This is a genomic window from Exiguobacterium sp. s161 (assembly GCF_018619045.1).
GTDB classification, from domain to species: domain Bacteria; phylum Bacillota; class Bacilli; order Exiguobacteriales; family Exiguobacteriaceae; genus Exiguobacterium_A; species Exiguobacterium_A indicum.
The window spans coordinates 172,857-223,596 of sequence record NZ_JACSNH010000005.1; the positions used below are offsets into that span (position 1 = coordinate 172,857).

At 49.6% G+C, this 50,740-nt stretch carries 45 protein-coding genes, 1 rRNA gene and 2 riboswitches (1 of these 48 running past the window's edge); of the genes, 4 read left to right on the top strand and 42 right to left on the bottom strand.

All coding sequences use genetic code 11. The features are described from left to right. From KNQ14_RS13415 to KNQ14_RS13460, 10 genes are all read right to left on the bottom strand, one after another. On the bottom strand, nt 1–730 hold the 5' portion of the coding sequence (locus KNQ14_RS13415; protein ID WP_035398934.1) for a branched-chain amino acid transaminase. 203 nt of this gene lie to the left of the window's left edge; 730 of the gene's 933 nt are visible here — the first part of the coding sequence; the start codon lies at nt 728–730; its stop codon lies off the left edge, out of view. Between the two features lie 25 nt (nt 731–755). Next, nucleotides 756–1,463 (bottom strand): 2,3,4,5-tetrahydropyridine-2,6-dicarboxylate N-acetyltransferase, encoded by a 708-nt coding sequence (gene dapD / locus KNQ14_RS13420; RefSeq protein ID WP_075642976.1) that lies wholly within the window; start codon nt 1,461–1,463, stop codon nt 756–758. After that, on the bottom strand, nt 1,450–2,196 hold the full coding sequence (gene dapB, locus KNQ14_RS13425) for a 4-hydroxy-tetrahydrodipicolinate reductase (protein ID WP_214861308.1): 747 nt from the start codon (nt 2,194–2,196) through the stop codon (nt 1,450–1,452). The genes dapD and dapB overlap by 14 nt, the downstream gene beginning before the upstream one ends. After that, nucleotides 2,193–3,074, bottom strand: coding sequence for a 4-hydroxy-tetrahydrodipicolinate synthase (gene dapA / locus KNQ14_RS13430; protein ID WP_214861310.1), 882 nt, complete (start codon nt 3,072–3,074; stop codon nt 2,193–2,195). The genes dapB and dapA overlap by 4 nt, the downstream gene beginning before the upstream one ends. Nucleotides 3,075–3,091: 17 nt before the next feature. After that, nucleotides 3,092–4,084: an aspartate-semialdehyde dehydrogenase gene (locus tag KNQ14_RS13435; protein WP_214861312.1), complete on the bottom strand. Its 993-nt coding sequence runs from the start codon at nt 4,082–4,084 to the stop codon at nt 3,092–3,094. A 13-nt stretch (nt 4,085–4,097) separates the two neighbouring features. Next, nucleotides 4,098–5,297, bottom strand: coding sequence for an aspartate kinase (locus tag KNQ14_RS13440; protein WP_023467116.1), 1,200 nt, complete (start codon nt 5,295–5,297; stop codon nt 4,098–4,100). Nucleotides 5,298–5,409: 112 nt separating this feature from the next. Further along, a riboswitch (Lysine riboswitch) is annotated at nt 5,410–5,587 on the bottom strand. A 70-nt stretch (nt 5,588–5,657) separates the two neighbouring features. After that, nucleotides 5,658–7,028 carry an argininosuccinate lyase gene (gene argH / locus KNQ14_RS13445; RefSeq protein WP_047395002.1) on the bottom strand — a complete coding sequence of 457 codons (1,371 nt, stop codon included), beginning with the start codon at nt 7,026–7,028 and terminating at the stop codon, nt 5,658–5,660. Then, nucleotides 7,025–8,230, bottom strand: coding sequence for an argininosuccinate synthase (locus tag KNQ14_RS13450; RefSeq protein WP_214749758.1), 1,206 nt, complete (start codon nt 8,228–8,230; stop codon nt 7,025–7,027). The genes argH and KNQ14_RS13450 overlap by 4 nt, the downstream gene beginning before the upstream one ends. Nucleotides 8,231–8,350: 120 nt before the next feature. Next, the gene (locus KNQ14_RS13455) at nt 8,351–8,779 is read right to left on the bottom strand and encodes a GNAT family N-acetyltransferase (RefSeq protein ID WP_023467111.1); all 429 of its coding nucleotides are present in this window, start codon (nt 8,777–8,779) and stop codon (nt 8,351–8,353) included. Then, nucleotides 8,776–9,924 carry an alanyl-tRNA editing protein gene (locus tag KNQ14_RS13460; protein ID WP_214861314.1) on the bottom strand — a complete coding sequence of 383 codons (1,149 nt, stop codon included), beginning with the start codon at nt 9,922–9,924 and terminating at the stop codon, nt 8,776–8,778. Before KNQ14_RS13460 ends, KNQ14_RS13455 begins: the two co-directional genes overlap by 4 nt. A gap of 128 nt (nt 9,925–10,052) precedes the next feature. Here KNQ14_RS13460 and phnF point away from each other — a divergent pair, with 128 nt between their 5' ends. Next, a complete protein-coding gene (gene phnF, locus KNQ14_RS13465; RefSeq protein WP_023467107.1) occupies nt 10,053–10,787 on the top strand; it encodes a phosphonate metabolism transcriptional regulator PhnF in 735 nt (244 codons plus the stop codon). A 51-nt stretch (nt 10,788–10,838) separates the two neighbouring features. Here the strand turns inward: phnF and KNQ14_RS13470 are convergent, their stop codons facing one another. The 5 genes from KNQ14_RS13470 to KNQ14_RS13490 form a co-directional block, all read right to left on the bottom strand. Then, nucleotides 10,839–11,945: an LCP family protein gene (locus KNQ14_RS13470; RefSeq protein ID WP_251138407.1), complete on the bottom strand. Its 1,107-nt coding sequence runs from the start codon at nt 11,943–11,945 to the stop codon at nt 10,839–10,841. Nucleotides 11,946–12,244: 299 nt separating this feature from the next. Beyond that, complete coding sequence (gene nagB / locus KNQ14_RS13475) at nt 12,245–13,006, bottom strand: glucosamine-6-phosphate deaminase (protein ID WP_050679000.1); 762 nt, start codon at nt 13,004–13,006, stop codon at nt 12,245–12,247. Then, nucleotides 13,003–14,160 carry an N-acetylglucosamine-6-phosphate deacetylase gene (gene nagA, locus KNQ14_RS13480; protein WP_214861316.1) on the bottom strand — a complete coding sequence of 386 codons (1,158 nt, stop codon included), beginning with the start codon at nt 14,158–14,160 and terminating at the stop codon, nt 13,003–13,005. Before nagA ends, nagB begins: the two co-directional genes overlap by 4 nt. A gap of 183 nt (nt 14,161–14,343) precedes the next feature. Further along, complete coding sequence (gene mprF, locus KNQ14_RS13485; protein ID WP_214861318.1) at nt 14,344–16,902, bottom strand: bifunctional lysylphosphatidylglycerol flippase/synthetase MprF; 2,559 nt, start codon at nt 16,900–16,902, stop codon at nt 14,344–14,346. Next, nucleotides 16,899–18,254 carry an MATE family efflux transporter gene (locus KNQ14_RS13490; protein WP_058265717.1) on the bottom strand — a complete coding sequence of 452 codons (1,356 nt, stop codon included), beginning with the start codon at nt 18,252–18,254 and terminating at the stop codon, nt 16,899–16,901. Before KNQ14_RS13490 ends, mprF begins: the two co-directional genes overlap by 4 nt. Nucleotides 18,255–18,346: 92 nt before the next feature. Between KNQ14_RS13490 and KNQ14_RS13495 the strand changes: the two genes are divergently transcribed. Continuing rightward, on the top strand, nt 18,347–19,135 hold the full coding sequence (locus KNQ14_RS13495; RefSeq protein ID WP_149426803.1) for a CHAD domain-containing protein: 789 nt from the start codon (nt 18,347–18,349) through the stop codon (nt 19,133–19,135). Here the strand turns inward: KNQ14_RS13495 and glsA are convergent. From glsA to KNQ14_RS13510, 3 genes are all read right to left on the bottom strand, one after another. Next, nucleotides 19,126–20,058, bottom strand: coding sequence for a glutaminase A (glsA, locus tag KNQ14_RS13500; protein ID WP_023467099.1), 933 nt, complete (start codon nt 20,056–20,058; stop codon nt 19,126–19,128). The two genes, KNQ14_RS13495 and glsA, sit on opposite strands and share 10 nt — an antisense overlap. A 127-nt stretch (nt 20,059–20,185) precedes the next feature. Further along, nucleotides 20,186–22,762 (bottom strand): ATP-dependent chaperone ClpB, encoded by a 2,577-nt coding sequence (gene clpB, locus KNQ14_RS13505; RefSeq protein WP_214861320.1) that lies wholly within the window; start codon nt 22,760–22,762, stop codon nt 20,186–20,188. Nucleotides 22,763–22,768: 6 nt separating this feature from the next. Continuing rightward, complete coding sequence (locus tag KNQ14_RS13510) at nt 22,769–23,626, bottom strand: DnaJ C-terminal domain-containing protein (RefSeq protein ID WP_214749772.1); 858 nt, start codon at nt 23,624–23,626, stop codon at nt 22,769–22,771. 195 nt (nt 23,627–23,821) lie between these two features. Here KNQ14_RS13510 and KNQ14_RS13515 point away from each other — a divergent pair, with 195 nt between their 5' ends. Further along, entirely contained in the window at nt 23,822–24,016 is a 195-nt protein-coding gene (locus KNQ14_RS13515) for a YwbE family protein (protein WP_023467094.1), read from the top strand. 56 nt (nt 24,017–24,072) lie between these two features. Here KNQ14_RS13515 and KNQ14_RS13520 read toward each other — a convergent pair whose 3' ends face one another. From KNQ14_RS13520 to KNQ14_RS13530, 3 genes are all read right to left on the bottom strand, one after another. Further along, nucleotides 24,073–25,248, bottom strand: coding sequence for a M20 metallopeptidase family protein (locus tag KNQ14_RS13520; protein ID WP_214749775.1), 1,176 nt, complete (start codon nt 25,246–25,248; stop codon nt 24,073–24,075). A 13-nt stretch (nt 25,249–25,261) separates the two neighbouring features. Beyond that, nucleotides 25,262–26,116, bottom strand: coding sequence for a MurR/RpiR family transcriptional regulator (locus KNQ14_RS13525; RefSeq protein ID WP_050678993.1), 855 nt, complete (start codon nt 26,114–26,116; stop codon nt 25,262–25,264). A 271-nt stretch (nt 26,117–26,387) separates the two neighbouring features. Continuing rightward, complete coding sequence (locus KNQ14_RS13530; protein WP_023467087.1) at nt 26,388–27,566, bottom strand: CamS family sex pheromone protein; 1,179 nt, start codon at nt 27,564–27,566, stop codon at nt 26,388–26,390. A 134-nt stretch (nt 27,567–27,700) separates the two neighbouring features. On the opposite strand from KNQ14_RS13530, the gene KNQ14_RS13535 reads away from it, so the two are divergent. Beyond that, on the top strand, nt 27,701–28,282 hold the full coding sequence (locus KNQ14_RS13535; protein WP_023467085.1) for a class D sortase: 582 nt from the start codon (nt 27,701–27,703) through the stop codon (nt 28,280–28,282). 72 nt (nt 28,283–28,354) lie between these two features. Here KNQ14_RS13535 and ligA read toward each other — a convergent pair whose 3' ends face one another. The 21 genes from ligA to rrf all read right to left on the bottom strand — a co-directional run. Continuing rightward, nucleotides 28,355–30,349 carry an NAD-dependent DNA ligase LigA gene (gene ligA / locus KNQ14_RS13540; protein ID WP_047394971.1) on the bottom strand — a complete coding sequence of 665 codons (1,995 nt, stop codon included), beginning with the start codon at nt 30,347–30,349 and terminating at the stop codon, nt 28,355–28,357. A 14-nt stretch (nt 30,350–30,363) separates the two neighbouring features. Continuing rightward, nucleotides 30,364–32,589 carry a DNA helicase PcrA gene (gene pcrA, locus KNQ14_RS13545; protein WP_214861322.1) on the bottom strand — a complete coding sequence of 742 codons (2,226 nt, stop codon included), beginning with the start codon at nt 32,587–32,589 and terminating at the stop codon, nt 30,364–30,366. Nucleotides 32,590–32,634: 45 nt separating this feature from the next. Beyond that, nucleotides 32,635–33,330: a heptaprenylglyceryl phosphate synthase gene (pcrB, locus tag KNQ14_RS13550; protein WP_214861323.1), complete on the bottom strand. Its 696-nt coding sequence runs from the start codon at nt 33,328–33,330 to the stop codon at nt 32,635–32,637. A gap of 62 nt (nt 33,331–33,392) precedes the next feature. After that, entirely contained in the window at nt 33,393–33,617 is a 225-nt protein-coding gene (locus KNQ14_RS13555; protein WP_035398958.1) for a hypothetical protein, read from the bottom strand. 12 nt (nt 33,618–33,629) lie between these two features. Next, the gene (locus KNQ14_RS13560; RefSeq protein WP_035398960.1) at nt 33,630–35,009 is read right to left on the bottom strand and encodes a TrkH family potassium uptake protein; all 1,380 of its coding nucleotides are present in this window, start codon (nt 35,007–35,009) and stop codon (nt 33,630–33,632) included. Nucleotides 35,010–35,046: 37 nt separating this feature from the next. After that, complete coding sequence (locus tag KNQ14_RS13565; protein ID WP_214861324.1) at nt 35,047–35,361, bottom strand: YerC/YecD family TrpR-related protein; 315 nt, start codon at nt 35,359–35,361, stop codon at nt 35,047–35,049. Between the two features lie 68 nt (nt 35,362–35,429). Continuing rightward, entirely contained in the window at nt 35,430–37,169 is a 1,740-nt protein-coding gene (locus KNQ14_RS13570) for an adenine deaminase C-terminal domain-containing protein (RefSeq protein ID WP_214861325.1), read from the bottom strand. A 210-nt stretch (nt 37,170–37,379) separates the two neighbouring features. After that, complete coding sequence (gene purD / locus KNQ14_RS13575; RefSeq protein ID WP_214861326.1) at nt 37,380–38,642, bottom strand: phosphoribosylamine--glycine ligase; 1,263 nt, start codon at nt 38,640–38,642, stop codon at nt 37,380–37,382. A gap of 15 nt (nt 38,643–38,657) precedes the next feature. After that, nucleotides 38,658–40,178 carry a bifunctional phosphoribosylaminoimidazolecarboxamide formyltransferase/IMP cyclohydrolase gene (gene purH, locus KNQ14_RS13580; protein WP_214861327.1) on the bottom strand — a complete coding sequence of 507 codons (1,521 nt, stop codon included), beginning with the start codon at nt 40,176–40,178 and terminating at the stop codon, nt 38,658–38,660. After that, on the bottom strand, nt 40,175–40,750 hold the full coding sequence (gene purN / locus KNQ14_RS13585) for a phosphoribosylglycinamide formyltransferase (protein ID WP_023467073.1): 576 nt from the start codon (nt 40,748–40,750) through the stop codon (nt 40,175–40,177). Before purN ends, purH begins: the two co-directional genes overlap by 4 nt. Then, nucleotides 40,747–41,781 (bottom strand): phosphoribosylformylglycinamidine cyclo-ligase, encoded by a 1,035-nt coding sequence (purM, locus tag KNQ14_RS13590; RefSeq protein WP_174316005.1) that lies wholly within the window; start codon nt 41,779–41,781, stop codon nt 40,747–40,749. The genes purN and purM overlap by 4 nt, the downstream gene beginning before the upstream one ends. 16 nt (nt 41,782–41,797) lie before the next feature. Beyond that, the gene (gene purF, locus KNQ14_RS13595; protein WP_214861329.1) at nt 41,798–43,207 is read right to left on the bottom strand and encodes an amidophosphoribosyltransferase; all 1,410 of its coding nucleotides are present in this window, start codon (nt 43,205–43,207) and stop codon (nt 41,798–41,800) included. Continuing rightward, nucleotides 43,183–45,402: a phosphoribosylformylglycinamidine synthase subunit PurL gene (gene purL / locus KNQ14_RS13600; RefSeq protein ID WP_214861331.1), complete on the bottom strand. Its 2,220-nt coding sequence runs from the start codon at nt 45,400–45,402 to the stop codon at nt 43,183–43,185. The genes purF and purL overlap by 25 nt, the downstream gene beginning before the upstream one ends. Further along, nucleotides 45,383–46,066: a phosphoribosylformylglycinamidine synthase subunit PurQ gene (purQ, locus tag KNQ14_RS13605; RefSeq protein ID WP_023467070.1), complete on the bottom strand. Its 684-nt coding sequence runs from the start codon at nt 46,064–46,066 to the stop codon at nt 45,383–45,385. The genes purL and purQ overlap by 20 nt, the downstream gene beginning before the upstream one ends. Continuing rightward, nucleotides 46,063–46,311 (bottom strand): phosphoribosylformylglycinamidine synthase subunit PurS, encoded by a 249-nt coding sequence (purS, locus tag KNQ14_RS13610; RefSeq protein ID WP_023467069.1) that lies wholly within the window; start codon nt 46,309–46,311, stop codon nt 46,063–46,065. Before purS ends, purQ begins: the two co-directional genes overlap by 4 nt. After that, the gene (gene purC, locus KNQ14_RS13615) at nt 46,308–47,015 is read right to left on the bottom strand and encodes a phosphoribosylaminoimidazolesuccinocarboxamide synthase (RefSeq protein ID WP_023467068.1); all 708 of its coding nucleotides are present in this window, start codon (nt 47,013–47,015) and stop codon (nt 46,308–46,310) included. The genes purS and purC overlap by 4 nt, the downstream gene beginning before the upstream one ends. 59 nt (nt 47,016–47,074) lie before the next feature. Continuing rightward, nucleotides 47,075–48,370 carry an adenylosuccinate lyase gene (gene purB, locus KNQ14_RS13620; protein WP_023467067.1) on the bottom strand — a complete coding sequence of 432 codons (1,296 nt, stop codon included), beginning with the start codon at nt 48,368–48,370 and terminating at the stop codon, nt 47,075–47,077. After that, nucleotides 48,367–49,470, bottom strand: coding sequence for a 5-(carboxyamino)imidazole ribonucleotide synthase (purK, locus tag KNQ14_RS13625; RefSeq protein ID WP_214861333.1), 1,104 nt, complete (start codon nt 49,468–49,470; stop codon nt 48,367–48,369). Before purK ends, purB begins: the two co-directional genes overlap by 4 nt. After that, nucleotides 49,467–49,958, bottom strand: coding sequence for a 5-(carboxyamino)imidazole ribonucleotide mutase (gene purE, locus KNQ14_RS13630; RefSeq protein WP_058704939.1), 492 nt, complete (start codon nt 49,956–49,958; stop codon nt 49,467–49,469). Before purE ends, purK begins: the two co-directional genes overlap by 4 nt. A gap of 89 nt (nt 49,959–50,047) precedes the next feature. Beyond that, nucleotides 50,048–50,149: riboswitch (purine riboswitch) on the bottom strand. 206 nt (nt 50,150–50,355) lie between these two features. Continuing rightward, nucleotides 50,356–50,553 (bottom strand): NETI motif-containing protein, encoded by a 198-nt coding sequence (locus tag KNQ14_RS13635; protein ID WP_029340738.1) that lies wholly within the window; start codon nt 50,551–50,553, stop codon nt 50,356–50,358. 99 nt (nt 50,554–50,652) lie between these two features. After that, nucleotides 50,653–50,740, bottom strand: a 5S ribosomal RNA gene (rrf, locus tag KNQ14_RS13640); the annotation flags it as partial.

Here is a 50,740-nt window from a genome sequence, read left to right on the forward strand (position 1 = left end):
CATCGCGTCCGATGTGACGTTCGATGACAGGATAGCCTTGATCTTGTGCCAAACGGATGATGACTTGGCGTGTGATACCGTCGAGTACTGAACAATCAAGCGACGGTGTATGAATCGTTCCGTTTTTAAGAAGGAAAAGATTCGCAACACTCGCTTCACTGACGTTTCCGTTCATGTCGAGCGCGATTGCTTCATCAAATCCATCACGGATCGCTTCACCTTTTAAGAGTTGTGAGTTCATATAGTTCGCAGCCGCTTTCGCTTGCATCGGCATCATCGTTGATGAGACGCGGCGGTATGATGCGACTTTGGCACGGATGCCAGCACCTTTATCGAAGTATTCCCCAAGCTCCCAGCAAGAGATGCCGACATGAACCGTCGTATCTTTCGCCATCAATGCTTGCCATGGCGTACCGAGGAACACGAATGGACGGATATAACACGATTCAAATCCGTTTTTCGCAACTAAATCGATCGTTGCTTGAACAAGTTCGTCGACAGTATACGGAATCGTGACATGGTAGTACGCACAACTGCGGAAGAGACGCTCGATATGTTCCTTCAATTGGAAAATCGCCGGTCCGTCCGGTGTCGCGTATGCACGAATTCCTTCAAAGAATCCACTACCGTAGTGAATCGCATGTGACATGACGCTCGTGTTCGCATCTTTCGGATCATGAAAGACTCCATCTAACCAAATTGCTTCTCCATACTGTGTATCCACTGCCATGTGTTTTCCTCCTCTTCGACGTCAATCAGAGTGAACGTAAATCATCCACCAATTGCGTCTTCTCTTCTGTTTTCGCATCTTTCTGTTTGATGACACGTGCAGGTGTTCCAGCAACGACGCTTCCAGCAGGTACGTCTTCTGTGACGACACTACCAGCAGCGACGACGGCATCTTTGCCGACTTTGACGCCTTCAAGAATGACTGCATTTGCACCAATCAAGACACCGTCTTCAATGATGACAGGTGTTTTTGAAGGTGGTTCGAGGACACCCGCGACCACGGCACCTGCGCCGACATGAACGTTTTTCCCGATCGTCCCACGTGCACCGACGACAGCGTTCATATCAATCATTGTACCATCTCCGATTGATGCACCGATATTGATGATCGCACCCATCATGACGACTGCGTTGTCACCGATGACGACATGATCACGAATCCATGAACCTGGTTCGATGCGCGCATTCAAGTGACGTGTATCAAGCATTGGTACCGCACTGTTGCGACGGTCATACTCCACGTGAACATCCGTGATGCGATCTGAATACTTTTCTAAGAAAGTAGCCACAAGTCCTGCATCCGCGAAGAAAATCTTTGATTCATCTGATCCGAATGCTGTAGCGCCTTCGATCGTCAAGCCCGCCAAATCGCCGTTGACGTAAAGTTTTACCGGTGTTTGTTTTTTAGCATCTTTAATGAATTTAGCAATTTCGTAAGCATCAGTGAGTAACATGTGAATCCTCCTGTGTGTAGAGCGTCTCTAATGTATAGAGTCCCGCTGTTTTTTGAATGAGTGCCTCAGCTGCTTTGATCGCACCAGAAGCAAATACTTTTTTCGATAGCGCTGTATGTTTGATTTCAATCAATTCGTCGACACCTGCGAATAAGACTTCGTGTTCTCCGAAAATCGTTCCACCGCGCATCGCGTGCATCCCGATCTCGTTCGTCTCCCGCTTTTGCCGCGTCTGTGACCGGTCATATATCGGTGTGACGTCACGTGCCGTCTGAATCGTTTGCAATAACAACTCAGCCGTTCCGCTTGGCGCATCGACTTTTTGGTTATGATGTTTCTCGAGCAATTCGATGTCATACGCTCCTGCTAGTGGCACAAGTGTCTTCAGCAGTTGCTGCACCATCGCGATGCCGTACGACATGTTGTACGACTGGAAAATTGGAATTTCTTTTGCGGCGTCCTTGATCGATGCCAGTTCCGCCTCCGAAAAACCAGTCGTCGCGATGATGAGTGGTGTTTTTGTCGCCAGCCCATATGCGAGCAGATCCGGTAGCAAACTCGGATGCGAGAAGTCGATGATCGCATCGACCGTTTCTGACATCTCCGTTAGCTCGGCATATGAAGCGATCGTATCGGATGACTTCGTCCGGTCAACGATCGCTACGACACTTTGTGGTGCGAGTTCGACGACGTATTGTCCTGTCGCCCCATAACCGTGTAACGCGAGTTTCATCGAACCACCCCTTTGTAAGCCCGCATCGTTTCGAGTAAGTGGGCGTGCCCCGCTTCCGATTGACGGACGAGCGGCAAGCGTGGCGCACCGACAGCAAAGCCGAGTTCTTCAAGCGATGCTTTGACTGGAATCGGATTGACGTCACTGAACAAGGCACCGATGACCGGTAACAAGTCTGCCTGAATCTGGCGCGCCGTGACGAGATCTTGCGCTAGTAATGCTTCAGCAAGTGCTTGTGTCTCTGCTGGGTACGGGTTAGAGAGAACTGAGATGACGCCTTGTGCGCCCCATGCCATGTACGGCAGAATTTGATCATCATTTCCACAGAAGACCGCGAAGTCTTCCGGAATCGCCGCCATCAGTTCACCCATGAAGCTGACATCTCCACTCGCTTCCTTAAACGCTTGGATGCGTGGATGACGTGCTAACCTCACTGCTGTTTCGACTGCGATCGCAACGCCTGTCCGCGACGGAACGTTGTACAGCATGATTGGTAATTCGGTTGCATCAGCGACCGCCGTGAAATGTGCGACGAGACCGGCTTGCGATGTTTTATTGTAGTACGGTGTGACGAGCATCGCTGCGTCCGCACCGAGGCGCTCTGCGAGTAACGTCTTCTCGATTGTTGCTGCCGTGTTGTTCGAACCCGTTCCGGCAATGACTGGTACTCGTCCTGCCGTGATTTGAACGGCAGTCGTCAGTAGTTGTTCGAATTCCGTGTTCGTCAGTGTCGATCCTTCTCCTGTCGTTCCTCCGACGACAAGCGCCTGAATTCCTGCTGCGAGTTGTTGCTCGATCAAGCGTTCGAATACGTGTAGATCCAACTCGCCTGCTTCATTAAATGGTGTGACGAGCGCTGTACCTGCTCCTTTGAACATGAAGAACTCCTCCTTTTTTATGAATGAATCGACTGTTCGATGGCTTGGCGTGCGACTTGTACGGCATTCGAGGCGGCACCTTTTCGAATGTTGTCGGCTACACACCAGAGATGGAACGTGTTTGCGAGACTATCATCTTGTCGAATTCGTCCGACATAGACATCGTCCGTCCCACTCGCGTCAAGTGGCATCGGATAACGCGTATTCGCGACATCATCGATGAGGACGACGCCCGGTGCGTTTTCAAGTGCTTCACGGATCGCTGCAACCGTCGTCGGTTGTGTAAACGTGACGTTGATTGCAACCGAGTGAGAATTCGTGACTGGAACCCGGACACATGTCGCACTGACAGGTAATGCTGGAAGATTGAAGATTTTCCGTGTTTCATCAATCATCTTCTGCTCTTCTTTCGTATAGCCGTTCTCAAGGAATACATCGATATGCGGCAAGATGTTATCGTGAATCGGATGCGGATAATTGACGGGCTCTTCTCCGCGTGCTCCACGTGCCAGATCCTCGATTCCTTTTTGACCAGAACCAGATACGGCCTGATACGTCGTATAGTTGATCCGTTCGAATCCCAGTGACTGGAGCGGTGCTAAAGCGACGACGGATTGAATCGTCGAACAGTTCGGATTTGCGATCAAGCGGTCCGTCGCTTGAATCGCTTGCGGATTGACTTCTGGCACGACGAGCGGAATCGTCTCCTGCATCCGGAAAGCACTTGAATTATCAACGACGAGTGTTCCGTTTTCAGCTAGTAACGGGGCATATTGCTCACTGATCGTTCCGCCTGCTGCGAACAACGCGACATCGATCCCGTCTTCCGTGATATTTGGCGTCAGCGCTTGGATCGTAATATCTTCTCCCTTGAACTGTACCGTGTTCCCTGCTGAACGAGCAGAAGCGTAAGCGGACAGGTGGCTGACCGGGAAGTCCAGTTCTGCTAGGACTTGTAACATTTTTTGACCGACGGCGCCGGTTGCTCCAATGACGGCTACATGATACATCCTGTTTTCCTCCTTATAACTCGAACGCGTTTGCAATCGCTGCAACCGTCCGTTCAATGTCTGCTTGTGCAATCGTGTACGAGATGCTGATTTCTGAAGTCGTAACTTGATAGAACGGGATGTTCTCCGCTCGGAAGATTGCGAACAACTTCGAAGCGACACCTGTTGCATCCCGCATCCCGATTCCGACGACAGATAATTTTGCGTGTTGATTATGGCGATCGACCTTGACTGTCGTGAAGCGATCCATGATGTCTTTCAATGCTTCATCGAGGAACTCTTCCTCATCGAGTGGACATGAGAACGATAAGAAAATGTCACTGTCGAACGTCGTTTGACTGATCATGTCGATGTTGACGTGGCGATTGGATAACAGTTCGAAGATATCGGCTACTGCTGCATTCGTTTGCGGTACGTGTTTGATTGATACCGTCAAGACGTTCTTCGTCACACTGACACTCGTCACCGCTTTTTGTTCCATTGTTTCCGTCGCTTCCATGATCCATGTTCCCCTTTTCGATTCAAGTGTTTTCCCGACGAAGATGTGTACGCCGTATTTTTTTCCTAGTTCGACACTCCGCATTTCCATGACCTTCGACCCGAGGGCGCTCATCTCCATCATCTCATCATATGAGATGTGCGGAATCGGTTGAGCAGCAGCATGGATTCGTGGATCAGCCGTATAGACACCGTCGACATCCGTGTAGATTTCACACCGTTTATCAAGGACTGCCGCAAGGGCAACAGCCGTTGTATCCGATCCACCACGTCCGAGCGTCGTGACATCACCGAGTTCGTTGACACCTTGGAATCCAGCGACGATGACGACATCGTATGTTTCGAGTTTTTGTCGTAATAGATTTCCATCAATCTGTTTGATCTTACTTTTCGTATGCAATCCCATCGTACTGATTCCCGCTTGAGCGCCTGTTTGCGATAACGCTTTGACGCCGAGTGAGTTGAGGGCGATGCTGAGTAATGAAATCGTCTGTTCTTCTCCGATGGCAAGCAGACGATCGAGTTCTCGGCGCTCGGGGCGATCTGTGATGGCTTGCGCCTGAGCAATCAAAGAATCTGTCATCTTGCCCATCGCTGAAACGACGACGACAAGTTTTTCACCTTCGGCTGCGCGACTCTTCAAATAATTCGCAATAGACTGAATCTGTTCGACAGTCGCAACCGAGCTTCCACCAAATTTAAGTACAGTTGTCACAATCCTATCTCCTTTGTCCCGATACAGAAAAAAACGACGGGCCGGTAGGAGCGTTCCTACGGCCCGTCGTTATCACGATCGGACAAACGAAGACAAAGTCATTCGTTCTTTTACGTAAGATAGCGCTCCGAAACATCGGTTTCGGCAGTACAACGGATCTTAACCGTTGTACCAGCAAATGAGAAGAAGCATCTTCTCGTTCACTTCGGCGGACTTCCCCTTTCACATCATTCGGCATGCTTGCCTTCAAGAATGATGCTACTCATGTCATCCGCGCCTCTATCTGTCGGTTGTTAGTTACAGTTATAGCAGACATCTTTTGTTAAATCCAGTCATTTGACTGTTTTTTTTCAAAATTCGTCAATTCGCAAGATGCTGTTTCGCGAGTTCGAGTTGCTCCGACACGGCAGCAAACCCTGTCCCGCCGTAGCTAGTCCGGCGTGCTACTGCTTGAACCGGATCGAGGAGCGGATAGACGTCTTCCGTGATATCAGGATGGAACGTTTGATACGTCTCGAGGTTCAAATCCTTCAGGAAACAACCGTTCTGCACACAGTAAAGGACGGCTTTGCCGACGATTTCATGCGCTTCCCGGAACGGTATGCCTTTCGTTACAAGGTAGTCGGCGAGTTCCGTTGCATTCGAGAAGTCTTGCATTGTCGCCTTCTTGAGCGCTTCGGTCTTAAACGTCGCAGATTCAATCATTCCGGTGAAGATTTGAACGGATTGGAGAACGGTATCTGCTGTATCGAAGACCCCTTCCTTATCCTCTTGCATGTCTTTGTTGTAAGCGAGTGGTAATGCCTTCATCGTCGTCAAGAAGCCCATCAGATTGCCGTAGACGCGCCCCGTTTTCCCACGAATCAATTCAGCGAAATCAGGATTTTTCTTCTGTGGCATCATGCTCGACCCTGTCGAGAAAGCATCAGACAACTCGATGAAGCCAAATTCTTGCGATGCCCAGATGATGATTTCTTCACAAAAACGCGAGAGATGCATCATGACGGTCGAGGCGATCCCGAGGTATTCGATGACGAAATCGCGGTCGGAGACAGCGTCGAGACTGTTCGGATAGATTGACTCAAAACCGAGCAACTCGGCAGAACGAAAACGATCGATTGGGAATGTCGTCCCCGCGAGCGCGCCTGCCCCGAGCGGTGATTTCCGGATCCGCTTTTGATTATCCGTCAACCGTTCGACATCACGTTCGAACATCCAGAAATAAGCGAGCAAATGATGCGCAAGCGAGATCGGTTGTGCCCGTTGCAAATGCGTATACCCTGGCATGACCGTCTCGATATGTTGCTCCGCTTGTTCCGTGATGACCGATTGGAGCTCGCGTAATGCCGTCGTCAACGCTTCAACATGTTGTTCCATCCATAGATGTAAATCCGTTGCGACCTGATCGTTTCGGCTCCGTGCCGTATGCAGTTTTCCTGCAACCGGACCAATCTGTTCCGTCAATAGACGCTCGAGATTCATGTGAATGTCTTCATCTGCTAGCGTATACACATGATCCGCTAACGTCGTTTCCAGTTGCTTCAGTCCTTGCTCGATTTGTGTCCACTCGTCTTGAGCGAGGATCCCTTGTTCAAATAGCATCTGCGCGTGTGCGAGACTGCCTTTTAAATCGACGCTCGCTAATTTTTGATCGAACGTGATCGATGCTCCGAAGGCTTCCGCTTGAGCGGAAGCACTTTCCGTAAAACGTCCACCCCAGAGTTTGGTCATTTCGTTACACCCGCCTGACGATGTACGCTCGCATGCGTCGAAACGGCAAGTCCGTGTAATTTGATGAAGCCTTTTGCTGCTTCATGATCGAACGCGTCTTCTTTCGTATACGTCGCAAGTTTCTCATCGTAGAGTGAGACAGCGGACTGACGACCTGTCACGGTTGCGTTTCCTTTGAACAGTTTAACGCGAACTTCTCCTGTGACGTCCTGTTGTGTCGCCGTCAGGAATGCTTTCAAGCCTTTCGTCAATGGTGCATGGAAGAGACCGTTATAGATCGTTTCTGCGTATTGTTTGCTGAGTAGTGGTTTGAAATGCGCGACGTCCTTCGTCAATGTAATCGTCTCGAGTGCAGCGTGCGCTTTGAGTAACACCGTTGCGCCTGGGCACTCATAGACTTCCCGCGATTTGATACCGACGAGACGGTTCTCGACGTGGTCGATCCGTCCGACCCCATGTGCACCAGCGATGATGTTCAGTTCCGTGATCAGTTTCGCCAGTGGATACGTCGTTCCGTTGATCGAGACCGGAACACCTGCTTCAAAGCCAATGATGACTTCTTCTGCCTGATCCGGAGCGTCTTCTGGCGCTACTGTCAACGCATAAGCGTCTTGCGGTGGCTCTGTCCAAGGGTTTTCTAGGACGCCACATTCGTTACTCCGTCCCCAAAGGTTCATGTCGATTGAGTATGGGCTGTCGAGGTTGATCGGAATCGGCACGTTGTTTTCTTTCGCATAGGCGATTTCTTCTTCCCGTGACCATTTCCATTCCCGGACCGGTGCGATGACTTCGAGTGATGGATCAAGTGCTGCGACTGAAACTTCGAACCGGACTTGGTCGTTCCCTTTTCCGGTACATCCGTGAGCGACTGCCGTCGCACCGTGCTGATGCGCGACTTCGACAAGCTTTTCTGCGATCAACGGACGCGAAAGCGCTGAAATCAACGGATAGGCATTTTCGTAATGCGCGCCATATTGAAGTGCCGGTAAAACGAAGCCTTGTGCGAATTCTTCTTTAACATCGAGGACGATCGATTCGATCGCACCGACGAGGAGTGCTTTTTCTTTAATGATGGATAAATCTTTTCCTTCTCCGACATCCATGCATAAGGCAATGACGTCATAGTCCTTGCTCAACCACTTGATGGCTACCGATGTATCAAGTCCCCCAGAGTAAGCTAAGATCAATTTTTGTTTCGACATGTATAATTCCCTCCTGGTTTTAAATTCATCTGCCTGTATAAAAATTCATTATGAATTATATATATATACATAGAAAACAAAAAAAAGAAACCCTTTTTGCAGGATTTCTTTCAAAATGACTTACATTTTTTTCTCCATCGTCCGGTGTGGGATGCCCGCATCATCGAATTCATCGGAGACGATCGTATAACCGAGTCCTTGATAAAACGGAATCGCTTGGACTTGTGCGCCGAGTGTTAGCAATTGCTTCCCTTCGCGACGTGCGACTCGTTCCATCGCCTGCATCAACTCGCCACCGTATCCTTTTCCTCGCGCTGTCGCTAGCGTCGCGACACGCTCTACCTTCATCCGTTGGTCGTCATATGGACGGGTACGCCCCGTTGCGACCGGTCGACTCTGCTCATCGAGGACAAGCAGATGAATCGCTGTTTCATCATGTGTATCATATTCAAGATGGCGTGGTACGCCTTGTTCCTCGACGAAGACACGCTCCCGGATCATCCGGACGGCTTGATGTTGTTCTGCTGTACGTACTTGAATGACTGTCATGACTGATATTCCTCCCGTAATCGATTGACATATGCCATCGCATCATCCCGATTCGTAAATTGTGCCTGTGCCTGAAGCGCACTTCCTCCGCCTCGCCCATTGAATGCTTGAACATGTGATTTAGCGAACTTCCCGAGATGGGGTTCACCCGGACTACTCATCAGTAGCTTGTTCGTCGTCGCATTCCAGACGACGCCGACGCGTCCCGCTTCTTGAATCGCTTTAGCAAGTTGCTCGGATATTTTGATTTCTTCATCCAGATGTTCAAACACAAGAATGCCTTCTTGTTGTTCTAAAGCATGAGCGAGTGTGAACGTCGCGAGTTGTTCCTGGGCGTGTTCGACCTGTTTCGTTAAGCGTTTCTGCTCTTCTTGTAACGCTTGGACGGCTTCTAGCATTTGAACCGGTTTGACCGACAAGGCTTGCGCTGCTTCCCGTAAAGCTCGTCGTTCTGCCTGTAGGAGTTGATATGCCCGTTCCTTTGCGACATAAGAAAGACGAATATTTCCACGAATTCGTTCGACTCCAGTAAAGAGAATCGACTCGAGCTGTGCCGTCGAATCGAGATGCGTTCCACCACAGGCACTATAATCGAGTGTACCGATTTGAACGACGCGAATTCGTCCTTCGACTTGTGGTGTTTTTCGTAATGGTAAGCGTAGCGCTTCCGCCTCGTCATACTCGGTCGCTGTGATCGGTAATCCTTGTTCAATCACCTGGCGTAATCGTCGATCCAGCTGTTCTTGTTGCAGAGTTGTCCATTCAGGTGTCTCGATATCAAGCGTCGAGACCTCACTTCCCGTCCGAAAACTAAGTGTCTTGATATTTGATTCATCTTGTAGGATTGCAGAGATGACATGTTGTGCCGTATGCTGCGCCGCATGATCAATCCGGACTGCGTCATCTACGATCCCGGTGACGTCACCTGTGAGCGGCGTCGCCAGTTGGTGCCAGACGACACCGTCTTCGATTTGGACGTCAAGGACCGGTTGATCGTTCAATGTTCCACGGTCCGCCGGCTGTCCACCGCTCTCCGGATAGAAGTAACTTTTCTCTAAAGCAACCCAATAGCCGTCTACTTGTTTTGTTGCGCGAATGGATGTCTGAAAGGTTCGGACATCGGATTCTATTTGTTCGGGGCGCATGCCTCGACCACCTTTCTCTGTCAGTTTCACTCTGTATTATGCCATATTTCATCCAGAATCGTTTGTCGGCTTGCCTTTTTCCTAGTACACTAGACGAAAGACTACCGATCGCGAAGGGACGAAATGCCGTGATTCAGCATATCAATAAAAATTCACCACTCCCCATCTACTATCAAATCGAAGCTGCCTTAAAACAACAAATCGAAAGCGGTGTTCTTCAACCTGGCGATCTAATTCCGTCCGAGCGCGAATTTGCGGAAGCGCATCAAATTAGCCGAATGACGGTCCGGCAAGCCATTTCAAACTTGGTCAACGCCGGTTACTTGATTCGTCAAAAAGGACGAGGAACATTCGTCGCGAATAAAAAAATCGTCATGCAACTGTCTGGCTTGACGAGTTTCTCGGAAGAGATGGAACATCTTGGACTAGAACCGACGAGTGCGCTTCTCTCCTATCAAATCATCGACGCGTCGATGACGATCGCAAACAAGCTCCGGATTCGCGAAGGGGCATCCGTGTATGAATTGAAACGTTTACGAATCGCAGATGAGCAAGCGCTTGCCCTTGAGACCGTCTATATCCCGGAACAGCTCTTACCTGGACTCGATCAAGACGTCGCGACCGCATCGCTCTATGCATTTGCAGAAGCGAGCGGATTAAATCTTGGACGTGCGAGTCAAACGTTCGAATCACGTCTTGCAACAAAGGAAGAGGCGGGTCATCTTGGTCTATCGACCGCTTCGCCTGTCTTATCCGTCGAGCAACTGACGTATCTCGCGACGGAGCAACCGTTTGAATACGTCATCTCCGCTTACCGCGGCGACCGCTATACCTTCACCGTCGAAATGGAACGCCAACGCTAAAAATCCCCTTGTATCGTCGTACAGTGACGATACAAGGGGATTTTCCAACGCTTATTGTTGAGTTTCTGTATTGGGAATTGACTCTTCTGTCGTACTTTGTGCCGGGTCTGTCTCTTCCTTGATCGGTTCGACTTCTTGACCTTGCATCGCTTTCGCTAAATTACTTTTCACTTGCTCCAATTGATTCGGATCGAGATGGTATTCCCATTTCCCGCTAATACCGATGTAGCCTTCTCCAGCGAGTTGGTACTCCGTCGTATTACGTAGCGCTGCTGTGAAATCTGCTAAGCGTGTATAATCGTTCGGACCTAAGTTCGTTTCGACGTTATCACCGACAGCATCCAAAATATCACGGTATGCACTGAGGGAACGGAAACTTGCCGCTTCTTTGGCGACCGCCTGAATGACTTGCATCTGTTTTTGACCGCGTCCGATATCACCGAGCGGATCATCATGACGGTTCCGGACGTAAGCAAGTGCTTGCTCTCCTGTTAAATGTTGCATCCCTTTATCAACAGTGACAGTACCGGCTTTACGTTTTGAATCTTGCTCTTTGAACGCATATCGTACATCGATGTCTACGCCGTCCAATGCATCGATCAATTGAACAAATCCTTGGAAATTAACTTTAACAACGTGATTGATTTGAATACCGAGTAGGTTTTCTGTCGTTTCACGTGCTAATTTAATCCCATTATAGGAATTCGATTGATCCATCGAACCGAAGTAATGGGCATGGGTGATTTTATCTTGCTCAACACCTGTCTTACCATAAGGTACATCGTATTTCGAATAATCGATGTTCACGAGTGAATCACGTGGAATACTCGTCAACACTAATTGTTCCGTTTTTTTATTTAAGATTCCGACGATCATGACATCTGATCGCGCCGGTTCATTTCGTTCTTTACTTTTTTTCGTTTCATCCGTTCCAAGAATCAAGAACGATTCAGACGGAACATCATCATATTTAGAGCTCACCTTTGAGCCAGGAATCTTAATCTGCGTCTTTGCCAATGTTTCTTGCGTTTTAATAAAAACAGCTCCAGCATATCCAGAACCGATGATTGTGACAAGCAGGACGAGTGCAGCGATGACCTTTAAGAACATCTTGCCAGCACTTGGTTGTCTCTTTCGTGCGGATCGCGTTTCCATCATGTAAACCCTCATTTTCATGTAAATTTTCCGTAAAGTTCGCTAATCTCCATTATCCGTACATTTAATGAAATGTCAATTTACGTTTCGATTAAAGAAATCGTATGGAATCGTTGCACTGAAAAAATAATGGACCCTTAGTGCGCTGTATCATGAGATTGAATGATCTTGGTATATGTCCTGTTGATGCCTTTCTATCAAAATAAAAAATCGCTTGAGACTAGGCTCAACAGAATAAAAAAAAGGAATAGAGTCAATCCAATGATTGTCTCTATCCCTTTTGATTCATCGCTCTTCCATCGTCATACTTTCATGAAATTCAGATAAGCCGCTCGTCCTGTACGTTTAGCGTCATCTGACAATAAAGATGCAGCTTCTTCGTCCAAAATCACCATGACATCAGCATGACGCTTGAGTACAGTCGCTGGACAATCCGTTGTTGCGACACCTTCCATCATGTCGCGAACCGCTTCTGCCTTTCGTTCACTAGAAGCAACGAGAAGGATTTTCTTCGCTTCCATGATCGTACCGATTCCCATCGTGATCGCCTTCGTCGGTACTTCTTCTAATCGATCAAAGAATCGTTGGTTCGCTTCTCGTGTCGACTCTGTCAATTCCGTTACGTGTGTCTTAGCATCGAACGGTGTACCTGGTTCATTGAAGGCGATGTGTCCATTCGCTCCGATTCCAAGTAATTGAATGTCGATTCCTCGATTGCGGACGAGCGCTTCATATCGTTCACTTTCGCGCACGGGATCTTCTGTGTCCCCGATTGGAACGAATGATTCCTTAAACGCGACATCTTTGAATAGATGCTCTTGCATGAACGTATGATAACTTTGTGGATGCTCTGGGCTGAGACCGACATATTCGTCTAGATTAACCGTCGTCACATGTCGACAATCGAGCGAATCCTTCCGCCATTCTTCATAGACGCCGACCGGTGAACTTCCCGTTGCCAGTCCTACCGTCAAACCTTCTGGGTGACGCTCAATTTCCTGTTTCAAAAATTGATAGGCCACCTGTGCTAATTCTTCTCCTTTTTCTACGATCATCCATTTCATGAGGTAGACTCCTTTCCGTTCGTGATCCGGTGTCGCGTACCACGATGAATCGTTTCTTGAATGTGTAGCGCTTCGTCGAGCAGGACGATGTCCGCATCCTTGCCGACCGAGAGGCTTCCCTTTTGAGTCAATTGAAGTTCTTTTGCCGCATTGACCGATGTCATGCGGACCGCTTCTTCGAGCGAACAGCCTGTATAGGCGATGATATTCCGTAAGGCGGCGTCCATCGTTAAGACACTTCCAGCTAAGCTTCCGTTTTCAAGACGTGCCGCACCGTCTCGAACGAATACAGCCTGACCACCTAACTCATATTCACCATCAGCTAATCCTTTTGCACGCATCGCATCCGTGATGACGATCAGTCGATCTGCGCCTTTCATTCGGTAGGCGAAGTCGACCATTTCTGGCGCACTGTGAATCCCATCCGGAATGATCTCCGCATAGACGTCTGGTGTCAGGAGGCAATATCCGACCGTGCCCGGTTCCCGGTGATGAAGTGCCCGCATTTGATTGTAGAGGTGGGTACCATGCGTGACGTGACCGGCTTGGTTTTGGGCATACGTCGCGTCTGTATGTCCGGCTGACGGAATCGCACCCGTCAAGCGCACCGCTTCTTCGAACGCCCGTGCTCCCGGGCGTTCCGGAGCGTATGTGACGAGCTTGATCGTGTTCCCTGCTGCTTTTTGCCATTTCAAGAACTGCTCGACATCCGGTTCGACGATATGTTCGTGAGGCTGTGCACCCGCATAATCCGGATTGATGAATGGTCCTTCAAGATGAACGCCGACGATCGTTGTATCGTCTTGCGCTACGACTTCTCGGACCGTCTCAAGCGCGCGTGTGATATTTCCCCAGTCCTGAGTAATCGTCGTCGCTAAAAATGATGTCACACCTTCTTGTAACATCTGTCGGCTGAAATGACGCAACCTCTCGACATCTCCATCCATGACATCGACATCATATCCCCCATGAATATGCACATCGATCATTCCCGGAATGAGTGATTGATGCTGCGCATCGATCATCTCTTCTCCTGCGATTTCCTCGAATTTCGACATGGGGCCAATCGCCTCGATTGTTCGGTCAAAACGAATGAAGCCGTCTTCAATCGTCTGCTCTCCCGTGTAAATCCGAGAATTGATGATCACTGTCATCTGGCATCTTCCTTTCTCTATCCGTTCCATGACTTGCTTCCGTATCTAGTATAACGCGATTAATTCTAGTTGTATAGACCTTTGTACATTTAAACAAAATTATAAAAGGACGATCCCGCATATCCGTAGATATAGGGTCGCCCTTTGTATACCCGTCGATTGCCGACTTCATGCGTCAGTCGATCATGGTAATAAAATCCGGTCTTTCTTTCGAGAAATCAGACGCGTTGCTTTTAAGATTGCCATCGGTAACGATTGACGCTTTCGGTAAGCCAGATATCGTCCTTCCCATTTTGGATCATACTTTTCTTTGTATCGTCGTAGACCGGTGAAACTATACATGTAGCGAATATTATTGAAGACATCCGCTGCCACACGTTCTTGCCAGAAGGACGTCTCGTCTTCTCCGACAGACGAAAGCGGAGCCATTCCCATGTTGAACGTGTGGTAGCCTTCATCTTTCGCATACTCGAATAGTCGGATGAACATCGCATCCATGATTCCATTCGGTCCATCTGGTCGAAAACGCATCAAGTCAATCGATAGGACCCCTTCTTGGTAAGCAGGCATGAATGTCATGAACCCGATCAATCGTCCTTCCGCTTCACGCATGATGCCAATCGGTGCCCGGTTTAAATAAGGTTCGTGGAAGTAACCGAGCGAGAAACCTTTCTCGGACTTCCCTCCTAACCATTCGTCGGAGACCTCTTGTAGTTCTGCTAATAGTGTTCCTGAAATAGGTGGCTCGACTACTTCGAACGTCATGCCCTCTCGTTCAAAGCGATTTTTAATCGATCGAAGTCCAGCTCGTTTTTTCCCTGATACAGTGAAAGATGGGATATCAACGATCGCTTCTTCCCCGAGTTTGAAGAAGTTGAAGCCAAAATCATGATAGAGAGACATATTTTGCGCTTGAATTTGATAGATGTTCGGAATATATCCAAGATCTTCGACGCGACGTAAGAAAGACGCGATGACTTGTGAATGTTCCTTCGGATCTCCACTGGGGTCGCCAAGGACCATGATCCGATTACCGGTCTGACTGAACTGGATGAATGAACGTCCTGTTTCGGAGAAGAAGAAACGTTTATCACCTAGAAACGCGAGATGGCTCAAATAATTCCCACCCTGCTCACGCAATACCGATTCGATCTTTTCAGCATCGAATCGCTCACCGAGAACCGGTTGATTGAATGTGTTGAATAAGCGGATGAAGACGAGAACATACACGAGCGCAAAGATAGAGGCACTCGCTGCAAACATGAAAATTTCGTGTGCCGGATACACTTTTGTTCCATCTGCTGATCCGAGTGTATAGAAGGCGTATCCAAAAAAGACGAATCCTCCAATGTACAATAGACCAGCGAAGGCAACCCGGATGAAGCGTGTCGTCGTAATGAGCGTTCGTTCTCGGTGAAATGCTTTTCGCGACATCAGTAGCAAGACGAGAACGATGATGACGGCAAGGAAGGAAATCAAGTTAAAACCACGAAGTGCCATTCCAATCAATGCGAAAAAAGATGCCCCGTACATCATATATAACGACCGTTTTGTTCGACGATACAGTGCTGTCGATAAGAGGACGAACAATAAGCCGCCCATCAAGAAGAAACTATTCGCGAGTAACAGCGCTTCATGCGGTAATTTCGATTCCAAATATTCATACTGCGTCGAGACAGGTGGTAAAATCGCCAGTCCCCAGATCGTGATTCCGGCAAAGAGTGTGATCAACGCGAGTGTGAAATGACGAATTTTACTGAGGAATCGCAGTTGTAAGCGCCAAATGACACCCCCGACCTCCATCGATGGACCAACGATCGGTTTGTCTTCGATCATCTTGACGACCGGACCGCTGAACTCCCGAGCTGAGAAAATGACACCGATCAGGAACGGAATCAAGTAGTAGACAAGACGATAGATCAATAATCCGGTCAAGACGATGCCTTCCTCGACACCCGCGCGCTGCATGCCGATCAAAAACACTAAGTCAAACGAACCAAACCCACCCGGTACCATCGAGATCAAACCGGCTGTCGCAGCGATAATGAAAACACCGATGACTTTTGAGAAACTGACATCCGTTCCGAGCGCCGCGAGGATCAGATAGACGACAACGCCAGCACTGAACCATTCTGCGAGTGAGACGAGTGAATATAACGCAATCGATTTCGGATGGATGCTGCTATTGCCTCGTCGAAACGAGAACAGCAAATAGAGTGGAAAGAAGAATGCGACACCAATGATGACGGGCCACAACCATTTTTTTAAATCGAGCACTTCGAACGCTGGAAAAACGTGCAGAAGCGATAAGGCAGATAAGATGGACAATCCACTGATCAACGTCGGTGCCATCCAGCCGATCGCCTTCAACAAACGACCGCCTTCAACAAATGGTCGATAAAGAGCGGATCGAATCGCCATCCCAGCGAGACCACCGAATCCGATGATCCCGTTAAAGGAGTTCGCAATCCAGGATGCTCGGAAAATTAGTCCGATCGGTGCTTTCGCCTCCAATGAACGTAATAAGAAGAAGTCATAAAAGAACATCGTCGAGACTGCCGCAAGACCTGCGAGAATCAACAGGATGAATTGCCAAGATGGGACTTGACGAATCGCTTGAATCGATTCCTGTAGCGACAAACTACGCAATTCGTTTTGTCCTTGATAAAAAATGAATCCAATCAAGACGATCGGCAAGATGATCTTCGCAATCGTCATGATGCGTTGTTTTGAGAATTTCAAGCTGCCAGCCTCCTTGATTTACGGATTAAATGCATAAGACGAACAAGTAGTAGCGTTGCTCCGACCGCAAGACCGATGATCAATCCCCACCAGTAACCATCTGGTCCGAGCGTCGTATAGCGTTCGAGATAAAAACCTAATGGTAGTCCAATGACCCAGTAGGCAGCAATCGTCAACAAGAAGGTGACGTTGACATCCTTGAATCCACGTAATGCACCTTGCGTCGGTGCAGCAACGGCATCCGACAGTTGAAAGAAAATCGCTAAAATCATGAAGTGTGCGGCTGCTTCGATGACTTGAGGATCACGACTATATAAAGCGGCAAGTTCTTCATTCTTTAAATACAACAAGATCCCGGAGAACAAGGAGACGGCAACACACATCGTCAATCCAATGACGACGTACTGGACAGCGTCCTTGATTCGTTTGGCACCGACCTCAAAACCGACTGTGATCGTCAAAGCGGACGCAGCAGATAATGGGATCATATAGACGAACGAAGCGAAGTTGATGGCTGCTTGATAGGCACCGATGATGACATCGCCGTACGCTCCGAGCAGCAACGTGACCGCCGAGAAAATACTGACTTCAGAAAAAATCGCAAGACCAATCGGGGCACCGAGTAGAATCAATTCCTTGATTCGCTTCATGTCTGGACGGTAAAAGCGCCGCAGAATCCCAAGGCGTTGAAATAACTCTCCTTTAAAGACGACAGCGATGATCGCTAGACAAAGAATCCAGTACGTGATGGCAGTCGCAACTCCCGCGCCCACTCCACCAAGTTCCGGAAAACCGAAGCTTCCGAAGATGAATAGATAATTGAAAAGGACGTTAATGGGTAAAGAGATTAGTAGTAAGACCATCGTGATATTTGATTTGCCTAATGAATCGACGAGTGTTCGTAACACGAAGAAAACGAACATCGGTACGATTCCGAGTGCTAACATCACGAGGTAATTTCGCGCGACTTCACGCGCCTCTGCTGATAACTCCATCCGTTCGAGAATCGGATTGACAGCAATCAGTCCGATGACGACAGTCAAACCAATGATCACGACAGCAACGTACAACGCCTGCATGACGATCCGTTTGACTTCCCGCTCGCGTTTTGCTCCCATCGCTTGGGAAACGAGCGGTGCGACGGCAAGTAGAATACCGGTCAGTCCTGTGTAGACGGGTGCCCAGAGACTTGCTCCAACACCGACTCCTGCTAAATCAGCAGAACCATATCGACCGGCCATGACCGTATCGAAAAAACTAATTAAGTAAAACGCGACTTGCGTTACGAGGATGGGAAAGAAAATTTTCATGAATTGCTTCATCTTTCCTGAGAACGTAACTGTTTCTAACATGTTTCCACCACATTTCAGGAGGAGTCCTCCTTAATTTTAAAACCTAGCACTCTTGAACTCTTACGAAAATAATCCGAGGAGGGATTCATCTCATGAACCATCGAGATACTGAAAAGCTGACTTTCGAACTGCTTGAGACATGGTCGACCTTCAATCATTATGCCAAAGAGGCTCAAACGTTTGAAAATCCGGAAGATGTCCATCAAGCGCGGATTCGGTTACGGAAACTAATCACATTCGCCCGATTGGTCGATTTAACGGAGGAACCCGTTTATTTGATTTGGAAGCGACTGATGCATGCTTTCGGCGAAGTCCGTGACCTCGACGTACAACTCGAAGCAACCTCAAATAAAACAGAAATCGATCAGTTGTTCGCGAACCATGTCGCTCTGCAACTTCAAGGAAAACGTTCGACTTTAATCGAGACGATGCATCTCTTGATCTCAAATGAACTGGATCGATCCGTTCGTCGCTTTTTAGCCGGTCCGATGACAAAGCGCCTCAAACGGATGTCAGAAAAAGAGCTGATTCAGGCCGCCGAGAAACGCTATGAAAAAAAACGTGAACAATTTGAAAAAGTGCAACGAAAGGATGGAACGAAGCGTGTCGAACGGATGCATGAATTACGGCTTGCTACAAAAGCATACCGTTATACGGTCGAGTATCTTCGTCCCTACACGCATCAACCGAAGTCTGCTGTCGATCGTCTAAAGGCAACCCAGACACGACTCGGACACATCAATGACACGTATCAGCGATTAGAAAGATGGCGCTCTTTCGAGGTTCCATCTGCTTATCAAGAAGAGCGTTTGCGTCAGATCAAGCGGTTAGAGGACGAACTACGTTCTGCGCTTGATCAGATTGAAATCGCTCATGGATGACGTTGAACGAGTAATTCCAGCATCTTTGTTCCGGCAATCGAGTTCCCTTTGGCATCAAGCGATGGTCCAAAGACACCGATTCCGAGATCGGCCATATCGAAATCACTTCGACCGCAAGCAACGACTGCACCGGAAACACCACTTTTTCCTGGAAGCCCGACTTGGACGGAAAATTCTCCAGATGCATCGTACATGCCACACGTCGTCATGATTGCTCGAATGATTCGTGCGTTCCGACGTGAAATGACTTGGCGTCCTGATGGTGTTTTTCCAGATGTACTCAAAATTTTCCCCATCATGGCAAGTCCTTTACAGTTCGTCAAAATCGCACATTGTTTCGTATAGACGTCGATGATTTCTTCGACATTTCCCTCAATCACACCGTGATAGCGCATGAAGTAGAGCAGTGCCCGATTCAAATCTGTCGTTTCGAATTCCGATTCAGCAACATCTGCGTCATATTTTACCATTTCTACTTCAATATCCAATAGTTTTGCGATGAATTGACGCAATTGGAGTAATTTATCGGCAGCATCCGTTCCCGGTAACATGCTCGTCACGGCTAATGCCCCTGCATTGATCATTGGATTGAGCGGTTTTGTCGGAATCGTCTCTTCAAGTTTTGCGATCGAATTGAATGCATCACCTGTCGGTTCCATCCCGACTTTTGAAAAGACATAATCTTCTCCGAATGTCTCGAGGACGAATGCGAGCGTGATGATCTTCGATACACTCTGTAGTGTAAACATCGTATCCGCATCACCTGCCGAGACGAACGTTCCGTCGGCGTTACAGACGGCGATTCCGAGTTGTGTTGGATCAACCTTCGCAAGCTCTGGAATATAACTGGCGACTTGTCCAAGCACTGTATATGGACGGCATTCTTCAATCAACTCCTCGAGTTGGGCTTGTGTAACATTCATGGCGTTCCCTCTTTCTCTTTTTTTCTAGCTTATCACGCATCTGACGAATACGGATATGGTTCTTCCGTAAACGCTAAAAGGAGTCGACTCGTTTCAGCCGAGTCGACTCCTTTTTCTAGCATCTGCTTCATCCGTGGACGACTAGTTCGCCGTCTTCTACGTCAATCGCAATCCGGGCGCCATCTTGTATCGCCCCACTGATCAAGGCACGGGCAAGTTTCGTCTCAATCGTTCGTTGCATATAACGATTGATTGGACGTGCGCCGTATTGTGGTTCGAAGGCTTCTTCGAAAATCAACGTCTTCGCAGCATCCGTAACATCAATCGTAATGCCACGTCCAGATAAACGTGAACTCATTTTCTCGACCGCTTTGTCGATGATTCGTTCGATTTCCGTCCGGTGGAGTGGATGGAATAAAATCGTATCATCGATCCGGTTCAAGAACTCCGGTCGGAAGTGGCGCTTCAGTTCTTGGCGAACGGCTTCTTCTTCCGCTGCATCGATGACACCATCTTTGGCTGCTTCAAGCAGGATCGGTGCCCCGATGTTTGACGTCATGATGACGATCGTGTTCTTGAAGTCGACGACACGTCCTTGTGCATCTGTTAAACGACCATCATCGAGCAACTGAAGCAAGATATTAAAGACGTCTCCGTGCGCTTTTTCGATCTCATCGAACAACAGCACTGAATACGGGCTCCGTCGGACGGCTTCCGTCAATTGACCGCCTTCTTCATAACCGACATATCCCGGAGGCGCACCGACGAGACGGGAGACATTGTGTTTTTCCATATACTCCGACATATCGATGCGGACGATGTGATCTTCACTATCGAACATCGCCGCTGCCAAGGCTTTGGCGAGTTCTGTCTTCCCGACCCCTGTCGGACCGAGGAACAAGAACGAGCCAATCGGGCGGTTCGGATCCTTGATGCCTGCGCGCGCTCGAATGACAGCGTCCGCGACGAGACGAACCGCTTCGTCTTGACCGAAGACGCGCTCATGGAGCGTATCTTCGAGATAAAGTAATTTTTCCCGTTCGCCCTGAGCAAGCCGCGTCACCGGAATACCGGTCCATTTCGAAACGATGTCGGATATCTCTTCTTCCGTCACCGCTTCTCGAACGAGTTCGTGTGAGACGTGTTCAGATGACTCTTCCGCGACTTTCAGATGTGCCTCAAGATCCGGAATTTGACCGTACTTGATTTCCGATGCTCGGTTCAAGTCATAGCGCCCTTCCGCTTCTTGTAATGCCAGTTTTGCCTTCTCAAGATCCGCGCGTAACTGTTGGACACTTTGCGAACTCTCTTTTTCCCGTTCCCATCGTGTCCGAAGCGCACTCTCGTCTTCTCGAACAGAGCTGAGTTCTTGTTGTAAGACGGTAAGTCGTTTCCGGGATGCTTCATCCGTCTCTTTCTTTAATGCCGCTTCTTCGATTTCGAGCTGCATGACCCGACGGACGAGTGAATCGAGTTCAGCTGGCATTGACTCCATATCGGTCCGAATCATCGCACATGCTTCATCGACGAGATCAATCGCCTTATCCGGCATGAACCGGTCCGTGATATACCGATCGGATAACATCGCCGCCGCGACGAGCGCATTATCATGAATCCGTACACCGTGGTGAATCTCGAATCGTTCTTTTAGTCCACGCAGAATGGAGATCGTATCCTCGACATCTGGTTCCGCGACGAGGACTTGTTGGAAGCGACGTTCGAGCGCCGGGTCCTTTTCGATATACTTCCGGTACTCATCCAGCGTCGTCGCACCGATACAGTGCAATTCTCCTCGCGCAAGCATCGGCTTGAGCATGTTTCCGGCATCCATTGCGCCGTCCGTCTTCCCAGCACCGACAATCGTATGCAGCTCATCGATGAACAAGAGAATCTGTCCTTCGGCTTCCTTGACTTCATTCAAGACTGCTTGCAGTCGCTCTTCGAACTCACCACGGTATTTCGCACCAGCGACGAGCGCACTCATGTCTAAACTGAACAACTGCTTGTTCTTCAGACTCTCCGGTACATCTCCTCGGACGATCCGTTGCGCGAGTCCTTCAACGATTGCCGTTTTCCCGACGCCGGGTTCTCCAATCAAGACGGGATTGTTTTTTGTCTTCCGACTCAAAATCCGGATGACACGTCGAATCTCATCATCACGACCGATGACCGGGTCTGTTTTCCCAGACCGGAAATCCGCTACGAGATCACGTCCATATTTTTTCAGCACATCAAACGTCTCTTCAGGATTTTTCGTCGTGACCTTCCGATTGCCTCGCATACTGACGATCGCTTCCCGGAGTGTCTCTTCTGTGATGCCTTGACGACGTAGGTACTGAGCTGCTGGACTTGATTGTTTGATCAATGCTAGCAATAAGTGTTCGACGGAGACATAGTCATCCTGCATGAGACGCGCTTCCGTCTCTGCTTCCGTCAACACGTTCAGCAACGAGCCCCCGATCCGAGGCGTCGTCGCCTGGGACAAAGCAGGAAGCTTACCAATCGCCTCGTCAATCGCTCCATTCAATGTCTCAATCCGTTGATTCAGCTTTTCAAAGACGACTCGTGCAATCCCTTCTTCTTGAGCAAGTAAGGCAAGTAACAAATGCCATTCTGTGATTTCACTATGACGACGTTGTTTCGCGATCGCTTGGGCAGAGACGATTCCCTCGTGTGCCCGATCCGTTAAACGTTCAAAATCCATCCTTGATCACTCCTTCACTGCAAGTTGACGTTCCCACTCTTCATAAAAGGCACGGTCCATCTCAGGTAACTTGACTTCGAGTTGGACAAGTAACGCCCCACGATGACCATTCGCTTGACTCAGACCACGATTTGGAATCCGGAGTCGTGCTCCTGGTTTCGTGCCCGGTTTGACTTTCAGTTTGATTCGTTTCCCTTCAAGCGTATCTACGACGACTTCGCCTCCGAGCACAAGCGTCGTCGGATGAACACGGGCGGTTGAAATGACGTCTTGGTCGACCCGTCGGAACTGATCGTCATCCTTCAAGTGAATCGTCACGTAAACATCTCCCGCGACACCTTGTCGGTTACGCATCGAACTTTTTCCACGTAAGCGAACTTTTTTACCGTCATAGACGTCTTTCGGAAGCTTCAGCTGGATCGAACCCGTCGCAAGACGCACCGTGACTTTTTCGTTCGTACTAAGATGACTGAGTGGGACCGTCAATTCAAGCTCTTCATCGGTCGACACTTCTTCCTGACTAAAGAACGAACCAAACATGTCTTCAAATCCGAACGATTGTCCAGGTCGTGTCCGTCCACCACCTCCGAACTGTCGGAACAGATCTTCGTAATCTCCAGCGCCACCAGCTCCAGCGCCTGCCATCTGGTCGAAGTTACTGCCGTATCGATCATACTGCGCTCGTTTTTCCTCATCTCCAAGCACATCGAAGGCTTCTTGGATATCCTTGAAACGCTGGTCCGCACTCGCCTCTTTATTGACGTCCGGGTGATACTGCTTCGCCAATTTGCGGTACGCGCGCTTAATATCTTGATTCGATGCATCCTTTGCGACACCGAGTGTTTGGTAGTAGTCTTTTGCCATTCGAATTCACTTCCTTTTCCTATACTTCATTACCTTAATTATAAAAGTCATATCTTAATTGGTCAAATATAGTCAAACTTTTTTCTGACATTCTGTTCTCTTTTCACTTTACGTCCTTGCGATAAACAAGTTTCACCGACTGAACCATGTTATACTGATAGCCAAACAGGAAATGAACGATGGGAGGATTTACAGATGGACGGTAAAACACGTAAAAATATCACGCCTGGTCTTAAAGTCAGCATCGTGTTGAAGCAAGATCAACGAACAGGTAAACGAACAGAAGGAATCGTCAAAGACCTTCTCACGAAATCACCGCAGCATCCGCATGGGATTAAAGTGCGCTTAGAAGACGGTCAAGTCGGTCGTGTTCAAGAAATTTTAGGATAAAAAGACAGCAATCGCTCGCCCTGATTCCTTTTCGGAGTCAAGACGAGCGATTTTTTTCATGCTTCAGTCGCTTGTTCTAAATACCGCCACGTCGCTTCGACGAGAATACGCGCTGCATCGAGCATCGCCGGCTCCTTAAAATCAAACTGCGGATGATGATGCGGTGGATACGAAGCATCTCCCGCTCCTGTAAAGAAGAACGCGCCCGGTACGTGTTGCAGATAATAAGCAAAATCCTCGCCACCCATCGTTGGTTCGATCTCAAATACACGCTCGTCTCCTAGAACTTCTCGTGCGACAGATTCAATCAATGCGGTGGGTGCAGCATGGTTGATGACAGCTGGATAGCCTTTTTCGTATGTAAAGTGATACGTTGCTCCGACTGCCTCACAGATTCCTTTGATCGTCCGCTCCATCCGCTCGATGATCTCGTCCGCTGTCGCTTCATCAAACGTCCGGACCGTTCCTGTCAACGTCGCTTGATCCGCGATGACATTAAACGTATTCCCCGCATGTAATGTTCCGACGGTCACGACTGTCGGTTCCAGTGGATTGAGTTGACGACTGACGATTGATTGTAATTCCTTAACGATCGTTGCCCCGAGTAAGACAGCATCAATCGTCTCATGTGGTTTCGCACCGTGTCCGCCTTTTCCATATAAGGTCAGCTCGAACTTATCAGCCGCTGCCATGATCGGACCGGTCCGAACACCGACATGTCCTAAATCGATTGTTGACCAAAGATGCGTTCCGAAGATGACATCGACCCCTTCGAGACAACCGTCCGCAATCATATCGCGTGCACCGCCCGGAACGACTTCTTCCGCATGTTGATGAATCAAGACGACGTTCCCCGGTAATGATTCCCGCTGTTGCATGAGCGTCTCTGCGACGGCCAGCAACGTCGCCGTATGACCATCGTGACCGCATGCATGCATCACACCCGGAACCGTTGACCGATACGCGACCTCTTTAGCGTCAGCAATCGGTAAGGCATCAAAGTCAGCACGTAACGCGACGGTCTTCCCCGGTTTTCCTCCACGAATATACCCGACGACACCACGTCCGCCGACCTCCGTCCTGACTTCGATTCCGAGCGCTTTTAAATGTTGCGCGATATAACGCGGGGTCTCGACTTCGTGAAACGACAACTCTGGGTGCTGATGTAAATAACGACGGCGCTCGACCATTTCTGGATACAACGCGTCTAGTCCGGCAGTTCGTTCTGACATATATGTATCCCCCTTATTTCTTTTGATGCAGTGTCTTAACGCTTTCTCGCGTGTATTGAAGACGTTCGAGTGTGTCTTCATAATGTCCCGCAGCATACGATAAGAACAAGACATCGATCGCAAATAGTTGGGCGAGACGTGAACTGAGCGCTGCACTACGAAGCGGCGCTTCCGGTGCGCGTGATGTCCAAAGCGCGATATCCGCGAGTTGGCTGATCCGATTGTCCCCGAAACGTGTCAGACTGATGACCTTCAGCCCTTGGATTTTCGCCAAACGGATCAACTCGACGACCTCTTCCGTTTCTCCGCTGTAGGAAATCGCAAAGAAGACATCTTCTTTACGTGCATTCGCTAAGATCGTCGCAAGTAGATGCTGGTCCGTTTCTTGAATCGCTAGTTTCCCGACACGCGTCCATTTTTGAGCAGCGTCTTCAGCTACGACATGCGATGCCCCAATCCCGTAAAAATAAATCGCGCGTGCCTGATCAATCACATCAATCGCATCCGCAATCCGTTCATCATTCAACTGCTTCGCAGTATCCTGTAACGCTTGAATGCTGTTACTAAGCGTTTTTTCAATCAAGTCGACAGGACGTTCATCCTTTTCGATATCGTGATACCCTTTTAAATCCGTCCGTGCTGTATCGGCAGAAATGCGCATCCGCAACTCCGGGTATCCCTTTAATCCGAGCGCGCGGCAGAAGCGGACGACTGCAGCGGCACTTGTATCTGATTCCTCTGCAAGTTGGTGGATCGTCATGCGCGCAATTTGGTTCATATGCGTCAAGACATAGTCTGCGACTTTTCGTGAGGATGATGGTAGTTCCTCTCGAACTGCACCGATTTGTGAATAGATACCGCCTTTCATCTAAATCTCCCCTTTATCCTCTTCTTCTTAAAAGAACTGACGATTCATCACTTACCGCGTCGTTCCTGTTTGTAGAACTGTTCTTCTTTCATTATGCTCTCTCCTACTAGCTTTCGTAAATCTAAAAAATGGGAAAGTGAAACAAAATACCATTCTTCTTCCATACCCTTCCTTTCTTATTCATATACTTCTCTCTTTCAGCGTCCGTTATATAAAAAAAGCGACATTCCGTCCATTGGAGGAATGTCGCTTCATAAAGTAAATCGAGAAATCAGCGAATCTTGACGATCGGTTTCTTTGTATCCGGATCGAGGAATAGCATCGCTTCCGTATCCCCGTTCAAGTTCGTCACAGTAATCGTCGTTGGAATGTTTCGATTATACTCCCAACGATTCTCAAGCAGATACGTCACGTACTGAACGAATGCGACGAGTTCTGCTTTTCCGTAAAATTGAACGGGAATCTTCATCTCAAGCTTTTTCAGTTCATCTTCTTGATAGAAGCCTTCCCCCATCATACCAGTGTAGTTCGGGAAGTAGTCTTCTAGACGGTCTTTGAATAAATCGAATTTCGCCGCATCATCCCGCACATCATTCGTCGCACGTGCCGACGGGTAGTAATAATAGCGCTCATTGTAGTTTTTCCAGTCGTTCGCACTGATTTGATTCCCGCGACCGATGAAGGCAGACGAGAGATAGTGACCGGAAACCGGTGACCCTTCTTTTTCCTGGAGGTAGAGAGCGACGTGAATCGGTGTCGTCTTCATCCCTTGTGTCTTACGCATCTTCTTGACTAAATCATTCGCCATCCGCTTTCCTTCAGCAACGACTTTCTTTTCATCAAGTTTAACGGTATAGGTTGGTCCATAGTTTTCATCTTGGAACACATACTCACTATTTAAGACAAGCGCAATCGACGTGCCACCGAGTTCGAGTTTCTTATCTTCTTCAAGCATGTAGTCTTGCTCTAAGATATGCGATAGAATCATAGGTGACTTTTGATTTTTTTCTTTATACGACTTACCAGACGTATAAGCTGGGTTCAGACCTTCAGGATCGCTGACGCCATCGCCTGCTTTTCCTTTTCGCAATAACCATTTCGCGATTTGGTCGGCTTCGAGTAACTGACCTTCTTGGTAATAGTATTTTTCCGGATCAAAAAACTGTGTCGAGTGACGCATTAAACCCGTTTCGATTTCATCAAGCTCAAGACGTGAACTGACACGTTTTTGTGTCATTCCACGTGCAACACTTGGACGAAACGGCAAGACCGTCCGGTAGTACGAATCCGTCGTATCAATGGCTGGACTGACAACGGCTTGGACTTCCTTACCTTGTTCACTTTCAGTAATGACTTCTTTCGTATCGCTCGTTGGCGAAAGGTCGAACGAACAAGCACCTAAAAATAACGTGCTCGATAACGTCAACGCTACTGCTGTTTTATAGTTCATCTCTATTTGCACCCCATGTTTTTAAATCGTTCTCTTTATCATAACAGAATCGTTTTCCATCGGGGAAGGACAAGTTTTTCCCTGATTTTTAAAAAAGACGATGCGCCTTAGCGTATCCGAAAGGACTTTTTCTCATGACACGTCGTAAATTCATCGGTCTGCTTTTTTTACTCGCAGGCATCGCTCTGATCGCTTGGCCCTTCATCAGTGACTATCAGCGTGAACAAGAGGCAGCCAATTTAAAAGAACAATGGACAAAAAGTTTGAAGACCGTCGATGCAAAAGAGACGAAACAACCGCTCGCAAAATCAGGTGTTGGACTGCTATCGATTCCAAGCATAGATTTCGAGCAAGTCATCTTAGAAGGCTCGACGACAGCGGTCTTAGACCGTAGTATCGGTCATATTCCAGAAACCGGATCACCCGGAAAAGGCAATTATGCGCTCGCCGGACACCGAAGTTTCACGGAAGGGCTTCATTTCAATCGCCTGCCTGACGTCAAAAAAGGCGATACCGTCGTCGTCACGACAAAAACACATCGGTATACGTACCGCATCACATCCAGTCGTCTTGTCACACCGACGACATTGTCCGTCCTCGATCAATCTGTCGCTTCCCCAACCATCACATTAATCACCTGTGATCCACCAGAAACGGCAACGAATCGTCTCATCAAACAAGGTACTTTGATTCGGAGCGAGACGATTGCTTCGTGACAAGGATGAACACGAAAAAAGGAAGGCGGAATTCCGCCTTCCTTTTTATTTGATTGTTCTCATTCATTCTTCTCACGCTTCGTGTTTAGCTAATTCTTCTAACAGACGCGCTTCATCCCAAATTTCGATACCAAGCGATTCCGCTTTCGTCAGTTTAGAGCCTGCCTTTTCCCCTGCGACGAGTACGTCCGTCTTTTTACTGACACTTCCTGTCACATCGGCTCCGAGTGCTTCGAGTCGTTTACCGGCCTCTGACCGTTTTAAGCTCTCGAGCGTCCCCGTCAAGACGATCGTTTTGCCGCCGAGCGGTGCATTCGTCTGATCGACCCGTTCCCCAAGGAAACGTTGATTGACGCCGAGTTGTTCCAAATCACGAATCAATGCCTGTGCTTCCGGATGCTCGAAGTACTTCACGATTGAATCTGCGATTTTCCCCCCAATGCCATCGATTGCGACAATCTCATCGTAGCTTGCAGCCGCAATCCCTGCTAACGAATCAAAACGTTCCGCTAAGAGATACGCCGCTTTTTGACCGACGAGTCGGATTCCGAGACCAAATAAGAGACGCTCGACCGAGTTCTGTTTCGAGGCTTCGATCGCCGCAAGTAATTTATCGACGGACGTCTCACCCATGCGGTCAAACGTCAATAATTCCTCACGATCGAGTCGATATAAATCGGCAATCGTCCGGATCGCTTCATGGTCATACAATTGACGAACGACTTTTTCACCGAGACCGTCAATGTTCATCGCTTGACGCGAAACGAAGTGAATGATGCCTTCCATCAATTGCGCTGGGCATTCCGGACTGACACAGCGGATGTCCACTTCACCTTCGAGACGGACAAGTTCCGACTGACAGGCCGGACAATGCGTCGGGAAGACGATCGGTGTCTCTTCTCCCGTTCGCTCTGCCGTGACGACTTGTACGACTGCCGGGATGACATCGCCCGCTTTTTTAATGATGACCGAGTCCTGAAGGCGGATATCTTTTTCAGCGATGAAGTCGGCGTTGTGTAGTGTCGCATATGTCACCGTCGATCCCGCGACGACGACCGGTGCAAAACGGGCACGAGGCGTGACTTTCCCGGTCCGACCGACACTGAAATCAACGTCTTCGACTGTCGTCATGACTTCTTCCGCCGCGAACTTATAGGCTGTCGCGAAGCGGGGACTTTTTGCTGTGAAGCCGAGCTCTTCCTGATCATCGTATCGATCGACTTTCAAGACGATTCCGTCGATCTCATATGGCAGGCTCGCGCGTGCTTCCGTCCAGTGCGCGATGTAGGCAAGAATCTCTTCCACCGTCTCACACGTCTGCATATGTTGATTGGTCGGTAACCCAAGTGAGGCAAGTTGTGCCATCGCTTCGCTATGTGAACGGGCCGTCAACGTATTGACACCGACGCCATACACGAATAACGACAGATTACGCGACGCTGTGATTGACGAATCCAGCTGACGCAGACTACCTGCGGCCGCGTTACGCGGATTCGCGAACAATGTCTCTTCTCGGCTAGCCCGGTCTTCATTCAAGCGTTCGAACGATTGTTTCGGCATGTAAGCCTCACCGCGGACTTCGACCGTCTCTTCCGCCTGCAAACGCAGCGGTAACGCTTTGATCGTCCGTAGATTCTGCGTGATATTTTCGCCGACTGTTCCATCGCCACGCGTCGCCCCACGGACGAATCGCCCGTCTTCGTATTTCAGCGAGATGGCAAGTCCATCGAATTTCAGTTCGGCGACATACGTCGTCGAACGTCCGAGCGACCGCTCAATCCGAGCGACCCATTCGCGAATTTCCGTCTCATCAAAGACGTTTCCGAGCGACAGCATCGGTAAATCATGCGTCACCTTCTCGAACGCTTCGAGCGGTGCCGCGCCGACGCGTTGCGTCGGCGAATCCGGTGTGATCAGTTCTGGATGCTCTGTTTCTAACTCCGTCAGTTCACGAAGCAATTGATCGTACGTCGCATCCGGTACCGTTGGTTGATCCAGTACGTAGTATTCGTAGCTGTATCGGTTCAATGTTTGACGAATCTCATCTATACGCTGGCTTGCGTCCATCCGTGGACCTCCCGTCATACCTTTTTAATCGGTGCGAATTTCGCGAGCAATCGTTTGATTCCGACTGCTGGGAATGCGATATCGATTTCAAGATTATCCCCTTCACCACGAGTCTGGACGACTGTACCGAGTCCCCATTTCCCGTGCTCTGCCTTATCTCCGACCGACCAACCGAGCGTTTCCGCACCTGACGTCTTCATTGCTGTCGGTTTACTGATCGAGCGACCGATGACGGCCTTGCCTTGCGGGACAGGACGGTCTTCCCATGGGAGTGGCTTCGCTTTTTTACCTGTCCGCTCGATGACGACTTCCGGCAGCTCTGCTAGGAACCGTGATTCTTGGTTCGCGTTCGTCCGTCCATAAAGGGAGCGCATCCGCGCATGTGACAAGTAAAGGCGCTTCTCAGCACGTGTGATCCCGACATACGCGAGGCGACGTTCTTCTTCCATCTCGTCTTCATCTTGAAGCGAGCGGCTATGTGGGAACAATCCTTCCTCCATCCCAATCAAGAAGACGACAGGGAACTCGAGTCCTTTTGCCGAGTGAAGCGTCATCAACGTGATTTGTTCTTCCGGATCCGTCTCGTCGAGTGAATCGACATCAGCGACGAGTGTCAAATCAGTCAAGAAGGCGATGATCGTCCGGTCTTCTGGATCGGCTTTCGCCGTCTCCTTCTCAAAGTTTTGTGCAACGGTGATGAACTCGTTGATGTTCTCGAGACGACTCTGCGCTTCAAGTGTCTTATCTTCCTTCAGTACTTGGCGGTAGCCTGATTTCTCGAGCACTTCTTCGACTAGTTCCGACAGGCTGATGAATTCTTGCATTTGGCTGAGTCCGAGAATCATCGTCCGGAAATCCGTCAGCTTCGCTGCTGTCTTTGGTGCGATACTCGACAATTCGATATCGCGAATCGCTTCCATCAATGACACACCTTGTAAGTCGGCGAAATCACGCAGCTTATCAATCGTCGTCGCACCAATCCCGCGTTTTGGTTCGTTGACGATCCGCGCGAAGGACAGGTCTTCATCTGGATTCGAAATCAATCGGAGATAAGCAAGCACGTCCTTGATCTCTTTACGATCGTAGAACTTCGTGCCACCGATCATTTTGTACGGAACGTTCGACTTAAGAAGCGTTTCCTCGATCGCACGCGATTGTGCATTCGTCCGGTACAGAATCGCGATATCGCTCAGTTTCATCCCGTAACGAAGCGAGTTCCGAATCTCCTGGACGATATAAAAGGCTTCTTCCCGCTCATTCTCCGCCGTATGAACGACGAGCTTCTCGCCTTCATCATTATCCGTCCAAAGTTTCTTATCTTTGCGTGTCGAGTTGTTTTGGATGACATGGTTGGCTGCTTCCAAGATTCGTTTGGAAGAACGGTAGTTTTGCTCGAGTAAGATGACAGCTGCATTCGGATAGTCCTCTTCGAACGAGAGGATGTTCGCGATGTCAGCACCACGCCAGCGATAGATCGACTGATCCGAGTCCCCAACGACACAGAGATTCTGATGTCCCGATGCTAACAGGTTGACGAGATCATACTGGGCCTTGTTCGTATCTTGATACTCATCGACATGAATGTAGCGGAATTTCTTCTGATAGTAAGCAAGGACATCCGGACTCTTCTTGAACAATTCCGTCGTTTTTCCGATCAAATCATCAAAGTCGAGCGCGTTGTTCCGGCGTAAGACCGCTTCATATCCTTTATAGATTTCAGCAACTGTCTTTTCATACGGGCTCGTCACGATCGAGGCGTAGAATTCAGCACTGCGTAATTCATTTTTCTGTGACGAGATGATCGTCAGCATCGAACGTGGATCCCATTTTTTTGGATCCAAGTTTTGTTCCTTTAAGACGAGCTTGATCGCCGACTGCTGATCACTTGAATCAAGAATCGTGAAGTTGCGATCGTACCCAAGCTGATCGATGTCACGACGTAACATCCGGACACACATCGAGTGGAAGGTCGAAACCCAAATATCATTCGCGACACCACCGACCAAACGACCGATCCGGTCTCGCATTTCCCGCGCCGCCTTGTTCGTGAACGTAATCGCGAGGATGTTCCACGGTGCGACTTGTTTAGCCGCCATCAAATAAGCGACCCGATGTGTCAGGACGCGTGTCTTCCCGGAACCGGCTCCTGCCATGATCAGCAGTGGACCTTCCGTATGCTTGACTGCTCTTGCTTGCTCAGGGTTTAGTCCACTGACGAGCTGTTCACTCAAATTAAACATATCAATAGCCTCATTTCTTATATCCCGAACTTTTGTTCCTATATTTTATCGTGTCGCTGCGACGGTCGCAAGCGCTGCTTTTAAATCCTCATAAATGACGTTCCCGACGACGATCGTATCCGCATACTGTAGCATCTCACGCGCTCGCTCTTCGGAGTCGATTCCTCCACCGTAAAACAGGCATGCCTGCTTCAAGACATCGCGAACGGCTGCGACTCGTTCCGGTTCTCCGTAAACGCCACTGTATTCGAGATACACGACAGGTAGACGGAAGACGCTATCCGCTAACTGCGCATAAGCGACGGTCTCATCTAATGTTAGCGGTTTTGCTTGTGTCACATGCGCGACTTTCGCATCAGGATTCAGGACGATATACCCTTCCCCGACAAGATCAGCATGCGCCAGCATATGACCGACTTGTTCTAACGCCTCGACTTGTTTTTCGACGACGTACTCTAATGTACCCGCATTCAGGACCGTCGGTGTCAGATACGTATCAAATCCCATCGTTGCGGCTTCGAGTTCAGAAATCTCGAGTGCCACTGCGACTGGATACCGGCGCAAACGCATCAAGAGATCAAGCGTCGCATCGAGTGTGATGTCATCTGTTCCACCGACAAGAATCGCATCCGTTCCGGACGTCGCAATCGCCTGCAGGCTAGCATCATCAATTGGTTTTGCTGGATCTAGTTTAAAGACATGTCGCCATTCATTAAAAGGTAATAACACGGTTCGTCCCATCCTCTCTTTCTCATTCCACATTCAGTATAAAACAAAAAACCATCTCGCGCAGAGCGAGATGGTCAGACGTGTGTCCGTCGTTTCGTCAATAACGATGCGAGTAACAACGCAAAGACGGCATATACCGGCACGAACGCCCACGGTTCTGCCAAAAAGAAGCCGAGTACCGGAACGTCCAGTAACGGCGAATCCGGTGAACAGAGTGCTCGGCCGTTGACGAGCGCCAAAAACGGTAAGACAGGAACAGCAAAGATATAGGCGAAGTTGATCCAAAAGGCACGTTTCATAAAAGAGCCTCCTTATCCGATGATGACGGATTCCTTCGGATAGTTGTAGTTACGTTTCGGTTGGTTCGCTTTCAGGAGAAGAACGAACGAGATGACACCGATTCGACCGATGAACATCAACACGGACAACGTCCATTTTCCGATATCCGATAGTTGATCCGTGATGCCGAGCGATAGACCGGTCGTTCCGAACGCTGAACAGGCTTCAAAAAACAGCACGAGGAACGGGGCATCTTCGACAAGCAATAAGACGATCAATCCGACCATCGTCACACCAGTCGAGACGACGATGACGACGAAGGCTTTCCAGATGTCTGACTGACCAATCTCACGACCGAAGATTTTGATCCCGTATTCGCCTCGGATGAAGGCGATGACACTCAAGACGGCGACGGCGAACGTCGTCGTTCGAATCCCCCCACCAACGGAAGACGGTGACGCTCCGATGAACATCAAGAGCGACAAGACGAAAATCGATGCCTGCGAGAAGGACGTGATGTCGACCGTCGTCAATCCCCCGTTTCGGGTCGTGACGGATTGGAACAAAGCGTCGACGAGCTTCTCATCGATCGGTAAACCTTTAAAGGATTGGTTCCATTCAAATAGCAGCAATGCTACCGTTCCGAATAGGACGAGAATGAAGAACGTTGACGCCGTCAATTTTGTAAACAGTGAAAAATGATACGGTTGACGTGTCGCTTGGCGTGTCGCCCGGTACGAGATGTAGCGCCGGACTTCGACGAGTACCGGAAAGCCGATCGCACCAAGCGTCAGCAACAAAATTTGCATGAACACGACGAATAAATCACCCCGAAATGGTAGTAACGATTCACCCGTGATATCAAAACCAGCATTCGTCGTCGCACTGACCGATCCGAACAGTCCTTGAAGCATCGCTTCTCCGAGTGTCGGAAAATATTTCGTGTAATATAGTCCGAGAATCAAAGCCCCGATCAATTCAATCGAGACGATGATCAAGATGACTTCGCGAATGTATTTGACGACCCCTTGCATCGTCGTCTGGTTCTGATCTCGGACGACAAGCTGGCGTTCCCGAAAGCCGATTCGTTTTCCGAGGATGACCCACATCGCGATATGAAGCGACATCAAACCGATTCCGCTGACTTGTACTAAAATCATGATCATGAAGTAACCGAACGTCGTGAAGGTTTCTGAGACCGAGACCGTCGTCAAACCCGTGACACTGACACAACTAACCGCCATGAAGACAAGGTCCGTGAAGTCCCAGTCGTAATTTCCTTTCGTCGACCACGGCAGACCGAGCAGAATGATTCCGATGATGACAGCAACGAAGTAGATGATGACGAGTGACTGGATGGGCGTCAACTTTCGAATGAAATGTTGAATTCTTTGTTGTAACGCAAAATCCAATGTGACACGCCCCCCTTCATAGAAGTAGCGGATAACATTAGTTATCCGCTACTTCTTGCTCGATAAGACCTAGGCGGGCAAGCGCCAGATCATAACCGCCCGAACCGTAGTTCAAGCAACGTTTGACACGCGAGATCGTTGCTGTTGAAGCACCGGTCGCCTTTTCGATTTTGTGATACGTATTGCCTTCACGTAATTGACGTGCGACTTCAAGACGTTGGGCGAGCGCCTGGATTTCGTTGACGGTCGCTAAGTCTTCGAACAACGTATAACAATCTTCTAATGAATTCATCTTCATGATGGCTGTAAATAACTGATCCAATTCTTTTCCACGCAATTTATCGAGTTGCATCTTGTGACTCCCTTTCCCATTCAATTGCTCTTTAATAGTTTAAAGCGCGACGTTTTAAAATTCAAGCATCATCGCAAAATCGCTGGGAAAAGGACTTTTTTCCGAAGGACTTCGTATATTCCCTGCGGCGTGATCCGCACATATGGCAAGTGAGTTGACGCTAGGAATAGCAACGTATAGACAGGATCTTCAAACGCATAACCGCGTTCGAACAAGGCTTCCCGTAGAGCGGTTTCCTGAACAATCAAATCTTCGAGTGGCAAGTCGGACGTCTGCCCCATCAAGGTCAACGGAACTTCAGCGATGACTTCTCCGTCCTCGACGAGAACGATTCCGCCGCCGAACGCTTTCATTCGATCAAACGCGACTTGCATGTCTCGTTTCGATTTACCGATCATCAAGATATCACCGCTAATCGAGTACGAACTGACGAGACCACCGACTTGTGTCGCAAAGTTTTTCAGAACGGTATTCAGTCGCCACTTCCCTTCCCGGTCGAGTAACATCAGGAAGGATTCATCACATCCTGTCGGTAGCACAGGCACACTTGTATCGTGTTCGACTTGATAGAGCTTCATGATGACGGAATTGACCATCTCAAGACCAACCGGCATGCTAAACGAAAAATCCTGTTCCGTTAAGGAAACCTGGACTTCCGAGCGTGGCATGAGCGCATAGACAGCATCAAGCGCTTCTGCCGGGTAACAGGGGATGTCGGCTTGACGGACCCATGTGCCGCGCGCAAGTACGGCGACAGGTGTCGGTGCATCTTTTGCCTCAAGGAAATTGAGATGCGCGATTCGTCCTGGTGCGATACTCCCGAGTAGATGATCGAGATTAAAATGACGCGCTGCATTGTACGACGCGATCCGGTACGCTTCTTCGACCGGGATGCCTGCCTCGAGCATCAATCGGATCGTCTCATCCATCATGCCTGCCTTATAAAAGGACGGCGTTGAACCATCTGTCGTCACTAGCACCTTACCGAACTGCGTCAACCCTGCTTCGACGAGACCTTTAAAGATACCCGGTAGATCTGGACGAATCGATGAATAACGAATTGTCGTCGTATAGCCAAGTTCAAGACGTGTCATCGCTTCTTCGACCGTCATCGCTTCGTGATCGCTCGTCACGCCATACAGCGCCATCTTCGTCAGCGTCTTCGCTGAAGCACCAGGGAAATGACCTTCGATCGGTTTTCCGAGTTTGATCGCATCCTGCATCCAATGGAGCAATTCATCGTCCCCTTGCGAGAGACGTGGCCATCCCGTCAACTCACCTGCTTGGATGACTTGTGGATGCTTGAGCCACGCTTGAATCCGGCGATTATCGATCGAGATACTGTCGGCATCAAGCTCGGTTTGTGCGTCGAGTCGTGCCCACCAGTACATCGAGGTCGGTAAGTCTGCTAGCGCCTCAACTTGAGCAAACGCTTGCTCCGTCGGCTCTAATAATAACAACATATTGTCGTTGACGAGCGTCGATGTTCCCCGCTCTGCTGCGAATTTTGCAAGACTCGCTGGATTGTAAAGTTGGAACGGATGGGCATGGGGTTCAATGTAACCGGGTACGATATATTGACCTGTCGCATCATGGTACGCATCGGCTTGTTCCGGCATCTCTGGACCGACATAGACGATCCGGTCGCCACTAATCCAGATGTTCGCCGTCCGCCATGCTTTGACACCATGATTCAGGTAAGTGGCATTCTGTATGACAAGTGTCGGTGCAAGCTTTCCGCTGATGACCGCTTGGTGTGTTCGTACTTCAGATTTCGTCCAAGGGGATCTTCCACAATTTTTTTTCACGAAAGCTCGACCTCCTTTGTTTTATTGAAAACGCTTTCTTATAGTTCTTATACTAAAATGTTGCTAAGTAAGTTTCAAGAAGTTTTGCCCCGTTCCGGATTCATTTGGTCAAAATAACACAAATTCGCCATGGAAGACAAATCTTTTCGTGCACTTCGCCAAGAAACAAAAAACCAGACGAGGCTCCTTCGAGCACGTCTGGTTCAGATATCATGATTCATGCGAGGCACGAAAGGCTTTTTGAGCGATATCAGTTCGGTAAAAGAATGGCTGATCCGTCACGTCTGGTAAGTTTGCATAGACCTGTTCGACAGCCTGCTCGATTGTCTCGGCACGGCTGACACACACGAGGACACGTCCACCAGCTGAGACAAGTTGATCGTTTCGTCCTGCCGTTCCGGCATGAAAAACGAGAAGATCATCCCCGATCTGGTTAAGTGGAATCACTTGTCCCGTTTTTGGCGCTTCCGGATATCCTTCTGCTGCGACGACGACACCGACAGCTGCTTGATCCGTCCAAACGACTTCTGGTGTCTGTCCGTCCATCAGCGGCATGATGACATCAAGCAACGGCGTCTCTAAGCGCGGGAGAATGACTTCTGTCTCCGGATCACCGAACCGAGCATTGAACTCGATGACGAACGGTCCTTGTTTCGTCAGCATCAGACCGGCATAGAGGAAGCCGGTGAACGGAATCCCTTCGCTTGCCATCTGATCGACAAGCGGCTGAATGATGCGATCAACAGCTTCTGTCGTCAACGCCGCTTCGTCCCACTGAGGTAGCGGAGAATACGCGCCCATTCCTCCTGTGTTCGGACCTAAGTCACCGTCAAACGCCCGTTTATGATCTTGCGACAATACCATTGGTATGACCGCCTCTTCGTGAACGAATGCCATCAACGAACACTCTTCTCCGATCAGGCATTCTTCGATGACGACGCGGCTTTGTTGACCGTATTCTCCGGCAAACGTATCGTGGATTGCAACAAGCGCCTGGTCCACGGTTTCTGCGACCGTGACTCCTTTTCCGGCAGCAAGTCCATCGGCTTTGATGACGATCGGTGCACCCGCTTTGCGAACATACGCCTCTGCATCTGCTGCTGAAGTAAAGACGGCGTGAGCAGCGGTCGGAATACCGGCACGCTCCATCAATTCTTTCGCGAACTGCTTACTTCCTTCGATCGCCGCCGCTTCCCGTGTTGGTCCGAAGATTTGCAGTCCCGCTGCCTGAAAGGCGTTAACGACTCCGAGAACAAGTGGTCCTTCTGGTCCGACGATCGTCCAATCGATCTGTTCGTCTTGTGCGAACGTCACGAGTTCATCGATAGCATCTTCGGCGATCGGAACACATGTGGCTTGTGTCATCCCAGCATTCCCAGGCGCAGCATACACGGTCTCGATCCGTTCATCCTGTGCCAGCTTCCAGACGAGCGCGTGTTCACGCCCTCCTTTACCAATCACCAATACCTTCATTCAAATCGCCTCCGCTTAGTGTTTGAAATGTCGAACGTTCGTAAAGACCATCGTAATGCCATGTTTGTTACACGCATCGATTGACTCTTGGTCGCGAATCGAGCCGCCTGGTTGGATAATTGCCGTAATGCCAGCTGCTGCTGCCGCTTCGACCGTATCGCCCATTGGGAAGAAGGCATCGGAAGCAAGGGACGCGCCAACTGCTTTTTCTCCGGCTTGCGTAATCGCGATGTTCGCTGAACCAACACGGTTCATCTGTCCTGCACCAACACCGACCGTCACTTCGTCCTTCGCGAGAACGATCGCATTCGACTTGACGTGTTTGACGGCGCGCCATGCGAGTTTCAAATCTTCCCATTCCGCTGCTGTCGGTTTGCGATCTGTGACGACACGTGCTGCTGCATCATCAAGCGTCTCATCGTCACTGTCTTGGACGAGCATGCCGCCAGCGACTGCCGTATAACGGATTGCTTGGACACGCTTGACGTCGAGTTCAAGCAGACGGATGTTCTTTTTCGCTGACAACAAGGCGAATGCTTCTTCTGTGAAGGATGGGGCGATGATGATCTCAAGGAAGATGCCACTTAATTGTTCTGCTGTCTCTAAATCGACTTCACGGTTCAAGGCGACGATGCCACCGAAGATCGACACTGGATCGGCTGCATGAGCGCGGCGGAATGCCTCTTCGATTGTCGGACCGACGGCAACACCACATGGGTTCATGTGTTTAACGACGACAGCTGCTGCTTCGCGGAACTCATCAAGGATTTCGAGTGCGGCGTTGGCATCTTGGATGTTGTTATACGACAACTCTTTACCGTGCAACTGTTTCGCTGAAGCGAGGGAAGCCCCACGGTAAATCGGTGTTTTATAAAAGGCTGCTTCTTGATGTGGATTTTCTCCGTATCGAAGGTCTTGGACTTTCTCAAGCGTGATCGTCAACTGATCGGGGAACTTCTCGCCTGTTTGCGTCAAGAAATAATCCGCAATCAACGCATCGTACGCCGCTGTATGCCGGAAGGCTTTCGCCGCAAGACGTTGACGTGTCTCAAACGTCGTACCGCCTTCACGAATCTCAGCAACGACCGTTTCGTAATCAGCTGGGTCGACGACGACCGTGACAGCCGCGTGGTTTTTCGCTGCTGAACGCAACATGCTTGGCCCACCGATATCGATGTTCTCGATCGCATCGGCATAGGCGACGTCTTCTTGTAGGACCGTCTGCTTGAACGGATACAGATTGACGACGACGAAATCAATCGGTTGAATCTGTTGCGCAGCCATCTGCTCACGATGGGATTCAAGATCACGACGACCGAGTAATCCACCATGAACCATTGGATGGAGCGTCTTGACACGCCCATCGAGCATTTCTGGGAATTGTGTGACTTCACTGATACCAATGACCGGAAGCCCAGCTTCCTCTAATGCTTGATGTGTTCCGCCTGTCGAGACGAGCTCGATCCCTGCTTCATGGAACGCTCGTCCTAATTCGACGATTCCTGTTTTATCCGACACACTAATTAACGCTCTCATACGTTTGCCTCCTCTTTCATCCACTCTTCGATGACTTGCGGATACAGTCTATGTTCAACACGCTGAATCGCTTGTTGCAATGTTTCACGCGTCATCTCTTCTGTAATCCGGACGGCTTCTTGGGCCATGATCGGTCCTGTGTCCATGCCTTCATCGACTATATGAATTGTAACACCTGTGATTTTAACTCCGCCACGAAATGCTTGTCCGATCGCATCTTTTCCCGGGAAGGCCGGCAGTAGCGACGGGTGGATGTTGACGATCCGCCCTGCGTATCGTCCGAGCAACTCTTCCCCAATCAATCGCATATAGCCGGCGAGAATGATCCGTTCAACGCCTTTTGCTTCAAGACGGGCAATGATTTCCCGCTCAAAACTCGGTTTATCCGGATAGTCCTTCGCCCGAAAGACGAAGACGTCACATCCGCGTCGTTTCGCCCGTTCGATGACTGCTGCGTCCGGTTGATCGCAGACGATCAGTTCGATCGAGGCATGTAACGTTCCTGCCTCGATTGCTTCAAAAAGTGCTTCGACATTACTACCGCTTCCCGATGCAAAACAGGCGATCTTCATGCGTTGACTCCTTGAATTCGAACACCTTCTTGATCGGTCACGTGACCAATCACGTACGCCGTCTCATTTTCACGAGCGAGGCGTGCTGTCACTTCCGCGACATCTTCTGGTTTGACGATTAACATGAAACCAATCCCCATGTTGAAGACATTGTACATGTCATGTCGTGGCAGGTCACCCGCTTGCTCGAGCCAGTCGAAGACTGGTAACGTCGGCCACTTTTTCGGGTCGAACGATGCGCCGAGACCTTCTGGCAAGACGCGTGGTACGTTCTCGTAGAATCCCCCACCCGTAATATGGACCATCGCTTGGATCTTTTCCGTCTCAAGGGCTGCTTTGACCGCTTCGACATAGATACGTGTTGGCATGAGGAGCGCATTTCCGAGCGTATGACCGAGCATCATGACTTCATCTTCGTAGCGGAGTCCACTGTCGGCGACGATTTTACGGACGAGTGAGAACCCGTTCGAATGGACGCCAGACGAAGCGAGACCGAGAATGACATCTCCTGCTGCGACGTTATCACCTGTGATTAATTTTTGTTTCTCGACGGCACCGACGGCGAACCCGGCGATATCATATTCGCCGTCCGCATACATCCCTGGCATTTCCGCTGTTTCGCCGCCGATTAACGTACATCCCGCCTGGACGCAACCTTCTGCGACACCTGCGACGATCCGTTCGATCTTCGCCGGAATCGCCTGACCGAGCGCGATATAATCAAGGAAATAAAGTGGTTCCGCGCCTTGGACGATGATATCGTTCACACACATCGCGACACAGTCGATCCCGATCGTATCGTGTTGTTCCAGTGCGAAAGCGAGCTTGAGTTTCGTACCGACACCATCTGTCCCACTGACAAGGATCGGTTCTTTCAACTGCAATTGGCTGAGGTCGAACATCGCACCAAAGCTACCGAGTCCCGTCAATACTTCTTTGCGCATCGAACGGGCGACGTGTTTTTTCATTCGGGTGACTGACTCATATCCTGCTGTCAGACTCACACCTGCTGCTTCGTAATGTTTGCTCATGTTCTTCCCCCATCTATCAAAGTTTAGCTTCTAACTCGAGCGAACCGAGCGGTGTCGGATACTCTCCTGTGAAGCAAGCGGTACATTGTCCTTTTAACGGTCCATCGAACGGGCGATCGATCGCATCGACCATGCCCGGTACAGTTAAGAATTCAAGGGAATCCGCACCGATTTCCTGACGGATTTCTTCCGGCATCAACCGAGCAGAGATCAGTTCTTCCTTCGATGAAGTATCAATCCCGTAATAACATGGATTCGTAATCGGTGGTGCCGTGATGCGGACGTGCACTTCCGTCGCACCCGCTTCACGTAACAAACCGACGATGCGACGACTCGTCGTTCCCCGGACGATTGAATCATCGACCATGATGACACGCTTTCCTTGTACGACGCCGCGTAGCGCGGACAACTTCATTTTGACCCCACGTTCCCGTAACTCTTGTGACGGCTGGATGAACGTCCGTCCGACATACCGGTTCTTGATCAATCCCATTTCATATGGAATCCCACTCGCTTCCGCATAACCGATCGCTGCCGAAATACTTGAATCCGGTACTCCGGTAACGACGTCTGCTTCGACCGGTGCTTCTTCATACATCTTTTTCCCAAGTGCCTTGCGAGCCGTATGGACGTTGACGCCATCAATGATTGAATCCGGACGTGAGAAGTAGATGTATTCCATCGAACACATTGCCCGTTCACGTGGTTCCATGTATTGACGAGACGACATACCGTGTTCTGTGATCGTTACGAGTTCCCCTGGCTCGATATCACGAATGAACTCCGCGCCGACGATATCAAAGGCACATGTCTCTGACGCGAATACGATGCCGCCGTCCGGTGTCTTCCCTAGTGACAATGGACGCAGTCCGTGTGGATCAACCGCTACGAATAACGTGTCTTCCGTTAAGAAAAGAAAAGCGAATGCCCCGACGAGACGCGCGAGACTGTCAGCAATCCGGTCTTCGAGTGTTTCGAGCTTACTGCGTTTGACGAGATGGGCGACGACTTCCGTATCACTCGTCGTCTGAAAGATGGCACCTTCTGCTTCTAACAGGTGCTTCAGTGAATCCGCGTTGACGAGGTTTCCGTTATGTGCGAGGGCGAGATCTCCCGTCCGCGATTTGAAATGCAGTGGTTGAGTGTTCTCAAGCGTGTTTCCTCCTGCTGTCGAATACCGGACATGTCCGATTGCATGATGTCCTTTCAGATTCGTCAGTGTCTCTTCCGAAAAGACTTCCGTTACGAGACCTTGCCCGCGGTGCGGGAAGAGGTCGTCACCGTCACTCGTGACGATGCCTGCCCCTTCCTGTCCCCGGTGTTGCAAGCTATGCAAGCCGTAATAAGCAAGTTGCGCCGCATTCGGTTGTCCGAAGATCCCGAAGACGCCACATTCCTCATTTAGTCCTTTGATGTCATATAACACGCGATTGCTCCTTCCCAGTCTCCCTGTAAGGTCGAACGGTCTGCTTCGATCCGTGTCTCTGTCGTCTCGATGACGAGAAGCTCATCGTTCGTGACGACACCGATCGCTTGAGCACCAGTCCGTTGTTCGAATGCTGTGACGTGCGCTTGTGGTACCGTGACGATGAAGCGTGATTGCGATTCACTGAACAGGTGTAAGGTTGGTCCGTCGAACTGAACCGTCAACCCGAGATTCGTCCCAAACGTCATCTCAGCGAGAGCGATGGCGAGACCACCTTCTGATACATCATGCATCGCATTGACTTCACCTGCTTGTACTGCCTGCTGTAACAATTGTAAGCGTGCGTGTTCGACGGCTAAATCGATCTGTGGTGCGCGACCGAATGATTTACCGAATTGCATATATTGAAGCTCACTACCACCAAACTCGGCTGTCGTATCGCCTAACAGATAAATCTGGTCACCAGCTTGTTTGACGTGTTGCGTTGTGATCCATTCCGTTTGCTCGTGTAAGCCAACCATTCCGACGACCGGTGTCGGATGAACCGCTTGACCGGCTGACTCGTTGTAGAGTGAGACGTTTCCTCCGATGACAGGTGTCTCAAGGACACGACATGCTTCAGCCATACCGGCTGTTGCTTGCTGCAACTGCCAGAAGCCTTCTGGTTTATCCGGATTTCCGAAGTTCAGACAATCCGTGATGGCGAGTGGTGTCGCCCCACTCGCGACGATATTACGGGCTGCTTCTGCTACCGCGATCTGTCCACCGACGTATGGATCCAAGTAGACGAAGCGGCTGTTGCAGTCGGTCGTCATCGCGAGCGCTTTGTTCGTGCCGCGGACACGGATGACGGCTGCGTCTGATCCTGGTGCGACAACGGTCGATGTCTGAACCATATGATCGTACTGATCGTAGACCCATCGTTTTGAAGCAATCGTCGGCTGACGGAGTAACGCCCGCCATGTCTCAACGACATCTTCGACGACTGGAAGCGTCTCTTCCATCGCTTGGAATGCTTCATAATACGCAGGAACGCGGGATGGTTTTTCGTAGACTGGTGCTTCTTCTGCTAGCGCATCAACCGGAACTTCTGCGACGATATCCCCATGATGAATCAACCGTAAGACTTTCTCTTCAATGACTTCTCCGACGTGAACGGCATGGAGTCCCCATTTGCTGACGATTGCTTCGATCTCTGCTTCGCGACCACGCTTGACGACGAGTAACATCCGCTCCTGTGATTCCGAGAGCATCATTTCGTAAGCAGTCATCCCTGTCTCTCGTTGCGGGACGTCATCGAGGTGCATCTCGATGCCCATACCGGCTTTTGAAGCCATCTCTGCTGAAGACGATGTCAGTCCGGCAGCACCCATGTCCTGCATCCCGACGAGTGCCGGATGCCCGACGATTTCAAGACACGCTTCAATCAATAGCTTCTCCATGAATGGATCGCCGACTTGAACAGCCGGACGTTTTGCTTCCGTATCCTCTCCGAGATCCTCCGAGGCAAACGTCGCACCATGGATCCCGTCGCGTCCAGTAGCTGCACCGACGTACATGACCGAGTTGCCGACACCTTTTGCCTGACCTTTTTGAATATCGGCATGGTTGATTAAACCGATACACATCGCGTTGACGAGTGGATTGCCTTCATACGAGCGATCAAATCCGATTTCGCCACCGATCGTTGGAATACCGACACAGTTGCCGTAACCGGCGATTCCGGCGACGACTTGTTCGAACAGTTGATTGACACGTGGTGTACCGAGATGACCGAAACGGAGCGAGTTCATGAGTGCGACCGGTCGTGCGCCCATCGAGAAGATGTCACGAATGATTCCGCCGACGCCTGTCGCAGCCCCTTGATACGGTTCAACAGCGGATGGATGGTTGTGGCTTTCGATCTTAAAGACGACTGCCTGCTCATCGCCGATATCAACGACACCTGCACCTTCCCCTGGTCCTTGTAAGACACGTGGTCCAGTCGTCGGGAATTGACGGAGGACAGGTTTAGATGTCTTGTATGAACAATGCTCGGACCACATGACTGAGAACAATCCTGTTTCCGTATAGTTCGGTTGGCGTCCGAGTAAATCGACGACCATCTGGTATTCTGTATCACTCAAGCCCATCGTGGCATAGACTCGTTGCTCTTGAATCAATTCTGGTGTTGGTTCAGACTGTTGTTTTAGCATGGTGTGCCCCCTGTTTGACGAGTGAAGTAAAGAGTTTTAGTCCATCTGTTCCGCCGGTCAAGAGTTCGACCGCTCGTTCCGGGTGTGGCATCATCCCAAGAACGTTGCCGGCTTTGTTCGTGATTCCGGCGATATCGCCGCGCGAGCCGTTCGGATTGTCGACATATGTGAAGGCGATTTGTCCGTTCGTTTGCAGCATCGCGTAAGTCGCATCGTCGCAGTGGTAGTTTCCTTCACCATGCGCGATCGGAATCGAGATCGTCTCGCCTGGCAGGTAATCCGATGTAAAACGTGTCTTTGTATTCTCAACCTTTAGTTCAACCGTCCGGCACATGAACTTCAAGCCGTTGTTTCGGTGCAAGACACCTGGTAAGAGTCCCGCTTCGACAAGGATCTGGAATCCGTTACATACCCCGAGGACCGTTTTCCCTTCTGCCGCAAAACGTTTGACTTCTTCCATGATCGGTGAGAAGCGCGCGATCGCGCCGCAACGAAGGTAATCTCCGTAGGAGAATCCGCCCGGTAACAGGACGCCGTCGTAGCCTTCAAGTGATGTTTCGGTATGGAAGACGTATTCAGCTTCTTCTCCGAGAGCATCCTTGACCGCATGGTACATATCTAAATCACAGTTCGATCCCGGAAAGACGATGACCGCGAACTTCATGCTGGCGTCACCTCTTCGATCGTAATCTGGTAATCTTCCATCACCGTGTTGACGAGTAGTTTTTGACACATCTCATGAATCATCGCTTCTGTCGTTTCCGTTTCAACGAGCAGTTCAATCTGTTTTCCGATTCGGACACTCTCGACACCCGTAAAACCAAGCTGTTGCAATCCGCCTTTTACAGCAACTCCTTGTGGATCTAAAATGCTTTCCCGTAATGCGATCGATACGATGACTTTTTTCATTGTGTGTTTCCTCCTAGGCGATTGAATAGTGTTTGGTAGGTCTCTGTCAGTGAACCGATGTTGCGGCGGAAGACATCTTTATCGAGATGTTCTCCAGTTGCTTGATCCCACAAACGGCATGTATCTGGTGAAATCTCATCAGCTAGTAGAATCGTTCCGTCTGCCATCTTTCCGTATTCCAGTTTAAAATCAATCAACGTGATTCCGTTTTGACGGAAGTAAGGTTGCAAGACTTCATTCACGCGAAGTGCCTTGTCCGACAACTGTTTCAACTCTTCAGAAGTCGCAATCTTCAGTAAATTGATGTGTGATGAGGTGACGAGTGGATCGCCTAACGTATCATCTTTATAGTAGAACTCAACGATTGGTGTTTCGAGTACCGTACCTTCTTCGATACCGAGCCGTTTACTCAAGCTTCCCGCGACGACGTTTCTGACGACGACTTCGAGTGGAATGATGGTGACACGACGTACGAGCTGTTCGCGCTCCGAGACACGTTCAATGAAATGTGTCGGAATGCCCGCTTGTTCGAGGATTTCAAAGAAATGACTCGTCAACCGGTTGTTCAATTCGCCTTTTCCAGCAAAGACTTCTTTTTTCTCGCCGTTGAATGCCGTGGCCTCGTCTTTATAGACGATCCGGAGCACATCCTGCTCCTGCGTCGTGTACAATCGTTTTGCTTTTCCTTCATAAAGTGGTTGCATCGCTTTCGTCCCCCATGATCCTAAGATGTAGACGGGGCAAGTGCCCCGTCTCAGGTTGATTAGTTCAAGCCACACCGTTCAAAGATTTCATCGACACGACTCGTATGATACGTCGGATCGAAACACGCATCGAGCTCTTCTTCTGTGAAAAGCTGTTGAATGTCCTGTTCTTGCCACAATAAGTCACGGAACATGATTTGTTCTTCCCACGCCTGCATCGCACGCGGTTGAACGAAATCATACGCTGCTTCACGCGACCAGCCTTTTTCGATTAAAGCGAGTAAGACATGTCCAGAGAAGATGACACCAAACGTCCGGTCCATGTTCCGCTTCATGTTGTCCGGGAAGACTGTCAAGTTCTTCACGATGTTTCCGAAACGGTTCAACATATAGTTGAGTAGTCCTGTTGCATCCGGAAGAATGATGCGTTCGGCCGAAGAATGCGAGATATCCCGTTCGTGCCAGAGTGAGACGTTCTCGTACGCCGTCACCATGTGTCCACGGATGACTCGGGCAAGACCTGTCATGTTCTCTGAACCGATTGGATTCCGCTTGTGCGGCATCGCCGATGATCCTTTTTGACCTTTAGCGAAGAATTCTTCGACTTCACGTGTTTCCGTCTTTTGCAGACCTCGGATTTCCGTTGCCATCTTTTCGATCGATGTCGCGATCAAAGCAAGCGTCGACATATAGTGTGCATGACGATCACGTTGTAACGTTTGCGTAGAGACCGGAGCTGGTTTTGTTCCTAACTTTTCGCAGACATACTTTTCAATGAACGGATCGATGTTCGCGAATGTTCCGACGGCACCCGACATCTTGCCGTATTCGACCGTCTCACGCGCTGCTTCGAAACGAACTTTATTCCGCTTCATCTCTTCATACCAAAGCGCTAGTTTCAGACCGAACGTCGTCGGTTCTGCATGTACGCCATGTGTGCGTCCCATCATGACCGTATATTTATGTTCGTTCGCTTTGACTTTTAAGATTTCGATGAACCGATCAAGATCCGCAGCAAGAATGTCGTTTGCTTGCTTCAACAGATACGAGAGTGCTGTATCGACGACGTCCGTTGACGTGAGTCCGTAATGCACCCACTTGCGTTCTTCTCCGAGTGTTTCAGAGACGGCACGCGTAAAGGCGATGACATCATGACGTGTCTCTTGTTCGATCTCAAGGATGCGGTTGACATCAAATGAGGCATTGTCCCAAAGCAACTGGACGTCCTCTTTCGGGATGACACCTAGTTCACTCCATGCTTCACATGCAAGAATCTCGACTTTTAACCAAGCCTCGAATTTATTTTGTTCGGTCCAGATTGCTTTCATCTCAGGACGTGTATACCGTTCGATCATTGAACTGTCTCCTTCCATATCGACAGGCGTTCGACTTCTGCCAAAGCATCGTCGACGGTATCCGCAAGAATGTTCAAATGTCCCATCTTGCGACCTGTCTTGGCTTCTGCTTTTCCATATAAGTGAACTTTCGTCCGAGCGTTTAGTCTCGGCAGTTCCTCGTATAATGCTGTGACATGCTGACCCAGGATGTTCGCCATGACGACCGGTGTCGTCAGACGGGTATCACCGAGTGGGAGACCACTGATGGCACGGATATGTTGCTCGAATTGGGATGTTTCGCAAGCATCAATCGAATAGTGACCCGAATTGTGTGGTCGGGGTGCTAGTTCATTGACGATTAGTCGAGAACCAACGACGAACAACTCGATGGCTAGTGTACCGATCAGCCCGACGGCATCCGCGATCGATTCAGCGAGCGCAATTGCTTCTTGTTCGAGCGATTCAGAAATGCGTGCCGGTACAATCGATAGATGCAAAATGTTCTCTTGGTGAATGTTCTCACTGACTGGGAAGACACGTGTTTCTGTTGCGCTTCGAGTGACGATGACGGAAATTTCCTGATCAAACGGTAACCACTGCTCCGCAACATACTCTGTCGGTTCGAATCGTTCGATTGTCGCTTGGAACTGTTCTTCCGTCCGGATGACGGTCTGTCCTTTTCCGTCATAGCCGAATCGTGCTGTCTTCAAGACGAACGGTAACCCAAGTCGCTGTTTTGCTTCCTCTAAGTCAGAAGGATGCGTCACCGGATAGTACGGAGCGACAGAGTGTCCAATGCGTTCAATCATCTCTTTTTCCCGTACCCGATGTTGCGTTTGAAAAAGGAGATCCGTTCCATGAATCAGTTTCGTCCCGATTGCTTCAGCGACTTCCGTTGAGATGTTCTCAAATTCGTAGGTGACGACATCTGATTCAGCTGCGAGCTGTTTGGCTGCCTCGACATCCGTGAAGGGAGCTTGGATATGTTGATCCGCCACTTGCGCACACGGTGCGTTGTCCGTTGGATCGAGTGTCAGAATCTCAAAGCCCATCTCACGCGCCGACAAAGCCATCATTCGACCAAGTTGACCGCCGCCTAATATCCCGATTCGTTTCATAGCAGGTTCCCTCCAGATGCAATGACGTCTCCTTCTAGTTCGACTCGCATATGATCGAGCTTGCGGGCAAGTCGTTCATCTTGAATCGAGAGAATTTGAGCAGCTAGCAATCCAGCGTTTTTTGCGCCTGCTTCTCCGATGGCAACCGTTGCGACTGGTACGCCACCTGGCATTTGAACGATCGAGAGCAAGGAATCAATTCCTTGGAGCGCTCTACTCTTCACAGGAACACCGATGACGGGTAATGTCGTTTTAGCAGCGACCATGCCCGGTAGATGAGCAGCACCGCCTGCACCGGCAATGATGACCTTCAGTCCTCGTTCACGTGCTGATTCAGCATAACGAAACATTAGATCCGGTGTCCGATGTGCGGAAACGACTTTCTTTTCGTATGGAATCTCAAGTTGCTCCAACACATCACATGTATGTTTCATCGTTTCCCAATCCGATTGACTTCCCATGATGACGCCGACTTCTACATTTCCCATCGCTGTTTCCTCCTTTGTGCATAAAAAAAGCCCAAACCACGGCTAAAAGGGTGGCTTAGGGTATAAAAAGGTACGCCAAAGAAATATCGACGAACATCCATATACCCCATAGTCCAACGATTTAGGGTCGTTGGGTAGAAACTTGCAAGCCATATCCCTGCTATTATACGAGGTGTTTATATTCAATCATCCTGTCACGACTTCATCTTAACAAGTCCATCCCAAGGCGTCAACCAAAGACGAACAATTTAATTGTCTGAAAATTTATCGTTCGGTTTTAAAAGGTGTTTTTCTGATTTCATTTAGTGTCCATTCGGAGTTTATTTCTTGGGAGGCATTAAATAAAATGAAGTATAAAAAAAGCATCGTCCGAATGAATCGGACGATGCTTGAGGAGTTATTCGCTCTCTTTCACTTTGCAATCGAAGACGATTTGCTGACGAATTGGATACGGTTCGCCATTCGCGTCTAATCCAAAGATTGGCTCTTCTCGTCGGACCGTCGGGCGGTATCCCATGGCATCGATACGATCCAAACAAGCACCAATCGTCTCGTTCTCTTCGACGGCTACGCGTAGTTTCGTTTTTTTCGCCATATCCCTGTTCAGTCCCTTCATTAAAATAGATGCATGCCTTTCTACAAAAAGACACAAAAAAGCGGCGGCCCTTGAGCGTATGCTCCAGAACCACCGTTTGCCTGGCAACGTCCTATCCTCACAGGGGGAAGCCCCCAACTACTTTCGGCGTTCAAGTGCTTAACTTCCGTGTTCGGCATGGGAACGG

Coding starts and splice junctions, on each gene's coding strand:
- purN (WP_023467073.1), bottom strand. CDS start 40,750: ATGAAGATCGCCTGTTTTGCATCGGGAAGCGGTAGTAATGTCGAAGCA.
- purM (WP_174316005.1), bottom strand. CDS start 41,781: ATGAGCAAACATTACGAAGCAGCAGGTGTGAGTCTGACAGCAGGATAT.
- purB (WP_023467067.1), bottom strand. CDS start 48,370: ATGATCGAACGGTATACACGTCCTGAGATGAAAGCAATCTGGACCGAA.
- dapA (WP_214861310.1), bottom strand. CDS start 3,074: ATGTTCAAAGGAGCAGGTACAGCGCTCGTCACACCATTTAATGAAGCA.
- dapB (WP_214861308.1), bottom strand. CDS start 2,196: ATGAAACTCGCGTTACACGGTTATGGGGCGACAGGACAATACGTCGTC.
- KNQ14_RS13510 (WP_214749772.1), bottom strand. CDS start 23,626: ATGGCAAAAGACTACTACCAAACACTCGGTGTCGCAAAGGATGCATCG.
- KNQ14_RS13525 (WP_050678993.1), bottom strand. CDS start 26,116: ATGAAAGGCGGTATCTATTCACAAATCGGTGCAGTTCGAGAGGAACTA.
- KNQ14_RS13460 (WP_214861314.1), bottom strand. CDS start 9,924: ATGCGCCCCGAACAAATAGAATCCGATGTCCGAACCTTTCAGACATCC.
- purS (WP_023467069.1), bottom strand. CDS start 46,311: ATGAAAAAAGTCATCGTATCGATCGCATTACGGGAAAGCATTTTAGAT.
- KNQ14_RS13490 (WP_058265717.1), bottom strand. CDS start 18,254: ATGTTAGAAACAGTTACGTTCTCAGGAAAGATGAAGCAATTCATGAAA.
- pcrA (WP_214861322.1), bottom strand. CDS start 32,589: ATGTTTAATTTGAGTGAACAGCTCGTCAGTGGACTAAACCCTGAGCAA.
- purK (WP_214861333.1), bottom strand. CDS start 49,470: ATGAAACGAATCGGGATATTAGGCGGCGGTCAACTTGGTCGAATGATG.
- KNQ14_RS13565 (WP_214861324.1), bottom strand. CDS start 35,361: ATGCAACTCGATAAATTGCGTGGAAAAGAATTGGATCAGTTATTTACA.
- KNQ14_RS13470 (WP_251138407.1), bottom strand. CDS start 11,945: ATGATGGAAACGCGATCCGCACGAAAGAGACAACCAAGTGCTGGCAAG.
- KNQ14_RS13535 (WP_023467085.1), top strand. CDS start 27,701: ATGACACGTCGTAAATTCATCGGTCTGCTTTTTTTACTCGCAGGCATC.
- KNQ14_RS13530 (WP_023467087.1), bottom strand. CDS start 27,566: ATGAACTATAAAACAGCAGTAGCGTTGACGTTATCGAGCACGTTATTT.
- KNQ14_RS13435 (WP_214861312.1), bottom strand. CDS start 4,084: ATGTATCATGTAGCCGTCATTGGAGCAACCGGCGCCGTCGGTCAAAAA.
- purC (WP_023467068.1), bottom strand. CDS start 47,015: ATGCAACCACTTTATGAAGGAAAAGCAAAACGATTGTACACGACGCAG.
- KNQ14_RS13515 (WP_023467094.1), top strand. CDS start 23,822: ATGGACGGTAAAACACGTAAAAATATCACGCCTGGTCTTAAAGTCAGC.
- KNQ14_RS13520 (WP_214749775.1), bottom strand. CDS start 25,248: ATGTCAGAACGAACTGCCGGACTAGACGCGTTGTATCCAGAAATGGTC.
- KNQ14_RS13635 (WP_029340738.1), bottom strand. CDS start 50,553: ATGGCGAAAAAAACGAAACTACGCGTAGCCGTCGAAGAGAACGAGACG.
- purE (WP_058704939.1), bottom strand. CDS start 49,958: ATGGGAAATGTAGAAGTCGGCGTCATCATGGGAAGTCAATCGGATTGG.
- purQ (WP_023467070.1), bottom strand. CDS start 46,066: ATGAAGTTCGCGGTCATCGTCTTTCCGGGATCGAACTGTGATTTAGAT.
- KNQ14_RS13450 (WP_214749758.1), bottom strand. CDS start 8,230: ATGTCGAAACAAAAATTGATCTTAGCTTACTCTGGGGGACTTGATACA.
- argH (WP_047395002.1), bottom strand. CDS start 7,028: ATGACCAAACTCTGGGGTGGACGTTTTACGGAAAGTGCTTCCGCTCAA.
- clpB (WP_214861320.1), bottom strand. CDS start 22,762: ATGGATTTTGAACGTTTAACGGATCGGGCACACGAGGGAATCGTCTCT.
- KNQ14_RS13555 (WP_035398958.1), bottom strand. CDS start 33,617: ATGAAACGTGCCTTTTGGATCAACTTCGCCTATATCTTTGCTGTTCCT.
- nagB (WP_050679000.1), bottom strand. CDS start 13,006: ATGAAATGGATGATCGTAGAAAAAGGAGAAGAATTAGCACAGGTGGCC.
- purD (WP_214861326.1), bottom strand. CDS start 38,642: ATGAAGGTATTGGTGATTGGTAAAGGAGGGCGTGAACACGCGCTCGTC.
- KNQ14_RS13455 (WP_023467111.1), bottom strand. CDS start 8,779: ATGACAGTCATTCAAGTACGTACAGCAGAACAACATCAAGCCGTCCGG.
- glsA (WP_023467099.1), bottom strand. CDS start 20,058: ATGAATGTTACACAAGCCCAACTCGAGGAGTTGATTGAAGAATGCCGT.
- nagA (WP_214861316.1), bottom strand. CDS start 14,160: ATGACAGTGATCATCAATTCTCGGATTTACACGGGAGAGCAGACGATT.
- dapD (WP_075642976.1), bottom strand. CDS start 1,463: ATGTTACTCACTGATGCTTACGAAATTGCTAAATTCATTAAAGATGCT.
- purL (WP_214861331.1), bottom strand. CDS start 45,402: ATGCTAAAACAACAGTCTGAACCAACACCAGAATTGATTCAAGAGCAA.
- KNQ14_RS13495 (WP_149426803.1), top strand. CDS start 18,347: ATGAACCATCGAGATACTGAAAAGCTGACTTTCGAACTGCTTGAGACA.
- purH (WP_214861327.1), bottom strand. CDS start 40,178: ATGAGAGCGTTAATTAGTGTGTCGGATAAAACAGGAATCGTCGAATTA.
- ligA (WP_047394971.1), bottom strand. CDS start 30,349: ATGGACGCAAGCCAGCGTATAGATGAGATTCGTCAAACATTGAACCGA.
- pcrB (WP_214861323.1), bottom strand. CDS start 33,330: ATGGGACGAACCGTGTTATTACCTTTTAATGAATGGCGACATGTCTTT.